Consider the following 55,014-nt stretch of genomic DNA (forward strand, 5'->3'; position numbering starts at 1 on the left):
TTACTCACCCGTCCGCCGCTAAGTCTCAGGAGAGCAAGCTCTCCATCAACTCCGCTCGACTTGCATGTATTAGGCACGCCGCCAGCGTTCGTCCTGAGCCAGGATCAAACTCTCCATGAAAGTTTGTAGCTCATTTTGAATCTGACGAGAATTTAATTCTCAATGTTTGCTCCGCAAATCATCCAACCATAGGCTTGGACCGACTTGCTTCGCGATCGGCTTTGCAAGCAAAGCCTGTATCTCACTCGTTGTTCAGTTTTCAAAGATCAAATTCTTTCGTTTTCGTTCATCACCGCATCTCAGCGGCGACTTTTATAATATATCATACATGCTCGATGTTTTGCAAGACTTTTTTTAAAACTTTTTTTCGAAGTTTTAAATTCGTCAACATCTCGCAGCTTTCCGTTTTATTTGACTAAAAACCGAAGCGAAAATAAATTTATCATAGATCCCCGTTGACCGTCAAGCACTTTTTTCGCATTTATTGTTTGAATTGAGACAGCTTGCTGTTACGCGCATATTTGGAAAGTTCCTTCGGGGGCGCGAATCTGGCATACATGCGGAACACCGTGCGATACCGGCTCGCGATCGCGTTTCTCACTTCCAGGTCCAATCTATGGTCGCTTAAGTCAAACAGCATTTCATCCAGCTCTTTACGCAGTACATAATCCAGTTCTTTGCATTCCTTATCGTTAAAAAGCATACCCAGCATGGTTGCTTGGCCTCCTTGTCGACTAGAGCATATTTTCTGAAATTATCGGAATTTGCAACATTCTAAAATGTGGCTCGATATGCCGCCTTAATGTTATGCACAGTTTTTGGGAAATTTATGAATGCGGTATGCCGAAAAAAGGCAAATAGGCGCTATGCCTATTTACCCCTTCATCAGCGTGTAAGTAATCGTGCTTTCGATAATGGCGGCCACAAACAATAAAATGACGATCCATACCGATGCCGTCCATGCCTGCCGGAAACCCTCCTTCCATTTCCCCTTTAATCCTTCCTTCCCGCTCCCGCCAAGGCTCGCAATGACAAGCATCCCCATCCGAACCCCAAAAGCGCAGGCGATGATAATCGCTGGAATTTCAATGATCCCATGAGGCAGCAGACCTTTCACGACCAGATCGAACAAGCTGTTTCCCTGTTCCATAGAGGTATGAACCAGGAACCCGACAACCATGCCGTTCACAAGCAAAAACAAAATCGGAAGGATGCCCAAAAACAACCCCAAAAAGATCATCAATACGGCCTTGATGCTGTTATTGAAAAAGATGAACACGAAAAAATTCCACTTCGGGTTGGACGACCTGCTCAGGCTTTCCCCGATATCGCGGATTCCTCCCATCTGCTGATCGATGAACTGCGCCAATACGCCGGTGCTGTACCATCCTGCGACGATGCCCAAAACGAACAGGACCGTGACGAACAGCAGGGTTTTGCGGATCGAACCCAAATCTTTCAGAAAAACCGAAGGGCGAAGCATAGTTGACCTCCTCCTGGTATAACTCGCTGGTACGAGCATACTATGTAAAGTAAACAAGCATTTCCATTGTGGGAAAGGAGCGACAAACGCAAATGAATTCATTTTTTTATGTGCTGAACGGCCGCAAAATCAAACGCACCTTCTTCGTGCTCGCCGCGGCACTGTTTGCGATCGGCATCATTTATGTAGAGTCAGACAATGTCACGGTATTCTCCGAAGGGGCTCCAGCCGCCATTTACAGCGTTCCTACCGAAAAGAAAGTGATCGCCCTGACCTTTGATATCAGCTGGGGAGAAAAGCGCACCGAGCCTATCCTGAACATTCTGAAAGAAAAAGGCGTAACCAAAGCCACCTTCTTCCTCTCTTCCCCTTGGAGCAAAAGCCATCCGGATATCGTCAATAAAATCAAAACCGCGGGCTTCGAGATCGGAAGCCATGGCCATAAGCACGTCAACTACAGCAGCTTAAGCGACGAGGAGATCAAAACCCAGCTCATGACGGCTAACTCTATATTAACCGATCTGACGGGTAAGGAACCTACCCTGCTCCGCCTGCCGAACGGCGACTTCGATAAACGCGTGCTTAAAATCGCCGACAGCATGAATTACAAGGTCATCCAATGGGATACCGACTCGCAGGATTGGAAAAACATCGGGGTCGACAATATCGTGAACCGCGTCGTAAGCAGCGCCCATCCGGGCGATATCGTTCTCCTCCATGCAAGCGATTCGGTCAAACAAACCCATCAGGCGCTCCCGATCATTATCGACGAACTGCGGAAACAAGGTTATGAATTCGTCACGGTCTCGGATTTATTGTCGCAAGCCGATACCAAAGGAAAGGAAGTGCAGGATCAGGCGACGCTGCAGCAAGCCCTTGAAGATGCGGCAGGCATGTAAGCATACGAAAATTTTAAAGAAAAAAGAGCTAAGTTTCTTAGCTCTTTTTTGGTTTCAGCACTTTATGCAGTATTAAAATCTGGTATGCATTGCACGCGAGGAGTGGTACCACAATAAAGATCGTGGCATTGTTCTCATTGATTTTCAGACCGCCCACCATTTCGACGATGGTCACGGCGATCATGAAAAAGAGGGTCGGCACCCATGCGGTAACGTTGGTGGCTTTCGCTTTAAAATAGGCGACGGCAACAGCCACGACCAAAATCGCCAGTCCCAGGAGCAAATCCGCCATTTGGCTGTTTTCCTTGCCGACGAAGGAACGGAAGAACATCACTTCCAGCAGCGCCAATATTGCTAAAACAAGCTGTATGTATTGCCAAGCCTTTTTTGGGAATACACCGATAGCCGTATAATTCAGGATCATATAAGCAAAAAAACCAAGCTGCGAGTAAACGCTCGTAAGTGCTCCAAAACCGAAAAGAATAAGCACGTAAAACAATACATCGCTTACATCCTTGAAGGAAATGGATTCCCTGCTGAACGGCAGCAGAAAACCGGTGATGATGGAGACGGCGGCTCCCACCAGCAATGTTTGCAAAAATAACTTGGACCAATTTTTCAAGTTCAAATCGCCTGCACCCCCAAGACTTTATTTTACCAACGTTCACATTAAAAAACCATGCCCGGAAACGACATATTTCGAAATCCACTTCGGCATACTACATGCAGGATGATAAGCAAAAGGAGTGACGCTCATGAAGTGGCCTGTTTTAGGCATTTGGGGAATCATATTCGGACTTACCACCGTACTCTCAGGCTGCGGATCCGAACCGAGCTATGCACCGCCTCAAGGCGATTATAAAGAAATGAAGACGATGGTGGTCGACATCCTGAAGAGCGACGAAGGCAAAAAAGCCGTCGAAGATGCCCTGAAACAGGGCGGCGGAGGCTCTTCGGGCGGCAGCGGCGGCCCCGGCATGCAAATGATGACGATGCAGGCTACCGATCAGATCCGAACGGCGGTCAAGGATACCATCACCTCGCCGGAATATAAAAAGGAATTCGAAAAAATCATGACCGATCCGCAGTTCGCCGGCGACTTTGCCAAGGCGATCAGCACCCAAAACAAGCAGCTGCACATGCAGCTGATCAAGGATCCGACGTATCAAAAGGCGATTTCCGATATCATGAAGTCGCCCGAGGTCATGAAGATGTTCCTCGATTTGACCAAAACGCCGGAATACCGCAAGCAATCGATGACGGTCATGCAGGAAGCGATGCAAAATCCGATGTTCAAAATGGAAGTGATGTCGCTCCTGCGAAACGTGGTGACCCAGGAACTTCAGCCGAAGGTCGAAAAGGAAGGCGGCCAAGGCGGAGAAGGCGGCAAACAGAAGGAAGGCGGGGAAAAAGGCGATAAAGAAAAAGAAGGCGGTGGCGGCGGAGAAGGCGAAGAAGGCGGTGGCGGCAACGCTTCCTAAAAATCGAATGACACAAGAAAAAAAGCCCTCGCGACGGGGCTTTTTTTCTTTGAACCAAACGGTCTATTTTTCGCATTTGGCGATAATGCTCGCCGCCAGCTCATTGTAAATTCGTCCGCTCGCGGATTCGGATTTATATACCGATGGCGAAAAATCCGGCTCTGAAATATGGTTGTCCGGCGCTCCGAGCGGAAGCTGGGCCAAAAGTTCGGTGTGAAGCGTTTCCGCCAGCTGTCCCCCGCCGCCCCGGCCGAACACGAAATCCTTTTCTCCGCAATGGGAGCATTCGTAGTATGCCATGTTTTCCACGACGCCCAGTATTTCATGATTCGTCTGAATGGCCATGGCCCCTGCACGGGCTGCGACAAAAGCGGCCGTCGCATGCGGGGTCGTTACGATGATTTCCTTGCTTTGCGGAAGCATTTGGTGAACGTCCAGCGCAATGTCCCCGGTTCCCGGCGGCAAATCGAGCAGCAGGTAATCCAGCTTGCCCCAGTTGACGTCGCCGAAAAATTGATGGAGCATTTTGCCGAGCATCGGGCCCCGCCATACGACCGGACTGTTTTCGCGGATGAAAAAGCCCATCGACATCACCTTGACGCCAAACCGTTCGACGGGAATGATCAATTCATTCTCGACGACGGGGCCTTCCTCGATTCCCATCATGTCCGGAACGCTGAAGCCGTAAATATCGGCATCGATCAAACCGACCCGCTTGCCTTGGCGGGCCAGCGCCGCAGCAAGGTTGACGGTTACCGTGGATTTGCCGACTCCCCCTTTACCGCTCGCCACCGCGATAAAATGCACGTCCGGATCGTTCAGCAGCTCGTTTCTTTCGAGGCCGGCCGCATGCCCCTTCACCAGCTTGTCTTTATCCGTTTTTCGTTCGTGGTCGCCCAAAATCTTGCCGCGCTCATGCTCGTTGGCCGGACGGATGCGGACGTGCACATCTCCCGCTCCGGCAGCTTGCAGACGCTCGCGGATTTCTTTTTCCAGCGCTTGTCCATAATCGTCCAGCGTAATCACGGATAGCGACACCCTGGCGTCTTTCACGACGATATCTCTTATCATTTGCAGCTCCATAAGGCTTCTACCGGTAACAGGCTCGCTTACGGGCTGTAGCACCTCTTGTACTTGCTCACGTGACAACATGATGGCAGCACCTCTGCTTTGTATATTGTGCATCCGCACGAGGCGAATGCGCCCCAGAAGCCATTATACCATCAACGCTTACATTTCTGGCGACAAATTCGCCTTTTCCCCCGATAAATACCGCAGCATCCCTTTATACACCGCAGCCGCGACCTTCCGCTGGTATCCTTCGTCCCTTAAGAGCTGAGACTCCTCCGGATGGGACAAAAAGCCGACTTCGACCAATGCCGCGGGCATTTTCACGGCTTTAAGAAGGTACACGTGGTTTACGGTTTTGGCGACGCGGTCGGTATTTTCCAGGTTGCGCTTGATTTCCTCCTGGATGAACACGGCCAGCGTCTTATTGTCGGGATGATTGGGATAATAAAAGGTTTGGGCTCCGCTCCATCTGCCGGGGAAGCTGTTCAAATGGATGCTCAGAAACAGGTCGGCGTTGGAGTTTTCGATCATCTTGGCGCGCTGCTTCAAATCCTCCGTTTTACGTTTGGAGTATCCTTTCGTATCCTTCCCTGCCAAATCGTAGTCGCCTTCCCGCGTCATGTACACGACAGCCCCCGCCTGCTGCAAATAATCGCGCAAATACAAGGCGATCGCCAGATTCACATCCTTTTCGATCAGGCCCTGCTTGCTTACGGCTCCGCCGTCGGGGCCGCCGTGGCCCGCATCGAGCACGATGACCTTTCCCGATAACGGAAGGCCCCATTGCCCCGTCGTTTTAACCGCGGGAATATTCAGCGTGGCTACGGTGACAAAAACGATCGCCAGACATATGCCGATGAAAAGCTTCTTGATGGAGCTCAGCCGGATCCACAGCACCTGCTTGCCAGGCTTGGACATCAAAAATCCACCTCCGTTCCCATATCGACTCTACTCATCTATATGGGCGAAGGTGGACAAATAGTACCTTTAAGGCGTAACTTGCGCGCGCATGCCTGCGATCAGCACTTCAGCGACTTCCGGACGGGTGAATTCCGGCGGCGGACACTGCCCGTCGCGGAGCAATCCGCGTACCTTGGTGCCGGACAGGGTCAGGTGATCTTCCTTCGGATGCGGGCAGGTTTTGCTGGACGCCATGTTGCCGCATGTTTTGCAGAAGAAGCTATGCTCGAAAAACAGCGGCGTAATGCCGAGCTCTTCAGGCGTAAAGTTCGAGAATATCTCCTGCGCTTCATAAGTGCCGTAATAGTCGCCTACCCCGGCATGGTCGCGTCCGACGATGAAATGGGTGCAGCCGTAATTTTTGCGGACCATCGCATGGAAAATAGCCTCTCTAGGACCCGCATAACGCATGGCGGCAGGAAATACGCCCAAAAACGTCCGGTCCTGCGGATAATAGTTTTCCAGAAGAACCAGGTAGCTCTTCATTCGTACGTCCGCCGGAACGTCGTCCGATTTCGTCTCGCCGACAAGCGGATTCAGGAACAGGCCGTCAACGATCTCTAGCGCCGTCTTCTGAATGTACTCGTGGGCCCGGTGTACGGGATTGCGGGTTTGGAAGCCGACAACCGTTTTCCAGCCCTTTTCCCGGAACAGCTCCCGGGTTTGCGCCGGGTCGAAATAAAATTCGCGGAACTTTGCAGGCTGCGGGCGGTTAAGGACCTTGACGCTCCCGCCGACATAGATCGGGGAACGCTCGAACAGCTTTTTCACGCCGGGATGCTCCAGATCGCTCGTTTTGAACACCTTCAGCGCTTCTTCCTCCTGATCGGCTTCGTACACGCTTTCCACGGTCAAAACGGCATACACGACGCCGTCCTCGGCTCCGGTCAACGCCACTCGATCCCCCAGGCTAAGCCCTTGGGCCGTCGTTTCATCGACGGATAACGTCACCGGTATGCTCCATACCGTTCCATCGGCAAGCCGCATCGTGCTGACCACCGAACGGTAATCCTCTTCGTTCAGAAATCCTTCAAGCGGAGAAAATGCCCCGTTCCCAATTAAATCAAGATCGGAAATGGTCCAATTGTTCACCCGGATCTGCTTCAAAAACGGCGAAGCCTTCAGAAGCTCATCGCGTTCGTTTCCTTCTGCAAACCTGTTAACCAGCTTGCCGCCATGCGGAAGTATTCCAGTCATGCCGTTCATTCCTCCTATTTCGAAATTTATTGATGCAGTCCGCATTCCGTTTTTTCCGTTCCGGACCAGCGGCCGGCTCTTGGGTCTTCGCCCGGCTGCACCGGACGGGTGCAGTGTTCGCAACCGATGCTCGGATAGTTCCGGTCATGGAGAGGATTGTACAGCACTTGGTTTTCGCGAATATATGTCCAGACATCGTCGGATGTCCAATCGGCTATCGGGTTGAATTTGACCAGCCCGAACTTATGATCATATTCCACTTTCTTGGCATTGGCTCGCGTCGGAGCCTGGTCTCTGCGGATCCCCGTGATCCAGGCGTCGTATTGGGAAAGAATCCGGGTGAGCGGCTCGACTTTGCGGATGTTGCAGCACTTGTTCGGGTCGCTTTTCCACAATTCCTCGCCATGGCTGGCCGCTTGCTCCTCCGGCGTCAATTTGGGAGACACGCGCACGAACTGGATGCCGTATTTGGATTCCAGCCGGTCTCTCGTTTCGTACGTTTCCTTAAAGTGAAAATCCGTATCCAAATAAAAAATATCGGTGGACGGACTCACCTTTTGCAAAATATCAACCAAAACCACGTCCTCGGCCCCAAAACTGCACGCAAACGTAATATTCGGGAATTTCTCGACGGCAACTCGAATGACCTCTTCGGCGGAAGCATGCTCCAGCTCGGCGGCTTGAACCTCGATCCACTTTTCTTTTTCAAGCAAATTCATGCGAATGTCTCCCCTTCCAATAATTCGTATCATAATCATTGCAATAATAATCAGTGAATACCAAGCGGTTTAATATGATTTAAATCCAGTATAAAGCAATATCTTTAGTTGTCAATCCTATAAAAAAGTTCTGAAACCTGCGAAGAAGAAAAAGACCTTTCGCTGCGAAAGATCTTTTTCTTGGCCGGGCCCTTACATCTCCAGCGCTTTTTTAGCGGTTTTCTTATCGTTTTCGAGCAGCTGATGCAAATCGTATGCGGGATAAAATCCGCGTTCATGCATGAAGTTAAAGACTTTCGTATGCAGTTTGATCGCATGGTTCAGATGTTTGACGAATGTATCTTTAAGCTGCGGAGTAGCTGCCTCCGTTACGGCTGCCGCGTAGTTTTTGACGGAGTTTTTGGCTATCCCGAGCAGATGGCCGGCATAAAAGGCGGTCAGGTCTTCGTGATGCGGCTTGCTTTTGTTGTTTCTCGCTTCCATGGGAGCCATCGGATAAAATTGCAGCAGCTCCTTCAGGTTGGACTCCGTGGAGCGGATCGTCTCCTCATAAAGCCCCCGCAGCTTCGGATCCGCCACGTCATGGACGTGCATTTTAAGTCCCATCAAAGTGTTGGACTGCGAAGCGGTAAGTTCATGCAGCTCCATCGTTTCATGCCATGCCAAATGTTTATGCTGTGCGTTAGGTTGCAAAATCAAATCCCTCCGTTCGAGTTATGCTACAGCATATGATGAATCCGCCCAATAGGCACATTGTCTTACCAAAAAAGAATAAGAATCCGCCCTGCAAAGGAACAATACGTAAGGGATCAAAACCATACCAGACTACCGAAGGAGGCATTCCCTTTGAATCAGTTCAACCAAACGCAGCAAATTACCCAGCTCGTCCAGCAGTTGATTCAGCAAACTCAACAGGCTTCGCAAGCTTACCAACAGCTGTTGAGACAAGAAGAAAGCAACGCGATGCAGCTCGAGCAACTCGCTCAGCGTGAGCGCCATGCAGCCCAGGTGATCCAAAACGCGCTGCAAGGACACCAAACTGCGATTCAACAGCTGCAGCAAATTTCCAATATGGCTCACCAAATGGAAAACGTCAGCCATTCCTACACCGGCTTTGGCCAACAGCAATACGGAATGGGCAACAACTACCAAGGCTTTCAGCGTCAATAATCATCCAAACGGGAAATAGATCGAGCAGTTCGGTCTATTTCCTTTCAAAATTCCGATGAGGTGAAAAAGCATGATTGTTTCCTCCAACCAGCTTGGCCAATCGTTATATTGCAGCCAATGCGGCAAGGAAAACGAACAGATCAACGTATGGTGGAAAGACGGACGGAATGACGACGGATTGGGTTACAGCGAGGTTTTTGCCGAATGCCCGGCCTGCCATGCCCAGCTCATGAAAAAACATGCGTACGGGGAAATCGGCTCTGTCGATGATGCATTACATATTTTGCAAAATGAATAACTCCGCTTTTTGGGGTTTAATCCAACTGCCGCAAGGCAGTTTTTTTCTGGAGCGGGCAAAATAAAAAACCCCTGGCCGGTAAAGGCCAGAGGCTTGTATCCTGAAATCCAGGAAATATTAACGTTTCGAGAATTGTGGCGCGCGACGAGCCGCTTTGAGACCGTATTTTTTACGTTCTTTCATGCGTGGGTCACGAGTCAGGAAGCCCGCTTTTTTCAAAGCCGGACGGAATTCTGGGTCAGCTTTCAGCAGCGCACGGGAGATACCGTGACGGATTGCGCCTGCTTGACCGGAGATGCCGCCGCCGTTAGCGATAACGAGTACGTCGTATTGTCCGAGCGTTTCAGTCAGAGCCAGCGGTTGCTTCACGATCAGTTTGAGGGTTTCCAAACCGAAATATTCGTTGATGTCGCGTTTATTGATGACGATGCGTCCTTCACCCGGTACAAGGCGAACACGTGCTACCGAATGTTTACGACGACCTGTCCCATAGTATTGTACTTGTGCCATGAAACTTGTCCTCCTTTTAATTATCCGCGAAGTTCGTAAACTTCTGGTTTTTGTGCTGCATGTGGATGTTCGGAACCTGCATATACTTTCAGTCTCAGCTTCATTTTTTCGCCCATGCGGGTTTTAGGAAGCATGCCGTGAACAGCGGATTCCAATACACGTTCAGGTTTGCTGTTCAAGAGGTCTTGAGCGTTAGTCACTTTCAGACCGCCTGGATGCAGGGAGTGACGGTAGTATTTTTTGTTTTGCAGTTTTTTGCCTGTCAGATGGATCTTCTCAGCGTTGATGATGACAACGAAATCGCCGCCGTCAACATGAGGTGTAAATTGTGGCTTGTGTTTGCCGCGGATCAAAGCAGCTGCTTCGCTCGCCAAACGACCAAGCGTTTTGCCTTCGGCATCGATGATGTGCCAATTGCGCTCAACTTCATTTGGCTTCGCCATATAGGTGGTACGCATGAATAGTTCCTCCTTGTAATCGTCCGAAAATCATTTATCTTCGTTCATCTTTGTTATCAAAAGAAAGTCATTTGTAATGTTAGGTTTGTCGTTTTCTTACTGGGGGCTGTGGGAGAGCCATAAGAAAACACAACTTTTATTTTACAGTATAGGCAGATAAATCGCAAGCCGATTTTCAATGTTTTTAATCGAAATTCTCATACTCCACATTCCATAACATGAGACCCTTCGATTCGGCCGTCGGACCTGCTTTCATCCGGTCTTTGGCCTTCAGGATCGACGCAATGTCCTCAGGACGTCTACGGCCTTTGCCCACTTCCAGCAGCGTGCCCACGATAATGCGGACCATATGCTGCAAAAATCCGTTTCCGGTGATATAGACATGGATCAGTCCCTGATCCCGGGTTCCCGGGCGGCACATGGATTGATCCCTTTCGATATGGGCATCATATACGGTGCGAATATGGGAAGGCTTGGTGGAATGACGGGAAGCAAAGGAAGTAAAGTCATGGGTACCGATCAAGTGCTTCAGCCCTTCGGACATCGCTTCTACATCGAGCTTGCCGGGATGATGAAGCTCCGTATTTCTGCGGAACAGATCCGGATATTGATTGGCATTGATGGTGTAACGGTACGTTTTTCGCTTCGCGTTTCTTCTGGAATGAAAATCCAGGGAAACCTCCCGGGCTTCGGTCACCAAAATATCTTTGGGAAGTCTCGAATTCAGCGCCAGGCACCATCGTTCCACGGGAATTTGGGAGGCGGTATGAAAATGAAACACCTGCCCGATCGCGTGAACGCCGGCGTCCGTCCGGCCCGAGGCATGGATTTTCACCTGCTCGCCCGTCAGCAGCTTAATGGCCTTCTCCAAATAATCCTGAATGGCGTTTCCGTCCGGCTGCGTCTGAAACCCGCTGTAGTTCGTACCGTCATAACTGACTTTCATGCAAATGTTACGCATTCCCCAAATCCTCCTGACCTCTTGCTTCCTGCTTCGATGACGCGCTTCATGCCGCAAACATAAAACGGCTCCGCCGTAATTCACGGCGAAGCCGTTCCAAGGTAATTCAAAAGGAACACGAAACGGGGCCTCTTATCCGGATAAGACGAATCTTATTCCGTATACAGGCCCCGGACGTGAAAAAAAGGGTTCGATCAGAATCATACGATTCCTTCCCCCCTTTCCCCATCCTCACCTGTTTACGCGCGGTCAACCAGTTCCAGATAAACCATAGGCGCGGAGTCACCGCGGCGAGGTCCGAGCTTCAGGATACGAGTGTATCCGCCTGGACGCTCAGCGTAACGGGTAGCCAACTCGCTGAACAGTTTTTGGATAGCGTCTTGCTCTCCGTCAACTGTTTCACGACGTACGAATGCTGCCACTTGGCGGCGAGCATGAAGGTCACCCTTCTTCGCTTTCGTGATCAGCTTCTCAGCGATGGAACGAACTTCCTTCGCTTTCGCTTCCGTTGTTTGAATGCGCTCATATAAGAACAGGTCGGTTACCAGGTCACGGAACAAAGCTTTACGTGCGCTGGAATCGCGGCCCAACTTTTGGTATGCCATGTTTTCCCCTCCTTCGCTAACAATCCTAAGATGCTATTCTTCTGTACGGAGTCCCAAACCGAGCTCTTCGAGCTTCTCTTGAACTTCCTCCAAAGACTTGCGGCCCAGGTTGCGGACTTTCATCATATCTTCTTCGGTCTTCGTGGTCAGCTCTTGTACCGTGTTGATGCCGGCACGCTTGAGACAGTTGTAGGAACGAACAGAGAGATCCAGCTCTTCGATCGTCATTTCAAGCACTTTTTCTTTTTTGTCTTCTTCTTTTTCGACCATGATTTCCGCATCTTTCGCCTCATCGGTCAAGCCGACGAACAGCATCAAATGCTCGGTCAAAATTTTGGCGCCGAGGCTTACGGCCTCTTCCGGACGGATGCTTCCATCAGTCCAGATTTCAAGCGTCAATTTGTCGTAGTTGGTCACTTGACCAACCCGCGTATTCTCCACGCCATAATTCACGCGGCTAATCGGGGTATAGATAGAATCGACCGGGATGACGCCAATCGGTTGATCATCACGTTTATTCTTATCTGCTTGGACATAGCCACGACCGCGGTTAGCAAAAATACGCATGTGAAGTCTCGAACCTGGTCCCATGGTAGCAATATGCAGGTCTGGGTTGAGAATTTCGACATCGCTGTCCGCCCGGATATCTCCTGCCGTCACGACTCCTTCGCCCTCAGCATCAATCTCAAGGACTTTCTCCTCGTCGGAATGAATTTTCAGGGAAAGAGCCTTCAGGTTCAGAATAATTTCCGTCACGTCTTCCATTACACCCGGAACCGTTGAGAACTCGTGCAGTACGCCATCGATTTGAACGGACGTTACGGCTGCGCCTGGCAGCGAGGACAACAGGATCCGGCGAAGGGAATTCCCCAGGGTCGTTCCATATCCGCGCTCAAGCGGTTCTACTACAAACTTGCCATAGGCACCGTCTTCACTGACGTCTACGGTCTCAATTTTCGGCTTTTCGATTTCAATCACGCAAGTACCCCTCCTTCAAGCGTCGCTCCTATTTGAAACTGTCATTACCCTTGTGTACTCATGTAGTATGCCTAAACAACCATTATTAGCAGATTGTGCCGGAAATATACCACATTTTACAGGTTTGCTTCAATTAGACACGACGACGCTTAGGTGGGCGGCAACCGTTATGCGGAACTGGAGTTACGTCTTTGATCAGGTTGACTTCCAGACCAGCAGCTTGCAAAGAGCGGATCGCTGCTTCACGGCCTGCACCTGGACCTTTAACCATAACCTCTACCGACTTCATGCCATGTTCCATCGCAGCTTTAGCCGCGGATTCGGCAGCCATTTGCGCTGCGAACGGAGTCGACTTACGGGAACCTTTGAATCCAAGGCCGCCGGAGCTTGCCCAAGAAATCGCGTTTCCATGAGGATCCGTAATCGTTACGATAGTGTTATTGAACGTGGAACGGATATGAGCCACTCCGGATTCAATATTTTTGCGGTCACGACGTTTAGTACGTACGACTTTTTTCGGTTTAGCCATTGTCTTTTATCCCCCCTTCTTATTTCTTCTTGTTCGCTACAGTACGACGAGGGCCTTTCCGTGTACGAGCATTCGTTTTAGTACGTTGTCCACGAACCGGCAGACCGCGGCGATGACGCACTCCACGATAGCAGCCGATCTCAATGAGACGTTTAATATTCAAGGAAATTTCACGACGCAGGTCACCTTCAACCTTAACCGTTTTGTCGATCGTTTCACGCAGTTTGCTGACTTCATCTTCCGTCAAATCACGAACACGAGTGTCCGGATTGATGCCTGTAGTGCTCAGAATTTTCTGGGAAGTCGTTTTACCGATTCCGAAAATATAAGTCAAGGCGATCTCAACGCGTTTGTCACGTGGCAAATCCACACCAGCTATACGAGCCATTTTACGCTACACCCCCTTCTATTAACCTTGTTTTTGTTTGTGCTTCGGATTTTCACAGATAACCATTACAGTCCCTTTGCGGCGAATGACTTTGCATTTTTCGCAAATAGGCTTTACAGAAGGTCTTACCTTCATGTTAATTACCTCCCTCAAGTTTTGCAAAAAACAAAACTCGCTTCGTAAGGATTGACTAAAGTCTTGCTTTTACGCAAAACCTTCTTCAGAGAATTTACTCCCATCATGAAGGAAGCAAATTCATATTTAAGGATCAACCGGACTTTACAAATGTAAACCCTCGATCGAATATTTTCAAGTGCCCTATAGGATCATAACATCCCGGGCGTCCTATTGAAAGAAACGGTAAAATTTACTTACGGTACGTTATACGGCCTTTGGTTAAATCATAAGGCGATAACTGCACGACCACTTTGTCGCCTGTCAGAATACGGATAAAGTGCATCCGCAGCTTACCGGAAACATGGGCAAGAATTTGATGACCGTTCTCAAGCTCGACTTTGAACGTTGCATTCGGCAGCGGTTCGATGACCGTGCCTTCCACTTCAATTACATCCTCTTTAGCCACAGTTAGTCTCCTTTCTCTTCAGCATGGGTTTCGGTGGACTTCATAAACTTCATGACTGCATAACGCAGTTTTCCGTTCGTGACCCGACCGCTTTCATTTAAACTGTTTGCGACCTCGCTGCTTATGAAGGACTGGGGCTCCAGATGGAGAAGGTTTTTCTTCTTTTTCTGGTCAAACTTTCGTTTGTTCCCGTCCGCTATATACACGAACCTGCTGTCCTCAATGGATACGACCACGGCCACCTGTCCGGCGTCTTTGCCTTTCAGGATCTTCACAATCTGGCCGATTTGCAGGCTGCCTGGATTACTCAAGAACAATCACCTACATATCGAGTTTTGTGAGAATTTCATGGCCTTCGGCTGTAACGGCAACCGTATGCTCAAAATGGGCACACAAGGAACCGTCGACCGTAACGACCGTCCAGTTGTCTTCAAGCGTTTTGACATAACGGGATCCGGCATTCACCATCGGTTCAATCGCCAGCACCATGCCGGGTTTGAGCCGAGGGCCCCGATCCGGAACGCCAAAGTTCGGAATTTGCGGTTCTTCATGCAGTTCTGCCCCAACTCCGTGTCCGACATACTCGCGAACAACCGAGAAGCCGGCGTCTTCGATGACGCGCTGGATGGCATGTGAGATCGTGAACAGGCGCACATCTGGTTTGACAAGCTCCAAGCCTGCATACAAGGATGCTTCGGTAACGTCCAGCAATCGCTGGGCTTCTTCCGAGATCTTGCCTACAGGATAGGTCCAAGCGGAGTCTCCATGGTAACCACGGTACTGCGCACCGATGTCTAGCGTAACAATGTCGCCTTCGTTTAATTTGCGTTTGCCGGGAAATCCGTGTACCAATTGATCATTGACTGAAGCGCAAATGCTGGCAGGAAAACCATTGTAGCCCTTAAAAGACGGCAGTGCTTTTTGACTGCGAATGTAGTGGTCAGCGATAGCGTCCAGTTCCCCGGTCGTGATGCCCGGTTCGATATGCTTTGCCATAAGACGGTGCGTTTCCGCCACAATTCGCCCTGCTTCCCGCATAAAGCCGAGTTCCGTTTCGGACTTACAAATGATCATTACGACTAACCTCGCAGCACCGACACGATCTCTTTCGATACCGCATCGATTTGTTGATCACCATCGATCTGACGCAAAAGACCTTTGTTCTCATAAAATGCAAGGAGTGGTGCTGTTTTGTTGATATATTCGTCCAGACGGGTACCGACGCTCTCTTCGTTGTCATCCGAGCGCTGATACAGCTCGCCTCCGCATTTATCACAAACACCTTCCTGTTTAGGCGGGTTGAAGATCACATGGTACGTAGCGCCGCAGCTTTTGCAAATCCGCCGCCCCGTCAAGCGGGCGAGCAGTTTGTCGCGGTCCACTTTCAGGTTGATGACATGATCCAGCTTGGTGTTCAGTCTGCTAAGGATATCATCCAGCGCTTCCGCTTGCGAAAGAGTTCTTGGAAAACCATCCAATAAAAAACCTTTTTCGCAATCGGACTGCTGCAGACGTTCCTCCACGATGCCGATCGTGACATCATCCGGTACCAAAAGCCCTTGATCCATGTATTCTTTGGCTTTGATCCCAATGGGAGTTCCCTGTTTAATCGCCAGACGAAATGCATCGCCGGTGGAAATGTGGGGAATGCCGAATTCATTGACAATGACTTCTGCCTGCGTTCCTTTCCCTGCCCCAGGAGGGCCCATGAATAGTATGTTCACGTTTCTCTCTCCCTCCGACTTGCCTCTTTACAAGAAACAACGCAATAAGTTGCCGGGAAGCGCAAAAAACGACTTCACCGGAACCTATCACTATTTATTGATAAAACCTTTATAGTGGCGTTTGATCAACTGACTTTCGATGGTCTTCATCGTATCGAGCGCAACCCCGACGACGATCAGCAGTGAAGTGCCTCCGATTTTGACCGAACTAGGCAAGCCAGCCAGCGTACCCAAGCCGATCGGCAGCAAGGAAATAACAGCCAGGAAGATGGCGCCTGTCATGGTTAGACGGGACATGACCCGGGTCAGATATTTCTCGGTAGCTTTACCAGGGCGAATGCCCGGAATATAGCCGCCGTTTTTCTTCATATTGTCTGCCATCTGGTTCGGGTTCATCTGCACGAAGGTGTAGAAGAACGTGAAACCGATAATCATCAGGACATACAGTACCATACCAAGAGGGTAATCATATCTCAAGTTTGTTTGGATCCATTGGGCCCAAGCATACGTGTTAAAGAATCCCGCGATAATGGTAGGGAACTGCAGCAGGGATACGGCGAAGATGACCGGAATGACGCCTGCCGCATTGATTTTCAGCGGAATATGCGTATTCTGTCCACCGTACATCTTGTTGCCAACCACGCGTTTGGCATATTGGACAGGAATTTTACGAATCGCCTGTTGGATGTAGATGACACCCACAATAACCGCCACAATAACAATCAGGACGATCAAAGATTTCAGCGTATTCATAAAAGCCTGACCTTCTTGAATGAAACTGGACTGAGCCGTTGTACGGATATATGTCGGAATGTTGGCGATAATCCCGGAGAAGATCAAGATGGAAATACCGTTGCCGATTCCCTTTTCCGTAATCTGCTCGCCGAGCCACATCAAGAACGCGGTACCTGCGGTCAATACGATCGCAATCACCAAGTAATCCGCGAACGTGGCGTTGGGAATCATCTGCGTACCGTACAAACGGTTAAAACCGACGGACATCGCAAATGCCTGGATGAGACCCAACACGATCGTACCATAACGAGTCAATTGCGCCGATTTCTTTTTCCCGTGCTCGCCTTGTTTTGCCCACTCGGCCAGCTTCGGAATAACGTCCATCGAAAGCAATTGCACGATAATGGACGCGGTAATATACGGCACGATCCCGAGGGCAAAAATAGAGAACTGATGGAGCGCGCCCCCTGAGAACGTGTTTAAGAGACCAAACAATTCTGAACCTTGTTGATTCGTCTGTTCCAGGACATCTTTATTGACGCCAGGAACAGGAACGAATGAGCCAATACGGTAAATGATCAGCACGAACAAGGTAAACAAAATTCTTTTTCGAAGGTCCTCAACCCGCCATATATTCTTCAGGGTCTTAAACATTAGATCACCTCGGTTTTACCGCCGGCAGCCTCGATCTTCTCTACCGCAGATTGAGAGAACTTATTTGCTTTTACAGTCAATTTCACGGTCACTTCACCGTTGCCAAGAATTTTGATGCCGCTTTTCGTGTTTTTCACTACGCCGCTCTCCACCAAAATTTCAGGAGTAACTTCTGTGCCCTCTGCAAAGCTGTTCAGTTCCTCGATGTTAACAATCGCATACTCTTTCCGGGTAGGATTTACAAAACCACGTTTTGGCAAACGACGATACAGCGGGTTTTGGCCACCCTCGAATCCAGGACGTACACCGCCGCCGGAACGAGCGTTTTGACCTTTATGACCGCGACCGGATGTTTTGCCCGTACCGCTACTTGTACCGCGACCTACACGCTTGCGGTCTTTACGGGAACCCGCAGCTGAAGTAAGTTCATGTAACTTCATCGTTCGTTGCACCTCCTTAATATTTGTAAGTTAATTCGACGCTGGAATTAACCTTCAATTTCTTTAACAGATACCAGATGGCTCACTTTGTTGATCATACCGCGAATCGCGGGATTGTCGTTGTGGACCACGCTGGAGTTAAGTTTACGCAAGCCGAGAGTTTTCACGGTAGTACGCTGAGTTTCAGGACGACCGATCACACTGCGGACGAGGGTAATTTGAAGTTTAGCCATGACATTCCCTCCTTAACCGAGCAGCTCTTCGACAGATTTGCCACGAAGTTTGGCAACCTCTTCAACGCGTTTCAGACGGGACAAGCCCTCCAGAGTCGCGTTGACCATGTTCATGGAGTTCGAAGAACCCAAAGATTTTGTCAAGATGTCACCTACACCAGCCAGCTCGAGTACTGCGCGAACAGGACCGCCGGCGATTACTCCAGTACCTTCGGAAGCTGGTTTCAACAGAACGCGTCCAGCGCCAAAGTGACCAGTAACCAGGTGAGGAATAGTTGTTCCTACGATCGGAACGTGGATCAAGTTTTTCTTCGCATCTTCGATGCCTTTGCGGATCGCGTCAGGTACTTCACCGGCTTTACCGATACCTGCACCGACCCAGCCTTTGCCGTCGCCGACAACAACCAGTGCGCTGAAGCTGAAACGGCGTCCGCCTTTTACAACTTTAGCTACGCGGTTAATATTTACAACTCTTTCAGTCAGTTCTAAAGTGTTCGGATCTACACGCAAGTCGTTAACCTCCTTTTTAGAAATTCTTAGAATTCCAAGCCTGCTTCGCGTGCTGCTTCAGCCAGGGCTTGAATCCGTCCATGATACAGATATCCTCCACGGTCGAATACAACCGCTGTGTGTCCTTTTTCCTTCGCGCGTTTTGCTACCAGTTCGCCTACTTGACGAGCTGCTTCCACGCTGCCGCCGTTTTTCACGGAACCGCTCAGTTCTTTATCAACCGTAGATGCGGATACCAGGGTTACGCCTGCTACGTCATCGATCAGTTGAGCATAGATATGTTTAGAAGAACGGAATACGTTCAAACGCGGACGAGCTGCAGTACCTTGGATTTTCTTGCGTACACGCAGATGACGTTTGACACGTGCCTTGTTCTTATCCTGTTTTGTAATCATGACTTCCTTTTCACTCCTTTCAGTTTGCCATTACAGCTTCACTAAGACGCACAAGGCAAAAGACCGGTAAGCTTAGAAAGCTTATTTCTTCTTACCAGCTTTACCTTCCTTACGGATAATGCGTTCGCCTTCGTACTTAATCCCTTTGCCTTTGTACGGTTCAGGTTCGCGAACGGAACGAATTTTAGCGGCGTATGCACCTACGCGCTCTTTATCGATACCGCGAACGATGATTTTCGTATTTGCAGGCACTTCGAATTCAATACCCGGTTCTGGAGTGATTTCAACCGGATGAGAGTAACCAACGTTCAGGACGATCTTGTCTCCGGACTTGTTTGCACGATATCCGACCCCAACGAGTTCCAGAGATTTCGAGAATCCTTCGGTTACGCCGCTCACCATGTTGCTGACAACGCTGCGGGTCGTGCCGTGAAGGGAACGATGCAGTTTGTTGTCGGATGGGCGTTCAACGATGATTTCGTTGTTCTCAACCGTTACTTTCATATCCTTGTGAAGTTCACGAGTCAAAGATCCTTTCGGTCCTTTAACCGTGATTGTAGTATTGTTCAGTGTGACATCCACACCGCTAGGTACTGCGATTGGTTTGCGACCAATACGGGACATTTGTTGCACCTCCTTGTTCTGTGACGTGTATTACCAAACGTAGCAGACAACTTCTCCGCCAGCTTTGGATTGACGAGCTTCTTTGTCGGTCATAATCCCCTTCGAAGTGGAGATAATCGCAATTCCGAGACCGCCGAGTACACGAGGGATTTCGTTGCTCTTCGTGTAAACGCGCAGACCTGGTTTACTGATTCTCTTCAAGCCGGAGATAACGCGTTCGTTGTTAGGACCGTATTTCAGGAAAACACGGATAATCCCTTGTTTGTTATCTTCGATATATTCTGCATCACGGATGAAACCTTCACGCTTCAGGATTTCAGCGATTTGTTTTTTCATCGTCGAAGCAGGCATCTCAACTGTTTCGTGACGCACAGTGTTCGCGTTACGAATACGAGTAAGCATATCTGCAATTGGATCAGACATAGTCATGTGTGTAAACCTCCTTCCCGATTATAAACTTCTTACCAGCTTGCTTTTTTCACGCCAGGGATCTGGCCTTTATAAGCTAATTCACGGAAACAAATTCTGCAAATTTTGAACTTTTGCAGTACCGAATGTGGACGACCACAACGTTCGCAACGTGTGTAAGCACGTACTTTGAACTTAGGCGTACGTTGTTGTTTTACTTTCATCGAAGTTTTTGCCACTTAGCCTGACACCTCCTAAAAATTTTCGGAGAAATGGATTCGCGAATTACTTCGCGAAAGGCATTCCCAATTGAGCGAGCAGCTCGCGGGACTCTTCGTCAGTTTTAGCCGTCGTTACGATAACGATATCCATACCGCGGACTTTATCCACTTTATCATACTCGATCTCAGGGAAGATCAGTTGCTCCTTGAGGCCAAGCGTATAGTTTCCGCGTCCGTCGAATGCTTTCGTGGACACGCCGTGGAAGTCACGCACGCGTGGAAGAGTGATGTTGAACAATTTGTCCAGGAAGTAATACATGCGCTCACCGCGCAGCGTTACTTTCACACCGATCGGCATATTCTCACGCAATTTGAATCCTGCGATGGATTTTTTAGCACGAGTGATTACCGGTTTTTGACCAGCGATCAGCTGCATGTCGTTAACTGCGGAATCAAGCACTTTCGAGTTGGATACGGCATCACCCACACCCATGTTGATGACAACCTTCTCGATTTTAGGTACTTGCATAACAGTAGAATAGTTGAACTTCTGCATCAAAGCAGGAGTAACTTCATTCAAAAAACGTTCTTTCAATCTTGCTGCCATGAATCATAAACCTCCTTTCTTTAGCTCTCGATTAGTCGATAACTTCTCCGGATCTTTTCGCTACGCGAACTTTCTTACCGTTATCGAGCACTTTATAACCAATGCGGGTTACTTTGCCGCTCTTCGGATCGATATGCATCACGTTGGATACATGGATTGGCGCTTCCTGCTCGATGATTCCGCCTTGCGGATTCATTTGGCTAGGCTTTTGGTGTTTTTTCACCATGTTCACGCCTTCCACCAGTACGCGGTTTTCACGAGGATAAGCTGCAATGACGCGGCCTTTTTTGCCTTTGTCTTTACCGCTGATCACCATTACTGTGTCGTCCTTTTTAACGTGGAGCTTGTTGTTGTAGGATTCCAGAACCTTTTTCACTTTTGGCATTCGTTACACCTCCTGCGGGCTTGCCCATGGCAAGTAACTTGGAACGATTTATTCAATCGGTTATCCGATTCAATTGAAGACTTAGATAACTTCCGGTGCCAAGGAAACGATTTTCATGAAGTCTTTATCACGAAGTTCGCGTGCCACTGGTCCGAAAATACGAGTTCCGCGTGGGCTCTTGTCTTCTTTAACAACAACCGCTGCGTTTTCGTCAAATGCGATGTAAGATCCGTCCTTACGACGTACGGAACGTTTCGTACGAACGACAACAGCCTTGACTACGTCACCCTTTTTGACAACGCCGCCTGGTGTTGCTTGTTTTACGGAACAAACGATCAAATCGCCAATCGCTGCAGTACGACGTCCTGTTCCTCCCAATACGCGGATACACATCAGTTCCTTCGCACCGGAATTGTCAGCTACTTGCAGACGTGTAAATGGTTGAATCATTGAAATTTCCTCCTTTCGGAAAAACTGTCGCTATATCTTTAGATGATAACCGCTTTTTCAACGACTTCTACCAGTCTCCAGCGCTTATCTTTGGAGAGTGGACGAGTTTCCATGATTTTAACGGTATCTCCGATTTGTGCAGTGTTGTTCTCATCATGCGCTTTAAATTTTTTGGTGTATTTAATGCGTTTGTGATAGAGATCATGCTTCTTGTAAGTTTCAACAGCTACGACAATGGTTTTATCCATTTTATCGCTGACAACTTTACCGATTTGCACTTTACGAGCATTGCGTTCTTCGCTCATCGTTAGCCTCCTTCCTGAATACAGGCAATAATGACTGCATCAATTAACTAATCCCAAGTTCTCTTTCACGGATGACGGTTTTAGCACGAGCTATTTCCCTGCGCACATCACGGATCCGAGTCGGGTTATCAAGCTGTCCGGTAGCCAATTGAAAACGGAGGTTAAAGAGTTCTTCTTTAAAGCCCGCAATCTTTTGCTCAATTTCTGCAGTGGTCAAGTTACGCAGATCATTAGCTTTCATTTGCTTCACCACCCAATTCTTCACGTTTCACAAACTTCGTTTTGATCGGCAGCTTGTGAGCGGCGAGACGCATCGCTTCGCGAGCAACTTCCTCTGGCACGCCTCCAAGTTCAAACATAATCTTGCCTGGTTTGACAACTGCGACCCATTTTTCAACGTTACCTTTACCGCTACCCATACGAACCTCAAGAGGTTTTTGAGTGATCGGCTTATCTGGGAAAATTTTAATCCAAACTTTACCACCGCGGCGGATGTAACGAGTCATCGCGATACGCGCTGCTTCGATTTGGCGGTTCGTGATCCAAGTTGGCTCCAGAGCCTGCAGACCGAATTCGCCGAAGTTGAGCTCAGTGCCGCCTTTTGCCATACCCTTCATGTGACCGCGTTGCTGCTTGCGGTGTTTTACACGTTTTGGTACCAACATGATTAGTTGCCTCCTTCCTGAGCTACTTGTTTCTTAGCCGTAGGAAGAACCTCTCCACGATAGATCCATACTTTCACGCCAAGACGGCCGTAAGTCGTATGTGCTTCAGCTGTACCGTAGTCGATGTCAGCACGAAGCGTATGAAGTGGAACAGTTCCTTCACTGTAGCCTTCCGTACGAGCGATTTCAGCGCCGCCAAGACGTCCGCTGACTTGAGTTTTGATACCTTTAGCGCCTGCACGCATCGTTCTTTGGATTGCTTGTTTCAATGCACGACGGAAAGAAACGCGGCGTTCCAATTGTTGTGCAATGCTTTCTGCAACCAAGATCGCGTCCATGTCCGCTTGTTTGATTTCAGAAATGTTGATGTGAACTTTTTTACCGCCTGCAATTTTCGTTACTTGGTTCCGCAGTACTTCGACTTCAGAACCACCTTTACCGATAACCATGCCTGGTTTCGCAGTGTGGATCGTTACGTTCACACGGTTAGCCGCTCTTTCGATTTCGATGCGAGATACGGCAGAGTCTTTCAATTTATTTTTAAGGTATTCACGAATTTTAACGTCTTCCAGCAAAAGATTTCCGAAATCTTTGCCTGCATACCATTTCGATTCCCAATCACGGATAATACCGATCCGGAGTCCGACTGGATTTACCTTTTGGCCCACACGTTATCCCTCCTTATTTTTCAGATACCACCAAAGTAATGTGGCTGGTGCGTTTGTTGATTCGGCTCGCACGACCCATGGCACGTGGACGGAATCTCTTCATGGTCGGCCCTTGGTTTACGTAAACCTGGCTCACAACCAAATTGTTAATATCCATCGAGTAGTTATGCTCAGCATTGGCGATCGCCGAGTTCAGCAGCTTCTCTACGACCAGGGAAGCCGATTTCGGAGTGTGGCGAAGAATGGCGATGGCCTCACCAACTTGCTTACCGCGGATCAAGTCAACCACGAGCTTGACTTTACGAGGAGCAATCCGGATCGATCTGGCATGTGCTTTTGCTTCCATTTGTTTTACCTCCTCTCAAACAAAGAGCTTCAGTTTTATCTTCTTGTTTTCTTGTCATCGTCCGTATGACCTTTGTAAGTACGCGTTGGCGCGAACTCGCCCAACTTGTGACCTACCATGTCTTCCGTTACGTATACAGGAACGTGCTTGCGTCCATCATATACACCGAACGTGTGACCGATAAATTGCGGGAAAATCGTAGAGCGGCGGGACCAAGTTTTGATAACGGCTTTCTTGTTCGATTCGTTCATCGCTTCTACTTTTTTCAGCAGGTACCCATCAACGAAAGGTCCTTTTTTCAAACTGCGACTCATCTATAAAATCCTCCCTTCGTCCAATCTCTCGTTACTTTCGGCACTTCACAAAGTTATGCACAGCGTGCATTATTTTGTGCGGCGGCGAACGATATACTTGTCAGAAGCTTTTCCTTTTTTACGCGTTTTGTAACCAAGGGTTGGTTTGCCCCATGGAGACATAGGCGATTTGCGTCCGATTGGAGCGCGGCCTTCACCACCACCGTGAGGGTGATCGTTAGGGTTCATGACGACACCGCGAACTTCAGGACGTTGTCCGAGCCAGCGGCTGCGGCCTGCTTTACCGATTTTGATCAATTCATGATCTTCGTTGCCTACGGAACCGATCGTCGCGCGGCAAACTTTCAGGAGCTTGCGAACTTCACCGGAAGACAAACGCACGGATACGTACTTTTCTTCTTTACCGAGAAGCTGAGCTTCGGTACCGGCAGCGCGAACCAATTGTCCGCCTTTGCCAGGCTTCAGTTCGATGTTGTGGATAACGGTACCTACCGGAATGTTTTCCAGCGGAAGCGCGTTACCGATTTTGATGTCGGCGTTAGGGCCGGATTCGATCTTGTCTCCGACTTTCAGACCTTTTGGAGCGATGATGTAACGCTTCTCTCCGTCTGCATAGTGGATCAGAGCGATATTGGAAGTACGGTTCGGGTCATACTCGATTGTAGCAACGGTACCTGGTATGCCGTCTTTCGTACGTTTGAAATCGATGATACGGTATTTACGTTTATGTCCGCCGCCGTGGTGACGAACTGTAATTTTACCTTGGTTGTTGCGGCCGGCTTTTTTGCTGAGCGGCGCAAGCAACGATTTCTCCGGCTGGTTTGTCGTGATCTCTTCAAACGTAGAGACGGACATGTTACGTCTTGCCGGGGAAGTCGGTTTATACTTTTTAATAGGCACGTTTACTCCTCCTTACTCTACAGATTCAAAAAACTCAAGCGGTTTGCTGTCTTGGCTCAGCGTTACGATGGCTTTTTTCCACTCGGTCGTATAACCGTTGTAGCGGCCATAACGTTTCGGCTTCGCTGGGACGCGCATCGTATTAACGTTAGTCACTTTCACTTTGAAAATAGACTCAACGGCTTGTTTGATCTCGGTTTTGTTGGCACGAATGTCAACCTCGAAAGCGTATTTCATGTCGCTCATGTATTCGGCCGTACGTTCCGTAATCACCGGACGTTTGATAATATCACGAGGGTCTTTCATTACGCGAGCACCTCCTCTACCTTCTGAACTGCTTCTTTCGTAATGATCAGCTTGTCGTACAGAAGTACGTCAAGAACATTAATGCCGTCTGCCGCTACGAATTTCACGCCAGGAATATTACGTGCGGAAAGAGCCACATTATCATCATAGCTAGGAGCCACGATCAGGGCTTTGCGTTCCACTTTCAGGTTGTTCAGGATGGCTGCGAATTCCTTGGTTTTAGGAGCGTTCAACGCAAGTGCATCCAGAACGATGATGTTGTTGTCGATCACTTTGGAAGACAACGCGGATTTGATCGCCAAACGACGAACTTTCTTAGGAAGCTTGAACGTGTAGCTGCGTGGCGTTGGGCCAAACACAGTACCGCCGCCTTTCCATTGTGGTGCACGGATCGAACCTTGACGAGCACGGCCTGTGCCTTTTTGTTTCCAAGGCTTACGTCCGCCGCCGCGTACTTCAGAACGGCCTTTCACTTTATGCGTACCGCGACGCAAAGACGCTCTTTGCAGCAATACGGCTTGGTTCATGACATGAACGTTTGGCGTAATACCGAATACCGCATCGTTCAGTTCCAATTCATCTACTGGGCTTCCGCTAACGTTAAACACGGATACTTTTGGCATTTATTGTTCCTCCTTTCCTTAGGTGATTATTTCTTCACCGTTTCACTAATTTTCACGAAGCTGTTTTTAGGGCCTGGGATGGCGCCTTTGATCAGCAACACGTTGCGTTCTGTGTCAACTTTAACAACCTCAAGCTTTTGAACCGTTACGGTCACATGACCCATCTGTCCTGGAAGGTGTTTGCCTTTAGGAACGCGGTTTGCTTGGATGGAACCCATGGAACCTGGTCCACGATGGTAACGGGAACCGTGAGCCATTGGTCCGCGGCTTTGTCCCCAACGTTTGATAACGCCTTGGAAACCTTTACCTTTGGACGTGCCGGTTACGTCAACATACTCGCCTTCCGCAAAAATGTCAGCTTTCAGCTCTTGGCCAACCTCGTATGCTCCGAGGTCAACACCGCGGATTTCGCGAACGTAGCGCTTAGGTGCAGTGTTAGCCTTTTTGGCATGTCCTGCTTCCGGTTTATTGGCACTTTTCTCTTTTTTATCGGAGAAACCGATTTGGATCGCTTCGTATCCATCGTTCTCGATATCTTTCTTTTGCAGAACAACGCAAGGACCTGCTTCCACTACAGTTACAGGAATTACATTACCTTCAGCGGTAAATACTTGAGTCATTCCGAGTTTTTTTCCTAAGATACCTTTCATGTTGACACCTCTTTTCCCTTCTTGATTCCTTGACGGAAATTACAGTTTGATTTCGATATCTACACCGGACGGCAGGTCCAAGCGCATAAGAGCATCCACAGTTTGTGGAGTTGGGTTCACAATGTCGATCAGACGCTTATGAGTGCGCATTTCGAATTGCTCCCGAGAATCCTTATACTTGTGTACCGCACGGAGAATGGTAATGATTTGTTTTTCAGTTGGAAGCGGAATCGGTCCGGATACACCAGCACCAGAACGTTTCGCAGTTTCAACGATTTTCTCAGCGGATTGATCAAGAATTCTGTGATCGTAAGCCTTCAAACGAATACGAATTTTTTGCTTTGCCATTTTAGTCCCTCCTTCTATCGCCCAATTTGGTATCGGACATACTCCGTGAAAATTTTCTGACATCCTGCTCCATGGCAAAGGGGCCGGGTGTGTCAGTAACCTCTCACATCATCGCAACGTCTCAGAACAACATTCACTATTATATAGAAAGATTGGGCGTAATGCAAGCTTTAATAAGAAAAAAAGCAAAAGGCACTTCCCGGAAAAAGAAGTACCTTTTGCTTGCCTTGCGTTTACGTCACAATGTTACTCGTTCCAGCACAATGTTGCATATCGTATATCGTTCAGACTCCGGAATTTGAAGCTTCGTTACCGAAGCTGCTTCATTCCAAAATCATTACTTGATGATGCTAGCTACCGCACCTGCACCAACTGTACGTCCGCCTTCGCGAATGGAGAACTTCGTTCCTTCTTCGATCGCGATTGGGGAGATCAGTTGTACAGTTACAGTGATGTTGTCGCCAGGCATAACCATTTCAGTTCCTTCTGGCAGGTTGATGATACCTGTTACGTCAGTTGTACGGAAGTAGAACTGAGGACGGTATCCAGTGAAGAAAGGCTTATGACGTCCACCTTCTTCTTTAGTCAGTACGTAAACTTGAGCAGTAAACTCAGTGTGTGGGTTTACGGAAGCTGGTTTAGCAAGTACTTGACCGCGTTCGATTTCTTTACGGTCTACACCGCGAAGAAGAGCACCGATGTTGTCGCCGGCTTGAGCGGAGTCAAGCAATTTGCGGAACATTTCAACGCCGGTAACGACGGATTTTTTAGTTTCTTCAGCAATACCGACGATTTCAACTTCGTCGCCGACTTTAACTGTACCACGCTCTACGCGGCCAGTAGCAACCGTACCGCGGCCAGTGATGGAGAACACGTCTTCGACTGGCATAAGGAAAGGTTTGTCAGTGTCGCGTTCTGGAGTTGGGATGTACTCGTCGATGATGTTGAACATTTCAACGATTTTTTCAGCCCACTCGCCGTCTGGGTTTTGCAGAGCTTCACGAGCGGAACCGCGGATGATTGGAGTGTCGTCGCCTGGGAATTCATATTCGCTCAGGAGATCGCGCACTTCCATTTCAACCAGTTCAAGCAGTTCGTCGTCTTCAACCATGTCGCATTTGTTCAGGAATACGACGATGTAAGGAACGCCTACCTGACGGGACAACAGGATGTGTTCGCGAGTTTGCGGCATTGGGCCGTCAGCTGCGGATACAACCAGGATTGCGCCGTCCATTTGAGCTGCGCCAGTGATCATGTTTTTAACGTAGTCGGCGTGTCCTGGGCAGTCAACGTGTGCATAGTGACGAGCAGGAGTTTCGTATTCTACGTGTGCAGTAGAGATCGTGATACCGCGTTCGCGCTCTTCTGGAGCTTTGTCGATTTGGTCGAATGCTACGGCAGCGCCACCGTATTTTTTGGACAATACAGTTGTGATTGCTGCAGTCAAAGTAGTTTTACCATGGTCGACGTGACCAATCGTGCCAATGTTAACGTGCGGTTTAGTACGTTCAAATTTAGCCTTTGCCATTTTGAACAATTCCTCCTTAAATGGAATAAATGTTGTATGTTTATGCCGGCCGGCATTTATGCAGGGTTTCTTGGATGTTGATGATCCGGCCAGTCTTTAAAACGTAAAACTTATTCGGCAGAGCCTTTGGACTTCGAGATGATCTCTTCGGCGATGTTGCGAGGAACTTCCTCATAGTGAGAGATTTCCATCGAGAACACGCCGCGTCCTTGGGTACCGGAACGAAGTGTGGTCGAGTATCCGAACATTTCGGAGAGAGGCACCTTCGCACGAATGATTTGAGCACCGGAACGGGAATCCATACCTTCGATCCGTCCGCGGCGGGAGTTCAGCATACCCATTACGTCGCCCATGTATTCTTCAGGCACGGTAACTTCGACTTTCATGATTGGCTCGAGCAGGACAGGGTTACACTTGTCTTTTGCTGCTTTAAGCGCCATGGAACCGGCAATCTTAAACGCCATTTCGTTGGAGTCGACATCATGGTAGGAACCGTCTACGATCGTAGCTTTGATGTCCACGATCGGGAAGCCGGCGAGTACACCATTTTTCATGGCTTCTTCGATACCATTCAGTGCAGGCTGAATATATTCTCTTGGTACCGCGCCACCGACAATCTTGCTGTCAAACTGGCTGCCAGTACCTGCTTCGAGAGGTTCGAACTCAACCCATACGTGACCGTATTGACCACGACCACCGGACTGACGAACGAATTTACCTTCGACGCGAGCTGGTGTACGGAAGGTTTCACGGTAAGCAACCTGCGGTTTACCCACGTTGGTTTCTACCTTGAACTCGCGACGCATGCGGTCGATGATGATGTCGAGGTGAAGCTCACCCATACCAGCCAAAATCGTTTGACCGGTTTCTTCATCCGTATGAGCACGCAGCGTAGGATCTTCTTCCGTCAATTTGCTCAAAGCAACGCCCATTTTGTCTTGGTCGGCTTTGGTTTTAGGTTCAACGGCAATCTCGATAACCGGTTCAGGGAAGTTCATCGATTCGAGGATTACCGGAGCTTTTTCGTCGCAAAGCGTGTCGCCCGTACCCGTATCTTTCAAACCTACGGCAGCCGCGATATCACCAGCGTAAACTTCGCTGATCTCTTGACGGCTGTTCGCGTGCATCTGAAGGATACGTCCGATACGTTCGCGTTTGCCTTTGGTGGCATTCAATACATAAGATCCGGATTGAAGGATACCGGAGTATACGCGGAAGAATGTCAATTTACCGACATAAGGGTCAGTCATGATTTTAAATGCCAAAGCCGCAAACGGCTCTTCGTCGGAAGAGTGGCGTTCTACCTCGGATCCGTCCTCAAGGTGACCTTGAATCGACGGCACGTCAACTGGAGATGGCAAGTAATCGATAACGGCGTCCAGCATCAGCTGAACCCCTTTGTTGCGGTACGAGGAGCCGCAGACAACCGGGAAGATCTTAACTTCGCAGACCCCTTTGCGGAGTGCAGCTTTCAGTTCCGGAACGGTGATTTCTTCGCCTTCCAGATACTTCATCGTCAATTCTTCGTCGAGTTCCGCAACCTTTTCGATCAATTCCGCGCGAAGTTCTTCGACTTGGTCTTTGAACTCTGCAGGAATTTCGGTTTCCTCGATGTTTTGACCCAGGTCGTCTTTGTACATGTAAGCTTTTTGTTCGACCAGGTCGATGATGCCTCTGAAGTCGTTTTCCGCGCCGATCGGCAATTGAATCGCAACCGCGTTCGCTTGCAGACGTTCACGCATGTCTTTTACGACGTTCAGGTAGTCGGCACCGATGATATCCATTTTGTTTACATATGCGATCCGTGGTACGCCGTAACGGTCAGCCTGTCTCCATACGGTTTCAGACTGAGGCTCAACGCCCTCTTTCGCACTGAAAACGCCTACTGCCCCATCCAATACACGAAGGGAACGTTCAACTTCAACAGTGAAGTCAACGTGCCCTGGGGTATCAATGATATTGACGCGGTGACCTTTCCAAGAAGCGGTCGTCGCAGCGGAAGTAATCGTGATCCCGCGCTCCTGTTCCTGCTCCATCCAGTCCATCGTAGCTGCACCCTCGTGAACTTCACCGATTTTGTGCGTACGGCCTGTATAGAACAAGATCCGCTCTGTGGTGGTCGTTTTACCAGCGTCAATATGCGCCATGATCCCGATATTACGTGTATTTTTCAAGGAGAACTCTCTTGCCATGAAAATAGTCTCCCTTCAAAATTGAAGTGTAATATATGATGAACTGAATCCTACCAGCGGTAGTGAGCAAACGCTTTGTTCGCCTCAGCCATTTTGTGCGTGTCTTCGCGTTTCTTGACGGAAGCGCCTGTGTTGTTGGATGCATCGATGATCTCTGCAGCCAAACGCTCTTCCATCGTTTTCTCACCGCGGCTGCGGGAGTAGTTTACGAGCCAACGAAGTCCGAGAGCTGTACGTCTCTCTGGTTTTACTTCGATAGGCACCTGGTAGTTCGCACCACCGACACGGCGAGCTTTAACTTCCAGTACTGGCATGATGTTTTTGATGGCTGCTTCAAACACTTCCATAGGATCTTTACCCGTACGTTCTTGAATCAGGTTGAACGCGTTGTAAAGAATGCTTTGAGCAACACCTCTCTTACCATCCAGCATGATGCGGTTGATCAGACGAGTAACCAGCTTGCTGTTGTACACCGGATCTGGCAGCACGTCTCTTTTGGCAACTGGACCTTTGCGTGGCATGGATATCCCCCTTTCTTACGTCTTGGTTGTTACAAAGCGGTTAGCCGCTTATTTTTTAGCTTTCGGACGCTTAGCGCCGTATTTGGAACGAGCCTGCATGCGGTTGTTTACGCCAGCCGTATCAAGCGCGCCGCGAACGATATGGTAACGTACACCCGGAAGGTCTTTTACCCGTCCGCCGCGAACCAATACCACGCTGTGCTCTTGCAGGTTGTGTCCGATTCCCGGAATGTAAGCAGTAACCTCGATGCGGTTCGTCAAGCGAACACGGGCATACTTACGAAGTGCGGAGTTCGGTTTTTTCGGAGTCATCGTACCTACACGGGTGCAAACCCCACGTTTTTGAGGAGCGCTCAAATCCGTATCTTCACGCTTCAAAGCGTTGTATCCTTTCTGCAGAGCAGGGGACTTCGATTTGTAGATTTTAGCTTGACGTCCTTTGCGAACCAGTTGGTTAATTGTTGGCATTGTTAGCCACCTCCTTCCAATATGTTCATTCTCCTTACAAACCTCTTTTTTAAGTCCACAGACCCAGGCGGTTCATAAAAGAACAAATGAAAAGTTTTTGCCGAGAGAAGCCTGGCTTCCCTAACAAAAACGTTTCTTACGGTATTAACTTGCCTTCATCCCATATTGCTATGGTTTCACGATGGCAGCCATCGCTGCGCCCACTTCAATCCCGCATGCTTTCCCCAAATGCTGCATGGTGTCCACATAGGTGATCTTCACGCCGTGCTTGCTGCACAGCCCTTCGATCTTGGAAATGAGCCGGAATTCCGCATCCTCTGCCACATAAACTTCTGCGGCTTGGCCTGACTCCACAAGTTTCATGGTCTGTTTGGCCCCGATTTTGACATGAGCATCCTGTAATCCTTTATCATTAGACATCTTTACGATTCCTCCAAAAGCACAGGGATGTTGCTACTCACGCACCTTTGATATATTAGCACCTGCATTCGCCGATGTCAAGAAAAACGGCTATTAATTTTTGCTAGGAAAATCATTGTAAAAAAGCTTTTTGCGAGAGCAGGCGGTCAATCGCCCGCCCCCGCAAGCCGCTTTCCGTTTCAAATTACTCCACGTTTGCCGTTTCCAGCTCTTTCGAACCGTCTTCTTCCGCGTTCGGATCATCGAATCTGACGTTGCGGTAACGGTTCATACCTGTACCCGCAGGAATCAGCTTACCGATGATGACATTTTCCTTCAGGCCGAGCAGCTGATCGACTTTGCCTTTGATGGCTGCGTCGGTAAGCACCCGCGTCGTTTCCTGGAAGGAAGCCGCAGACAAGAACGAGTCGGTTTCGAGGGAAGCTTTCGTGATCCCGAGCAGGACTGGCTTGGCAACGGCCGGTTCCTTGCCGGAAAGGATCGCTTCCTTGTTGGCTGTTTCGTATTCGTAAATATCGACGAAAGATCCCGGCAGCAGCGGCGTATCTCCCGCATCGACGATGCGGATTTTGCGCAGCATCTGCTTGATCATGACTTCGACGTGTTTGTCGTTGATTTCTACGCCCTGGTTCCGGTATACGCGCTGAACTTCCTGAAGGATGTAGTTCTGCACGCCGCGGATCCCTTTGATGCGCAGCATTTCTTTAGGGTCGATCGAACCTTCGGTCAGCTCGTCGCCGGCTTCGATTTCCATGCCTTCGGTCACGCGCAGGCGGGAACCGTAAGTGACGGAGTAAACCTTGGTTTCGGCTTCCCCTTGGATTTCGATTTCGCGGCGGTCTTTTGCTTCGCGAATTTCTTTGACGACGCCGTCGATTTCACTGATGGTCGCCTGACCTTTCGGATTCCGGGCCTCAAACAGCTCCTGGATACGCGGAAGACCTTGCGTGATATCGTCGCCCGCTACGCCCCCGGTATGGAACGTACGCATCGTGAGCTGGGTTCCCGGTTCACCGATGGATTGCGCGGCGATGATGCCGACTGCTTCCCCGATTTCGACATGTTTGCCCGTCGCCAGGTTGCGTCCGTAGCACTTCTTGCACACGCCATGGCGGGCGCGGCAGCTGAGCACGGAGCGGATTTGCAGTTTCGTAATTCCGGATCTCACGATCAGGTTGGCTTTGTCCGAATCGATCAGTTCGTTGCGGTTAACCAGAATTTCGTTGGTTTCCGGATGACGAACGGTTTCGAAACAGTACCGGCCTTCGATACGGTCGTACAGATCCTCGATGACCTCTTTGCCGTCCTGGATTCTGCTAACCGTAAAGCCTTTGTCCGTTCCGCAGTCTTCCTCGCGCACGATGACATCCTGCGCGACGTCGACCAGACGGCGGGTCAGGTAACCGGAGTCCGCCGTACGAAGCGCCGTATCCGCGAGACCTTTCCGCGCGCCGTGCGTGGACAGGAAGTACTCGAGGACCGTCAGGCCTTCGCGGAAGTTCGACTTGATCGGGAGCTCGATGATCCGGCCGGACGGGTTCGCCATCAGACCCCGCATACCGCCGAGCTGCGTAATCTGCGATTTGTTACCCCGCGCTTTGGAGTCGACCATGAGCATGATGGAGTTGAAACGGTCCATCGATTTCATGAGGACGTCCGTAATATCGTCTTTGGCCTTGGACCAAATGTCGATAACCCGGTCGTAACGTTCTTCGTTGGTGATCAGACCGCGGCGGTACTGGTTGGTAACGACCGCAACCTTCTCTTCGGATTCTCTGAGGATCTCCTGTTTTTCTTCAGGAACGATAACGTCCGCCACCGCAACCGTTACGCCGGCACGGGTGGAGTACGTGAATCCGAGCTGTTTGATTTTATCCAAAATGATGGATGTTTCCGTCGTATGGTAGATTTCGAAGCACCGGGCGATGATTTGGCCCAGGTACTCTTTGCCGACAGCGCTGCTGATAGGCAGTTCATTCATACGTTCGCGGATATCCACGCCTTTTTCGTAAACGAAATATTTCTCAGGCGTACCGTTCAAAAGATTGTCGCGGGTCGCTTCGTTGATGTACGGGAAGCTGCTTGGGAAAATTTCGTTGAAAATAATGCGTCCGACCGTGGTCAAAAGCATCGCGTCTTGCTGTTTTTCGGTAAAGCTGGTTTTGCCGAGCGCTTTAACCGGAATGGCAACGCGCGCATGCAATCCTGCCGTGCCGCGTTGGTAAGCGGACACCGCTTCGTTGACCGAGCCCAAAATCATGCCGGAACCTTTTTCTTCTTTGTTGTCCATCGTCAGATAGAAGGAACCGAGGACCATATCCTGGGACGGAGTTACGACCGGCTTGCCGTCTTTAGGGTTCAGGATGTTGCCGGAAGCGAGCATCAGAAGGCGCGCTTCAGCCTGAGCTTCGGCGGACAACGGAACGTGTACCGCCATTTGGTCGCCGTCGAAGTCGGCGTTGTACGCCGTACATACGAGCGGATGCAAACGGATCGCATGGCCTTCGACCAGAATCGGTTCGAACGCCTGGATACCGAGACGGTGAAGCGTAGGGGCACGGTTCAGCAGAACCGGATGCTCTTTAATGACTTCTTCAAGAACGTCCCAGACTTCCGGACTTACACGCTCAACCTTACGTTTCGCGCTCTTGATGTTATGGGCAAGGCCTTTGTTGACCAATTCTTTCATGACGAATGGCTTGAACAGTTCAAGCGCCATTTTTTTCGGCAGACCGCATTGGTACATTTTCAGGTACGGTCCAACGACGATAACGGAACGGCCGGAGTAGTCGACGCGTTTACCGAGCAGGTTTTGGCGGAAACGTCCTTGTTTACCTTTCAGCATGTGGCTGAGGGATTTGAGCGGACGGTTGCCCGGACCTGTTACGGGACGGCCGCGGCGGCCGTTGTCGATCAAGGCGTCTACCGCTTCCTGCAGCATCCGTTTTTCGTTTTGCACGATGATGTCCGGAGCGCCCAGGTCAAGCAGGCGTTTCAGACGGTTGTTACGGTTGATGACGCGGCGGTACAAATCGTTCAGGTCAGACGTTGCAAAACGTCCGCCGTCCAGCTGTACCATCGGGCGAAGTTCCGGAGGAATGACCGGAAGGACGTCCATGATCATCCATTCAGGCTTATTGCCGGAATTGCGGAACGCTTCGATCACTTCAAGGCGTTTGATCGCGCGGTTGCGGCGTTGGCCTTGAGCGGTGCGAAGCTCTTCTTTCAGGAATTCCAGTTCTTTTTCCACGTCGAGATCCTGAAGAAGCTTTTTGATGGCTTCGGCACCCATGCCCGCTTGGAATCCGTAGCCGTATTTTTCACGGTAGCTGCGGTATTCTTTTTCGGACAGAAGCTGTTTCTTCTCCAGAGGCGTATCTCCTGGGTCGGTCACGACATAAGATGCAAAGTAGATGATCTCTTCGAGAGATCTTGGAGACATATCCAAAGCGAGACCCATACGGCTCGGAATGCCTTTAAAGTACCAGATATGGGAAACGGGAGCTGCCAGCTCAATGTGGCCCATCCGTTCGCGGCGCACCTTCGAGCGGGTAACTTCTACGCCGCAGCGGTCGCAGACGACGCCTTTGTAACGGACACGCTTATATTTGCCGCAATGGCATTCCCAGTCTTTTTGCGGTCCAAAAATCCGTTCGCAGAACAGGCCTTCCTTCTCCGGTTTCAGCGTACGGTAATTGATGGTTTCCGGTTTTTTTACTTCTCCGCGGGACCATGAACGAATTTTTTCCGGGGATGCAAGCCCGATTTTCATGAATTCGAAATTGTTTACGTCCAACAAGGAGCAACCCTCCTAGTCCTATTGTTTTAATCCGCGAATGAGGCAGACGGGTTTGCCCCGTCCGCCGTCCATCCGCGAACTTATTCCACTCCGACTTCCGCGCCTTCCAAATTGAGGCTCAGTTTATCGCCTGCAGTATCATCGTCGTCATCGAGCTCTTTCATCTCGATTTCCTGCTCGTCGCCGCTCAGGATTTTTACGTCCATGCCGAGAGACTGGAGCTCTTTGATCAAGACTTTGAACGACTCCGGAACGCCCGGTTCCGGAACGTTTTCGCCCTTGACGATGGATTCGTACGTCTTCACCCGGCCAACCACGTCGTCGGATTTGACGGTGAGGATTTCCTGAAGCGTGTACGCCGCGCCGTAGGCTTCGAGCGCCCACACTTCCATCTCCCCGAAGCGCTGTCCGCCGAACTGGGCTTTACCGCCCAGAGGCTGCTGCGTAACGAGGGAGTAAGGACCCGTGGAACGGGCGTGGATTTTATCGTCAACCATGTGCGCGAGTTTGATCATGTGCATGACGCCGACGGTCACTTCGCGTTCGAAACGCTCGCCGGTACGGCCGTCATACAGCACGGTCTTACCGTTGCGCTGCATGCCTGCTTCTTCCATCGTATCGAATACGTCGTATTCGTTGGCTCCGTCGAATACCGGCGTTGCCACGTGAATGCCGAGCTGCATGGCCGCGAAGCCCAGATGGACTTCGAGCACCTGCCCGATGTTCATCCGCGAAGGTACGCCGAGCGGGTTCAGCACGACCTGTACAGGCGTGCCGTCCGGCAGGAACGGCATATCTTCTTCCGGAAGAATGCGGGCCACGACCCCTTTGTTGCCGTGACGTCCGGCCATTTTGTCGCCCTCGGAGATTTTACGCTTCTGGGCGATGTACACGCGAACCAGCTGGTTTACGCCTGGAGGCAGCTCGTCGCCGTTCTCGCGGGTAAACACTTTGACGTCGACGATAATGCCGTCGCTGCCATGCGGTACGCGCAGAGAGGTGTCACGCACTTCGCGGGCTTTTTCGCCGAAAATCGCGTGCAGGAGACGCTCTTCCGCCGTCAGTTCCGTTACGCCTTTCGGCGTTACTTTGCCGACCAGGATGTCGCCGGCGCTGATTTCCGCACCGATGCGGATGATGCCGCGCTCGTCGAGGTTCTTAAGCGCATCTTCACCTACGTTAGGAATATCGCGGGTGATTTCCTCAGGTCCGAGTTTGGTATCGCGTGCTTCGGATTCGTACTCTTCGATGTGGATCGAAGTGTACACGTCCTCTTTAACCAGCTTTTCGCTCAGCAGGATGGCATCCTCGTAGTTGTAACCTTCCCACGTCATGAACGCAACGACGACGTTGCGGCCAAGGGCCAGTTCGCCCATCTCCGTGGAAGGTCCGTCGGCCAGGATGTCGCCTTTCTTGACGATGTCGCCTTTCTTGACGATCGGACGCTGGTTGATGCACGTTCCTTGGTTGGAACGCATGAATTTGTGCAATTTATGTTTAACGATGTCGCCTTTGACTTCTTTTCCGTCCACGTTTTCGATCCGGCGTACCCAGATCTCGTCGGCGCTGGAGCGCTCCACGATGCCGTCGTGCTTGGAAACGATACATACGCCCGAGTCCTTCGCAGCTTTATGTTCCATGCCGGTTCCGACCAGCGGAGCTTTAGGCACGAGCAGAGGCACCGCTTGCCGCTGCATGTTCGACCCCATCAGCGCGCGGTTGGAGTCGTCGTTCTCAAGGAACGGAATGAGCGCCGTCGCGACGGATACGACCTGTTTAGGCGAAACGTCCATGTAGTCTACCCGATCGCTCGGCATCGGCAAAATGTTGTCGGACTGTTTGTTGTAACGGACGATAACCATATCTTCCGCAAACGTTCCGTCTTCATTCAGCTTCGCGTTCGCCTGGGCGACGACGTAATTGTCTTCTTCATCGGCCGTCAGGTAGTCGATATGCTCGGTAACCACACCCGTCTTCGGATCGACCCAACGGTAAGGAGCTTCGATGAAGCCGTACTCGTTGATGCGGGCGAACGTGGACAAGGAGTTGATCAGACCGATGTTCGGACCTTCAGGCGTTTCGATCGGACACATCCGGCCGTAGTGACTGTGGTGAACGTCGCGGACTTCGAAGCCTGCGCGCTCACGCGTCAAACCGCCCGGTCCGAGCGCGGACAGACGGCGTTTATGCGTCAATTCCGCAAGCGGGTTCGTTTGGTCCATGAACTGCGAAAGCTGGGAGCTTCCGAAGAACTCCTTGATCGACGCGATGACCGGACGGATGTTGATCAGCGCCTGCGGCGTAATGACGTTCGCATCCTGAATCGACATTCTTTCGCGAACCACGCGTTCCATACGGGACAAACCGATACGGAACTGGTTCTGCAGCAATTCGCCGACGGAACGCAGACGACGGTTGCCCAGATGGTCGATGTCGTCAGTGTTGCCGATGCCGTGCAGCAAATTAATAAAGTAGCTGATCGAGGAAATAATATCAGCAGGCGTAATGTGCTTCACCGACTTGTCGATGTTGCCGTTCGCGATCACTTTGACCACTTTGCCGTCTTCGATCGGCGAGAATACGTCGATCGTTTGCAGCGGAATGTCGTTGGCGTCAAGCACGCCGTTGGACACATGATAGGTTTTGTGGCCCACCATCGTATCCAGATGCGGCATGATCTCGTCCAGCAAACGACGGTCAACCATTTGGCCGGCTTCAGCGATGATTTCGCCCGTTTGGGTGTCGATCAGCGTTTCAGCAAGGCGCTGGTTGAACAGACGGTTTTTGATGTGAAGCTTTTTATTGATTTTATAACGGCCGACATTGGCCAGATCATATCTTTTCGGATCAAAGAAACGCGCTACGAGGAGGCTTTTCGCATTATCCAGCGTAGGCGGTTCGCCCGGACGAAGGCGTTCATAGATTTCGATGAGCGCTTTTTCCGTCGAATCGGTGTTGTCTTTATCAAGCGTGTTGCGGATATATTCGTCGTTACCGAGCAGGTCCAAAATTTCGGCGTCGCTGCCGAAACCAAGCGCTCTCAGCAAAACGGTAACCGGAATTTTACGGGTACGGTCAATGCGGACATACATGATGTCCTTCGCATCCGTCTCCAGTTCAAGCCATGCCCCGCGGTTCGGAATGACCGTCGCGGTGTACGTCTTTTTGCCGTTCTTATCGACTTTCGTGCTGAAGTAGACGCTAGGAGAGCGTACCAACTGGCTGACAATGACCCGTTCTGCGCCATTGATGATAAACGTACCGGTTTCCGTCATCAGAGGGAAATCACCCATGAATACTTCCTGTTCTTTGACTTCTCCGGTTTCTTTGTTGATGAGCCGCACCTTCACCCGCAAAGGCGCCGCATACGTCACGTCGCGTTCCTTCGCGTCATCGACGGTGTATTTCGGTTCACCAAGGCTGTAGTCAATGAACTCCAGCACCAAATTTCCCGTAAAATCCTGAATTGGCGAGATATCCTGGAACATTTCGCGCAATCCTTCCTCCAAAAACCATTCGTATGATTTTTGTTGGATTTCGATCAGGTTCGGAACCTCAAGTACTTCATTAATTCGCGCATAACTTCGCCGAGTGCGTCGACCATACTGAACAAGATGTCCTGCCAACTTTAACTCACCCCTCATGTCTACTCACTTCAAAAATTGATTGCGAACCTCTGTTTGGAACCTTATAATGGATTCATGCAGAGGATTCCATCCACAAATAAAGAAAAGCCCTTACCCGAATGCTTTCGAACAAAGAGCAACTTATCCATGGTCTTCCTAGCTAAACACGGAAGTGGCTTCATATCCTGTAGATTTGCCCAAAATGTACATATTATACGTGAACATGCTCTTGTTTATGCATCTCTCCGCATAAAAACTATTGACATTTCAGTCAACTAAAGACAAGAAGCCTATCCTAATACTGACATTTTATAATAATATCACATCAGTATTTTCAAGTCAATAGTCCTATTGCAAATTACCGAAAAGTTTTTGTAGCCTTAAAAATCCGGTACCCTTTATCCTTCGTCACTTCCTCGACCTGACTAAACAAACTCTCCAGCTTGGCTTTCGCCGAAGGCGCTCCCTGCTTTTTTTGAATGACGATCCACAAGGAACCTCCGTTTTTCAAGTGCGCATGGGCCTGTTCGAAAATCGTATGCACGGTTTCTTTGCCGGCACGGATCGGCGGGTTGGTCAGCACGACATCAAAGGTTTTTCCCTGCACGGCCGCAAACAAATCGCTCTCCAGAATGGTTACGTTTTGAATGCCGTTCAGCTTTGCGTTCTCCTTCGCCAGGGCGACTGCACGGGAGTTCACGTCAAGCATGGTCACATGACCGCTGGCGGCAAGTCTGGCGGCCGCAAAACCGATCGGGCCGTACCCGCAGCCCACGTCCAAAACTTCGGCATGCTGCGGAATATCCATCGCTTCGATCAACACCTTGCTGCCGTAGTCCACCCCTTTTTTGGAGAATACGCCCGCGTCGCTGATAAACCTGAAGGTTTGTCCCCGCAGCCGTTCCTCCAGCTCCCGCCGGTCATGGCCGGCTTCAGGCTGATTCGAATAATAATGCTGTGACATGCCGTCCCTCCGTCTCGTTTCGTCTTCCTTCTACAGATTGTCCCGATCGGTTTCATTTCAATCCACCCAAACGGGGAATCCCGTTTACAAAAACAAACCCCTTGAATTTTCAAGGGGTTTGTTATGTTTAATCACTCGTAAGAAGGAATTACTTCACTTCTACAGTAGCGCCTGCTTCTTCCAATTTAGCTTTGATGGAATCAGCTTCTTCTTTACCCACTTTTTCTTTGAGTGGTTTTGGTGCGTTGTCAACCAGGTCTTTAGCTTCTTTCAAGCCGAGGCCAGTGATTTCGCGAACCGCTTTGATAACGTTGATTTTGGAAGCGCCAGCGCTAGCCAGAATTACGTCGAATTCAGTTTGCTCAGCAGCTTCGGAAGCGCCAGCAGCGCCGCCTACTACAGCAACTGGAGCTGCAGCAGTTACGCCGAATTCTTCTTCGATTGCTTTAACCAGATCGTTCAGTTCCAATACAGTCATGCCTTTGATTGCTTCCAAGATTTGCTCTTTACTCATGGTTAAACCTCCATTTTATAATTAAAGTTTTTGTGTTTGTCTTTCAATACTGCATCGAGGAACAGGTGCTTACGCGCCTTGTTCTTCTTTCTCTGCAACGGCTTTAACTGCAAGCGCGAAGTTGCGCACAGGAGCTTGAAGCACGCTGAGGAGCATGGAAAGGAGACCTTCGCGGGATGGCAGTTCTGCCAGCGCTTTGACTTGGTCAACGCCGACGACACGGCCTTCGACCACGCCACCTTTCAATTTCAATGCATCGTTTTTCTTAGCAAAATCGTTAAGGATTTTCGCTGGAGCTACGGCATCTTCACCACTGAATGCAATCGCTGTAGGACCGGTCAATACTTCGTCCAGTTCTGTCAGCTCGGCAGCAGCGGTAGCGCGACGCAGCAATGAGTTTTTCAGAACCTGGAATTCGATGCCGGCTTCGCGAAGCTGCTTACGCAGTTCGGTCACTTGGGCAACGTTCAATCCACGGTAGTCGGCAACAACGGTAGATGCGCTTTCGCGCAGCTTAGCCGTGATTGCTTCCACTGCTTCTTGTTTCGCTTGAATCACTTTTGCGTTTGCCAATGTTCACACCTCCTGAAAGTTTCGCTGTCCGGCACCTAATCGGCCGGAACATGTACTGCAATCGTTTGGATGAAAAGTCTGACTTGCTTCCCGTTCCTAATGATTCTAGGCATGTAAAAAGCCTCCGTAGAATCACGAAGGCCTGATAAATGATGATTGTCCACACGAACGTCAGGAGCAACCATCCTCATTCTATCACAACACCTCGGTAGGAAATTAAGCCTTGCGGGGCACCTACTGTCTACGGTAAGCATATTCAACTTTAATGGTCAGTTCTTTCACAACAACTTTTACAGATTATCAGATAACGCGACGGAAGTCAACGTTAATTTCTTATCTGAAAGAAGCTGTGTTCACGCGAGCGCTTGGGCCCATCGTCGAGGATACTGCGATCCCTTTCAGATAAACGCCTTTCGCAGCTGCCGGTTTAGCACGGTTGAGGGCGTCGATGAGAGCTTTGAGGTTCTCATTCAGTTTCGCCGCATCAAAGGATACTTTACCGATCGGAGCGTGAATTTGACCTGCTTTATCCAGACGGTATTCGATTTTACCCGCTTTGATCTCTTGAACCGCTTTGGCAACATCGAATGTAACCGTGCCTGCTTTAGGGTTAGGCATGAGGCCTTTACCGCCGAGCAGACGACCCAGTTTACCGACTTCGCTCATCATGTCAGGTGTAGCTACGCAGACGTCGAATTCGAACCAGCCTTGTTGGATTTTGTTGATCATGTCCTGATCGCCAACATAATCCGCGCCAGCCGCTTCCGCTTCTTTCGCTTTGTCACCTTTCGCAAATACCAATACGCGCTGCGTTTTACCCGTGCCGTGAGGCAGGACAACGACGCCGCGAACGGCTTGGTCTTGTTTACGTGGGTCTACGCCCAAACGAACTGCAACTTCAACGGTTTCGTCGAATTTGGCAGTCGCAGCCTTTTTCACAAGCTCAACGGCTTCTGCTGGCTCGTAAAATGCTTCGCTGTCAATCAGCTTGGCAGCTTCAACATATTTCTTACCATGTTTCGCCATGTTTGTTCCTCCTTTGTGGTTTTAACGGAAATTCCTCCCACATATGCCAGTCCCAATCGACCGGTTGTCGCAGAAAAACCGAAAATAAAATTAGTCTTCGATCGTGATACCCATGCTGCGGGCAGTACCTTCGACCATACGCATAGCAGCTTCGACGGAAGCAGCGTTCAGGTCAGGCATTTTTGTTTCAGCGATTTCACGAACCTTGTCGCGTTTAACCGTTGCCACCTTTTTCTTGTTAGGTTCGCCGGAACCTTTCTCGATTTTTGCAGCTACGCGAAGCAGAACTGCAGCCGGTGGAGTTTTCGTGATAAACGTAAAGGAACGGTCTTCAAATACCGAGATTTCAACCGGAATGATCAGACCAGCTTGGTCAGCGGTACGAGCGTTGAATTCTTTACAGAATGCCATGATGTTGACACCTGCTTGACCCAATGCAGGACCTACTGGCGGAGCCGGATTCGCTTTACCTGCAGGAATTTGCAGTTTTACCATTTTGATTACCTTTTTTGCCATGTAAGACACCTCCTTCAAAAGTGGTTAACGGGACGTTTGCGCCCCTCCCACAAGAAACCTGAAGAAAATATTTATATCTTCTCCACCTGAGTATAATCCAGCTCAAGCGGGGTTTCCCGTCCAAACATGTTGACGTGAACTTTGAGTTTGCTCTTGTCGGCGAGAATTTCCTCTACAGAGCCCACAAAATTCGCAAATGGACCAACCTTGATCCGCACGGATTCCTTAATGTCGAATTCGATTTTTGGTTTAGGTTCTTCCATGCCCATATGCTTCAGAATTTGATCTACTTCTTCCGGAAGCAAAGGCGTAGGTTTGGAACCCGACCCCGTCGAACCAACGAAGCCCGTCACCCCCGGCGTGTTGCGGACAACATACCAAGAGTCGTCGGTTTGGATCATTTCAACCAAGACATACCCCGGGTAAACTTTTCTCATGACGGTTTTTTTCTTGCCGTCCTTGTTTACCACTTCTTCTTCCATCGGAACAAGAACGCGGAATATCTTGTCCTCCATGCCCATGGACTCGACGCGTTTCTCCAAATTGGCCTTGACCTTGTTCTCATACCCGGAATAGGTATGAACAACGTACCATCTTTTTTCCATAGTTTCCATATCAAGCCACCCGGGACCCTTCTTAAATAATCGCTTCGATCACAGCGGAAATGCCGATATCCAGAACCCAAAAATAAATCGTGACGAATACAATGGTGCCGAGGACGATCAGAGTATAATTCGTCAGCTCTTTACGATTAGGCCAGCGAACTTTTTTGAGCTCCGCCCAGCTTTCAGAGAAAAAGGAAAACAGAGACTTGAAACTACTTTTCACGCCGACTACACCTCCAAAAAACTATCTGGTTTCGCGATGAGGAGTTTGCTCGTTACAGAACTTGCAAAATTTCTTCATCTCCATGCGGTCGGGGTGATTTCGCTTGTTTTTGGTAGTTGTGTAGTTTCTTTGTTTGCAGTTCGTACAAGCCAAAGTGATAATTACCCGCATGCTGTGCACCTCCCGAAGACGTCCTTCTTTTCAGAAGGCTCTATATTTCCCTAGCAGAACAGCCCAAGCCCTTCATTGCTGAAAAGAAAAAACCGTTCTTGCGAAATGAATAAGAAACAAAAACCTTGCGGTCTTTGCCTGCTCATCCATTAAAACACGCGAATTTAGGCCTACCTAAAACACTTTATCATAAGGGTGAAACCGTGTCAACGAAAGAATGGCCCTGTTTCCGGCATGCCGGGATCGCTACATCCCTAGTGTTTTCAAGCCTTTTTCCTCTACTGAAAGCCGCCTGCATTCATTTACCATTATGATTCATTCCTGTGGCGCTTAAACCTTGTCATGTCCAATTGTGAAAAAAAGACTCCGTTAAGAGCCTTTTCGTTACCGAGCGTCTAATTGTCGCGAACTTCCAAATAACGTTCCAATTTGCGTTTGACACGCTGCAAGGCGTTGTCAATCGATTTCACATGCCGCTTGAGGTCGACCGCAATCTCCTGATAGGAACGGCCGTCCAAATACAGCATCAGCACTTTGCGTTCCAGGTCGCTTAAAATCTCGGACATCTTGTCCTCCAGACCCACGAACTCTTCCTGGTTGATGATCAATTCCTCCGGGTCCGACACCTGCGAACCGCAAATGACGTCCAGGAGCGTCCGGTCGGAATCTTCATCGTAAATCGGCTTGTCCAAAGAGACATAAGAATTCAGTGGAATATGCTTCTGTCTCGTCGCCGTCTTGATCGCCGTAATAATCTGCCGCGTGATGCAGAGCTCGGCGAAAGCCTTGAACGAAGACTGCTTGTCCACCCGAAAATCACGGATCGATTTGTATAATCCGATCATGCCTTCCTGAATGATATCCTCCCGGTCGGCGCCGATCAGAAAGTAAGACCTGGCTTTGGCGCGCACGAAATTCCGGTACTTGTTAATCAAAAACTCGAGCGCTTCGCTATCGCCTTCACGAAAATATTCGACGACGTCCTCATCCGACTTGTACTCGTAATCCGACAACGTTAACTCTTTGAGGTCTACACTCACCAAGAATCCCCCCGGCTGCAACGCAAGGTACCCGTTACTCTGTGAAATATACGAACAGTATAAATGATGGCAGTTGACACCGTCAACCACGTATTACCTAAAAAAGAACGCCGCTAACAAAATTGTCAAGAGATGCAAATTTGTAATAGGTTCCAATTTCTGTCATTCCCTGCGCCATTTCTCGAATAACTCCCTAAGCTCCGGTTTCAGCTTGCCGTCCAGCGTATTTCTCGTCTTCGGCGCATGCTCGCGCTGAATCCGATGCTGAATCGCCTTTTCGCAGTTTTCCACTTCGATAAGCAGTTCGCGGGCGGAAAGCCGCAGCGCGCCGCGCGCGAAGATGACATGCTGCTCGATGAAGTCGCTGGTGGCCACATAGATTTTGCGGCTGCGGAGGCTGAGCTCCCCGACCAGCCGCTCTATGCATTCATCGGCAGTTTCCTTCTCTTTCGTGAAGTAAACCTGAACTTTGCTTTGGGAAAAGGCTTTGCCAAGCCCCGGCACCCGATACGCATCAAAGACGGCGATCACCTTCCGGCCGGTAAAAGCCTGGTAATCGGCCAGTTTGCTTAGCAGATTGTCGCGCGCCTCCTGCATGCTGATTTGCGACAGCTTCGCAAGAGACGGCCAAGCACCGATCATATTGTAGCCGTCCACCAGGAGCACGTCCCGCAAATCCGCCATCCCGATCTAACCTTGGGTGCGGCGCCGCAATACTTCGTACATGACCACGCCGGCGGCCACGGAGGCGTTCAGCGAGTTGATCCGCCCGTTCATCGGCAGCTTGACCAGAACGTCGCATTTTTCCCGGATCAGCCGCCCCATGCCTTTGCCTTCGTTGCCGATGACGATGGCTACGGGCCCGTCGAAAACATTCGTTTCGTAGATCCCGGCAGCGGCCGACACATCGGTACCTACGACCCAAATCCCTTTTTCCTTCAAAGCATCGATCGTTTGCCCCAGGTTGGTGACTCTGGCTACCGGCACGTATTCGGCCGCTCCGGCCGAAGTTTTGGACACGGTGGCAGTCACCTGCGCCGAACGGCGCTTCGGAACGATGACGCCGTGCACGCCGGTGCAATCCGCCGTACGAAGGATCGATCCCAGGTTATGCGGATCCTCGATTTCGTCCAAAAGCAAAATGAACGGCGGCTCCCCTTTCTGTTCGGCAGCCTGCAAGATGTCCTCCACTTCGGCGTAAGCGTAAGGGGCGACCTGGGCCACGACGCCTTGATGCTGAACGCCCGGCGCCAGCTGGTCGAGCTTGCGTTTGTCTACGTGCTGGATGACGACGCCGAGTTTTTTCGCCTCGATGACGATTGGCTGCGTCAAATGCTTTTGCGCATTTTCGGCAACCCAGATTTTATTGATCGTGCGGCCGGATTTCAGCGCTTCGATGACCGAATGCTTCCCGCCGATAATTTCTTCCTCCATGATATCCTCCACTAGCTTTATTTGATATGACTCTGCTGCAGCATATATTCGATTCCCATGCCGATGAGCTCCCGCATCCGGTCGTGCCGCTGCGCGTAATACAAATACCCGATCAAACTCTCGAACGCCGTGGCATGACGATATTCGAGCACGTTCGCGTTTTTCGGGATGCTGCCGGATTTGGCGTTGCGCCCTTGCCTGACGACGTCCTTCTCCTCGTCCGTCAAGACGGGCTCGAGCGCCGCCAGAATCCGGCTTTGCGCTTTCGCGGATACGATGCCGGTCGCTTGGTGGTGAAGCTGGTTCGGCTTCAGGTTCCGTTTGGAAATCAGGTACTGCCTGACCGCCACTTCATAAATGGCATCCCCGATGTACGCAAGCACGATCGGGGGAATCAGCCGGGGCTGCCTGGAAGGCGGGTATTCGAACCAGCCGTTCCATTCATCCCCCGCTTCCGGCGGCAGCCCTGCATTGTCCCGGCCGCTCATTTGCGCCGCCAGCGCATGCCTTGCGCCGTATCCTCCAGCACGATCCCCTGCGCCGCCAGCTGGTCGCGGATTTCGTCGGCACGGCTCCAGTTTTTATCCTTGCGGGCCTGCGCGCGCTCCGCGATCAATCGTTCGACTTCTTCATCCAAAAGCACGGCGTCTTCCCCGCCATAAAGTCGAAGCACGGCGTTCAGTTGTTCGAAGGCGGACAGCATCAGCTTCAGCTCTTCCGGATTGACGACAGGCTCCTGCAGCAGCGAATTCGTTTCGTTGACCCATTCGAAAACCGAGGTAATCGCATCCGGCGTGTTGAAGTCGTCGTTCATTTTGTCGTAATACTGACTCAAAATGCCGTCCAGCTTCTGCTTCAGCTCCTCGCGGACCGCTCCATGCCCGTCGGGCGTCACCGTTTCCAGGCGGTGCTTCAGGTTGGAGACGGCGTTCGCGATGCGCTCCACGCTGTTCGTCGCCTGATTCATCGTTTCGGCGTTGAAGTTCAGCGGGTTGCGGTAATGCGTCGAAAGCATGAAATATCGGATCGCTTCTTTTTTGAATTCCTTGCGCAAATCTTTGACGAGTATGCCGTTGCCGAGCGATTTCGACATTTTTTCGTTGTTGATTTTGATGTAGCCGTTATGCATCCAGTAGCGCGCCAACGGCTCGCCCGTCAGCGCTTCGGATTGGGCCACTTCGCATTCATGGTGCGGGAATTGCAAATCCTGCCCGCCCCCGTGGATGTCGATCGTGTCCCCCAAATAGCGGCGGGCCATGGCCGAGCATTCGATATGCCAACCCGGACGTCCGTCTCCCCATGGGCTGGACCAATAAATTTCGCCGGGTTTCGCCGCTTTCCAAAGCACGAAATCCTCCGGATTTTCCTTTCGCTCGTCGACGTTGATCCGGATCCCGAATTGGAGTTCATCCAGCTTTTGGTGCGACAGCTTGCCGTAATCCGGGAATTTGTTCGTACGGTAGAAGACGTCGCCGCCTTTTTCGTATGCGAAGCCTTTCTCCTCCAGCTCCCGAATGAAAGCGATGATATTGTCCATGTTTTCGGTGACTCGCGGATTGACCGTTGCCTTTTCGATGCCCAGTCCCTCCAGATCCTCGTAATAAGCCTTGATGAACGTATCGGCAACCTCCGGCACGGTGCTGCCCATTTGCTCTGCCTTCCGGATCAGCTTGTCGTCCACGTCCGTGAAGTTGACGACGTAATTGACCTCGTTGCCGATTTGCTCCAGGTACGTGCGGACCACGTCGAAAAAGATCATGGGACGGGCGTTGCCGATATGAATGTAGTCATACACGGTCGGCCCGCACACATACATTTTTACCTTTCCCGGTTCCATCGGTACAAACTCTTCTTTGGAGCGTGTCAACGTATTATATATTTGAAGCGCCATAGTCACTTTTCCTTTCGTTCGGGATTTTCAGCCAAAATCCTCGGTTTTTCTTATCTTTCTTATCCAATCGCGATTCAGGCGAATCATCCGCGTCGGGCGTCGGGTTCCGCCTCCCGCGTGCAACGTCCTTGCCCGGAACGGGCTTTATTCCACCTGCTCCGGTTCCCGCGCGGCATGGATTCGAACCAGCTCGCCGCGTTCGCCTTTCAGGTTTTCAAGTTCGCTTCGAAGCCGGTCGATCTCCTGCTGCATGCTGCGAAGCGAATCGACGATCGGGTCGGGCAGCTGGTGGCTGAGCCGGTCGACGCGGCGGCCGTCCTGCTTCACGATCCGGCCCGGGATGCCGACGACCGTACTGTTCGGCGGTACTTCCTTGAGCACGACGGAGTTGGCTCCAATGTTGCTTTGGTCGCCCACCTTAAAAGAACCCAGAACCTTTGCGCCCGAAGCGATGACGACGTTGTTGCCGATCGTCGGATGGCGTTTGCCTTTTTCCTTCCCCGTACCGCCAAGCGTTACGCCCTGGTAAATGACGACGTCGTCGCCGATTTCGCAGGTTTCCCCAATCACGACGCCCATGCCGTGGTCGATAAAGAGCCTGTTGCCGATTTTCGCGCCGGGGTGGATTTCGATTCCCGTCATGAAACGGCTGAACTGCGAAATGACGCGGGCAAGGGTGAACCATCGGCGGGCGTACAGCTTGTGCGCGATCCGGTGAGCCCAGATGGCGTGCAATCCCGAGTAGGTGAATACCACTTCGAACAGGCTTCTGGCGGCCGGATCGTTTTCAAATACCGTCTGGATATCCGATCTGATTCTTTTAAACATGTCCGTTCCCCTCTTTGTGCTCTTCTCTTCCTTCGCTCCCATAAGCGCAGGCTGCCGCCGCCTTAGCGGCTCGCCTGAAAACCAAAAAACGCCTCGGCAGCTTACGCTGCAGAGGCGTTATGATACGCGGTTCCACTCTGCTTGAATCCGGCCTGATTGGCGCGTCGTTCTTTCTGATGCGCACGGCTGGATTCCACTCGATTGCCCTGATAACGGGGGACCTTCCGGCATAGTCTAACGGCTCCGGACGGAACCGCTCATCCATGCAGCTCACAGGCGCATTTCCGCAGCCGGCATATGGATAACTTCCAGCCAGCATGGAAAGCAAATTCTCCATGAGGTTATCCTCTCTGGTAAATGCCTGAGGCTAAAGCGTACTTCTCCTGCTCATCGCTCTTTCGATCACTTCGTCTATAATATCCGGCCTGTTCTTATAGACAGGCTCTATAGATCTTATTTTGGTAGTTATTATATCCGAAAATACATCGGGCTGACAAGAAAGTTTTCGGCATTTGGGCGCAGCCTTCCCGGTCAAGCTCCCTTGATCTGCGATCTCAGCCGTTCGATGACCCGGTCCTTGCCGAGCAAATAGATCGTTTCGTTCAGGTCGCGCCCGTGCATCTGGCCCGTCAGCGCCACGCGGATCGGCATAAAGAGCTGTTTGCCTTTAAAGCCCGTTTCCTTTTGCACCTCTTTGATCATGGCTGCGATCTGCGGCGCCGAATATTCGGCGGAAGCTTCGATTTTTTCAAGCAAGGCTTTCAGCACGGTCGGCACATGCTCCTCGCCCAAAATCGGCTGGGCTTCGGCGTCCACTTCCAGATGAGTCCGGAAAAACATGGCCGATAATTCGACGATGTCCGAAGCGGCGACCATTTGCTCTTGGTACAGGGCAACCAGTTTTTTCGCCCACGCTTCCTGTTCGGCGGAAAGCTCGGCAGGAAGGCGGCTCGCTTTTTGCAAATGCGGAATCGCAAGCTTGGCGATACGTTCCGGGTCGGCTTTTTTAATGTATGCGTTGTTCAGGTGCGCCAGCTTGTTCTGGTCAAACACTGCCGGGCTCTTCGACAGCCGGTCCGGATTGAAGATTTTGATCAATTCCTCCAGGCTGTAGATCTCCTCTTCCCCTTCGGGCGACCAGCCGAGCAGGGCGATGAAGTTGACGAGCGCTTCCGGCAAATATCCGAGCTGGTCGTATTGCTCGATGAACTGGATGATCGACTCGTCCCGTTTGCTGAGCTTTTTATGGTTTTCGTTCACGATCAGCGTCATATGGCCGAAACGCGGCGGCTCCCAGCCGAGCGCTTCATAAATCATCAGCTGCCGCGGCGTGTTGGAGATATGGTCTTCCCCACGCAGCACGTGGCTGATTTGCATCAGGTGATCGTCAATGACGACCGCGTAGTTGTATGTCGGAATGCCGTCTTTTTTGACGATGACGAAGTCGCCGGTATCCTGGGTATTAAACGAAATCGTTCCCTTGACCATATCGTCGAACGTATACGTTTTGTTTTCGGGAACGCGGAACCGGATGCTTGCCACGCGCCCTTCCGCTTCGTACGCCTTGCGCTGCTCTTCGGTCAGATTGCGGTGCTTGCCGGAATAACGCGGGGTTTCGCCGCGCGCAAGCTGCTCTTCCCGTTCCTTTTCCAGCTCTTCTTCCGTGCAGTAGCAGTAGTAAGCAAGCCCTCTGTCCAGCAGCTCCTGCGTGTATTTGTTGTAGATGTCGAGACGTTCGGTCTGACGGTAAGGTCCGTACTCCCCGCCGATATCGATGCTTTCGTCCCAATCGAGGCCGAGCCATTTCAAATATTTCAGCTGGCTTTCTTCGCCCCCGGCGATGTTACGCTTGACGTCGGTATCCTCGATCCGGATCACGAAGTCCCCGCCCTGATTGCGGGCATACAAATAGTTGAACAGCGCCGTTCTGGCGTTTCCGATATGTAAATGTCCCGTAGGACTCGGTGCGTACCGTACGCGAACTTTATCAGTCATGAAAATCCCCTCCACTTTGTGTTTGCTTAGCCCAACGCTAATTCAGACGTGCTAGTTGGCCGCTACGGCTCCCGGATCGATCTTCCGATCGCTGTTGTCTCCAAATTTCTTGATCTATATTCCAACAAGGTAGAAATTCGGAGACAAAGCTTATGCTTTCGATGCCAGCTTTCCTTCGGAAAGCTTTTAGGCGACCGCTAGCATATGCTTCCGAAGCAGCTTTTTTTTCAAAAAGCTCTCAGCTTCGAAAGAATCGATTCCATCCCCTTCGCTACTTCCACTTAACTATTCAACTAACCGGCGATGAACCGCTTATTTACGCTTCAACCGCTCAAATCCTTCAAGATGATAGCACATCTTTGACAAGGCAGACAACCGATTGCGCCGCGATTCCTTCGCCTCTGCCGGTGAAGCCGAGCTGTTCGGTCGTCGTCGCCTTCACGTTCACCTGTTCCAGGTCCGCATCAAGCGCGCGGGCGATCACTTCGGCCATCTGCGGGATGTACGGCGCCATTTTAGGCTTCTGCGCGATGATGGTGGAATCGATGTTCCCCAGGCGGTATCCCCGCTCCTTAGCCATCTCCCATACATGCAGCAGCAGCTTCAAACTATCGGCGTCCTTGAATTTCGGATCGGTATCCGGAAAATGCTTGCCGATATCGCCAAGCCCCAGCGCGCCGAGAATCGCATCGGTCACCGCGTGCAAAAGCACGTCCGCGTCGGAATGGCCAAGCAAGCCTTTTTCGTAAGGAATGGTGACGCCCCCGATGATGCACGGCCTGCCTTCCACCAGCTGATGCACGTCAAATCCTTGTCCTACTCGTATCATCTATTCTTCTCTCCCCTGCGTTTTATCATGAATGCGGCATACTCCAAATCTTCCGGCGTCGTGATTTTGATGTTGGTGTAACTGCCTTCGACGACCGCAACGGGAATGCCCATTCGTTCCACGAGCATGGAATCGTCCGTGCCGACGAAGCCGTCGGCCTCGGCCAGCTCATGCGCTTTTTTTAAATCGGAAAGACGAAAAGCCTGTGGGGTATGGATCGCCCACAGACTTCGGCGGTCGGGGGTTCCTTCGATCATTCCCGAACCGCTCACCCACTTGATGGTATCCTTCACGGGAACCGCCAGCACCGCCGCCCCGGTAAGCAGGGCTTTTTGATGGCATGCCTCGATTCTTTCCGGTTCGACAAACGGTCTGACGCCGTCATGAACCATTACCCATTCCGTGCTGATCTCTAACAAGCCGTTATATACGGACTGCTGTCTTTCCTTGCCGCCCGGCACGATTTTCACCACTTTGCGAAGCCCGTACCGGTCAATCCACCCGGCGCATCGTTCGATGTCTTCCGCTCCGGTCACCAGGACGATCTCCCGAACCAGCGGCATCCGGTCGAAGACCTCCAATGTATGGATCATGATGGGCTTGTCGTCCAGTAGCAGGTACTGCTTGCTTTCGCGGGTCCCCATTCTTGAACCCTTGCCCGCGGAAACCACCACGACGCCCACGCTATTTTGATTGTCCAAAACGAGATTTGCCTCCTCAACCACCGTAAGAAAAAATGTATACCCCCATCATACCCCTTTTACTGGGCTTTTTCCAACAGTTTCGGTTTGGCGAAGATCATCCGTCCGGCCGAAGTTTGAAGCACGCTTGTCACCAGCACTTCCATCATGCTGCCGATGTAATCGCGCCCGCCCTCGACCACGATCATCGTGCCGTCATCCAGATAGGCCACGCCTTGGCCGTGTTCTTTGCCGTCCTTGATGACCTGCACCATGATCTCTTCTCCCGGCAGCACGACCGGCTTCACGGCGTTTGCCAGATCATTGATGTTAAGCACCGACACGCCCTGCAGCTCGCACACTTTGTTCAGGTTGAAATCGTTGGTGACGACTTTCCCCTGCAGGACCTTGGCCAGCTTGACCAGCTTGCTGTCGACTTCGGAAATTTCCTCGAAATCCCCTTCGTAGATCAGGACCCGAACATCCAGCTCCTTCTGGATTTTGTTCAAAATATCGAGCCCTCTGCGGCCGCGGTTGCGTTTGAGCAAATCCGACGAATCCGCGATATGCTGCAGCTCTTCGAGCACGAACTCGGGAATCACGATCGTTCCTTCGATAAAACCGGTTTTGCAAATATCCGCGATGCGGCCGTCGATAATGACGCTGGTGTCCAAAATTTTATGTTCTTCGATTTTCCGGTCCTCGTACGCATCGCCCTTGCTCCACCGTCCCGAGGTCCACAGCGTCGCCAGCTCGTCTTTTTTGTCCAAACCGACCCGGAATCCGATGTATCCGCAAAACAACGTCAGCCCCACGGCTGCAATCTCACCCGCTTTTCCCGCCCAAGCAAGGCTCGGATAGATCAGCAGGGATAACAGCAAACCTCCCGTCAAACCGGCCGCTCCCGCCGCCAATTCATTCATCGGCATTCCCGCAAACATCTGGATCATCGATTGAAAGCGTGCCGCGAGCGCCTGAGCGCACAGGGAACCTATCAACAAAAATAAAATTGCTCCAAGTCCTGCAAACATCAAGCTGCCCCATACGGATTGATCAATACCTAAACTCGGGAACGTCCATCCGGCTGATTGATGAAGGGTATAACCTGTCCAAGCGCCGCACAGACCGGCAAACGCCACGATGAATTTTCTCAGCATAAGTTCCCACACCTCCTTGATTGTATCAGTCATACATATTTCCTTAGCAGTATGGTCCAATTTTGGCCCACATAATCCTTTGCAACCCAAATTTTTCTATCGGATCTGCAAAAGGTCCTTTCGTTAGGAGTCTCGATTTTGGTTGAAAATGGGCAAATGCCTGGCATATAATGAACTCAATTCTTAAGCTAGAGGTGAAAAGGAAAAATGAGCGCACCAAGTTTACAGGCTTTTCAGGATCAGGTTTCCGAATTGTTGCTCCGTCACCGCAGTCTGCTGGATGTCTTGTCCAAAAACGGGCAAAGCAGCGCATCCGTCAACCGGGCTGTTGCCAAGGCCGTTACGGACTGCGGCTGTATCGAACTCCACGCCACCAAACAGTCCTTTGAACCCGAAGTGAGCCTGGAGGAAGCGAAAGACGTGGCCCGGACTCACGTACGCGGAGAGTTATGCGAAAATTGCAAGGAAATCATCAGCGCCGAACTGGGACGCAATATTTTTTACATGTCGGCCTTGTGCAACCTCCTCGGCATCAACATGGATGAAGTCGTCCAGAAGGAGTCCCAGAAATGCTCCACGCTTGGCTTGTTTAATCTGTCATAGAACGAAAGCAAATCCGCGCATTCGAATAAACGGCAACAAAAAAAGCATTTATTTCCGCTGCGGACAGCGAGAAATAAATGCTTTTTATTTTTTCCGGCTAGGAATGATCGTTAAACACGTTTTGATCCGCCGATTGGTCATGATTCCGTCTGCGGGTCAGCTTCTCCACGTTTTGCTTTAATCCGTAGGCCGCATACAGCACCAGCGGAACGAAAATAAGCTTGGATATCTGATCCGGAAAAATCACGGCGACAGCGACTCCCGCGATGATCACGACGGGGGCGTACATCACGGCTTTTTTCGGGAGCCCCACTTTCTTGAAGTTCGGATACTTCACCGTGCTAACCATCAAATACGACAGGACCAACATGGCAAAAATCATGTAAGGAGCCGAAATTTCTTTATGGAACAGCGACAACGTGGCCAAAACGCCACCTGCAGCCGGTATAGGCAAACCAATGAAATAGCCCGGAATCCCGGATTGAACGTTAAACCTTGCGAGGCGCAAAGCGCCGCAAATCGGGAAAATGGCCGTCACGGCCCAGATGAGCGCATGGTGCATGCCATGAAAAGAAGTAACGTACATGATAAGTGCGGGTGCAACTCCAAA

73 protein-coding genes, 1 rRNA gene and 1 other annotated feature (1 of these 75 only partly in view) are annotated in these 55,014 nt (G+C 50.6%); of the genes, 5 read left to right on the plus strand and 69 right to left on the minus strand.

What is annotated here, in order from left to right:
- From AC27KL_RS26485 to AC27KL_RS26495, 3 genes are all read right to left on the minus strand, one after another.
- Positions 1-120, minus strand: a 16S ribosomal RNA gene (locus tag AC27KL_RS26485); the annotation flags it as partial.
- A gap of 361 nt (positions 121-481) precedes the next feature.
- Complete coding sequence (locus AC27KL_RS26490; RefSeq protein WP_036712662.1) at positions 482-712, minus strand: hypothetical protein; 231 nt, start codon at positions 710-712, stop codon at positions 482-484.
- A 162-nt stretch (positions 713-874) separates the two neighbouring features.
- A complete protein-coding gene (locus AC27KL_RS26495) occupies positions 875-1,483 on the minus strand; it encodes a stage II sporulation protein M (protein WP_339322460.1) in 609 nt (202 codons plus the stop codon).
- Positions 1,484-1,575: 92 nt separating this feature from the next.
- Here AC27KL_RS26495 and pdaB point away from each other — a divergent pair, with 92 nt between their 5' ends.
- Positions 1,576-2,382: a polysaccharide deacetylase family sporulation protein PdaB gene (pdaB, locus tag AC27KL_RS26500; protein ID WP_487171682.1), complete on the plus strand. Its 807-nt coding sequence runs from the start codon at positions 1,576-1,578 to the stop codon at positions 2,380-2,382.
- Between the two features lie 37 nt (positions 2,383-2,419).
- Here the strand turns inward: pdaB and AC27KL_RS26505 are convergent, their stop codons facing one another.
- Positions 2,420-3,010 carry a KinB-signaling pathway activation protein gene (locus tag AC27KL_RS26505; protein ID WP_487171683.1) on the minus strand — a complete coding sequence of 197 codons (591 nt, stop codon included), beginning with the start codon at positions 3,008-3,010 and terminating at the stop codon, positions 2,420-2,422.
- Positions 3,011-3,137: 127 nt separating this feature from the next.
- Between AC27KL_RS26505 and gerD the strand changes: the two genes are divergently transcribed.
- The gene (gene gerD / locus AC27KL_RS26510) at positions 3,138-3,863 is read left to right on the plus strand and encodes a spore germination lipoprotein GerD (protein WP_036712658.1); all 726 of its coding nucleotides are present in this window, start codon (positions 3,138-3,140) and stop codon (positions 3,861-3,863) included.
- A gap of 63 nt (positions 3,864-3,926) precedes the next feature.
- On the opposite strand, the gene AC27KL_RS26515 is transcribed toward gerD, so the two are convergent.
- From AC27KL_RS26515 to AC27KL_RS26535, 5 genes are all read right to left on the minus strand, one after another.
- Positions 3,927-5,015, minus strand: coding sequence for an Mrp/NBP35 family ATP-binding protein (locus AC27KL_RS26515; protein WP_487171684.1), 1,089 nt, complete (start codon positions 5,013-5,015; stop codon positions 3,927-3,929).
- A 78-nt stretch (positions 5,016-5,093) separates the two neighbouring features.
- Positions 5,094-5,852: an N-acetylmuramoyl-L-alanine amidase CwlD gene (cwlD, locus tag AC27KL_RS26520; protein WP_212952118.1), complete on the minus strand. Its 759-nt coding sequence runs from the start codon at positions 5,850-5,852 to the stop codon at positions 5,094-5,096.
- Between the two features lie 69 nt (positions 5,853-5,921).
- Entirely contained in the window at positions 5,922-7,091 is a 1,170-nt protein-coding gene (gene sat, locus AC27KL_RS26525) for a sulfate adenylyltransferase (protein WP_487171685.1), read from the minus strand.
- 26 nt (positions 7,092-7,117) lie between these two features.
- On the minus strand, positions 7,118-7,810 hold the full coding sequence (locus AC27KL_RS26530; RefSeq protein ID WP_487171686.1) for a phosphoadenylyl-sulfate reductase: 693 nt from the start codon (positions 7,808-7,810) through the stop codon (positions 7,118-7,120).
- 192 nt (positions 7,811-8,002) lie between these two features.
- Positions 8,003-8,458 (minus strand): spore coat protein, encoded by a 456-nt coding sequence (locus tag AC27KL_RS26535; protein ID WP_339325241.1) that lies wholly within the window; start codon positions 8,456-8,458, stop codon positions 8,003-8,005.
- 198 nt (positions 8,459-8,656) lie between these two features.
- Here AC27KL_RS26535 and AC27KL_RS26540 point away from each other — a divergent pair, with 198 nt between their 5' ends.
- Positions 8,657-8,980: a hypothetical protein gene (locus tag AC27KL_RS26540; protein WP_339322465.1), complete on the plus strand. Its 324-nt coding sequence runs from the start codon at positions 8,657-8,659 to the stop codon at positions 8,978-8,980.
- Between the two features lie 70 nt (positions 8,981-9,050).
- Positions 9,051-9,278, plus strand: coding sequence for a hypothetical protein (locus tag AC27KL_RS26545; protein WP_339322466.1), 228 nt, complete (start codon positions 9,051-9,053; stop codon positions 9,276-9,278).
- A gap of 117 nt (positions 9,279-9,395) precedes the next feature.
- Here the strand turns inward: AC27KL_RS26545 and rpsI are convergent, their stop codons facing one another.
- From rpsI to AC27KL_RS26840, 59 genes are all read right to left on the minus strand, one after another.
- Complete coding sequence (gene rpsI / locus AC27KL_RS26550; RefSeq protein ID WP_036712641.1) at positions 9,396-9,788, minus strand: 30S ribosomal protein S9; 393 nt, start codon at positions 9,786-9,788, stop codon at positions 9,396-9,398.
- Positions 9,789-9,808: 20 nt separating this feature from the next.
- Entirely contained in the window at positions 9,809-10,246 is a 438-nt protein-coding gene (gene rplM, locus AC27KL_RS26555; protein ID WP_036712637.1) for a 50S ribosomal protein L13, read from the minus strand.
- 184 nt (positions 10,247-10,430) lie between these two features.
- Entirely contained in the window at positions 10,431-11,207 is a 777-nt protein-coding gene (gene truA, locus AC27KL_RS26560; RefSeq protein ID WP_339322467.1) for a tRNA pseudouridine(38-40) synthase TruA, read from the minus strand.
- A gap of 239 nt (positions 11,208-11,446) precedes the next feature.
- Positions 11,447-11,812, minus strand: a complete 366-nt coding sequence (rplQ, locus tag AC27KL_RS26565) for a 50S ribosomal protein L17 (RefSeq protein WP_036712632.1) — start codon at positions 11,810-11,812, stop codon at positions 11,447-11,449.
- A gap of 33 nt (positions 11,813-11,845) precedes the next feature.
- The gene (locus AC27KL_RS26570; protein WP_127606487.1) at positions 11,846-12,790 is read right to left on the minus strand and encodes a DNA-directed RNA polymerase subunit alpha; all 945 of its coding nucleotides are present in this window, start codon (positions 12,788-12,790) and stop codon (positions 11,846-11,848) included.
- Positions 12,791-12,923: 133 nt separating this feature from the next.
- The gene (rpsK, locus tag AC27KL_RS26575; RefSeq protein ID WP_127606489.1) at positions 12,924-13,319 is read right to left on the minus strand and encodes a 30S ribosomal protein S11; all 396 of its coding nucleotides are present in this window, start codon (positions 13,317-13,319) and stop codon (positions 12,924-12,926) included.
- Positions 13,320-13,338: 19 nt separating this feature from the next.
- Entirely contained in the window at positions 13,339-13,707 is a 369-nt protein-coding gene (rpsM, locus tag AC27KL_RS26580; protein ID WP_036712625.1) for a 30S ribosomal protein S13, read from the minus strand.
- 21 nt (positions 13,708-13,728) lie between these two features.
- Entirely contained in the window at positions 13,729-13,842 is a 114-nt protein-coding gene (gene rpmJ, locus AC27KL_RS26585; RefSeq protein ID WP_003322638.1) for a 50S ribosomal protein L36, read from the minus strand.
- A gap of 232 nt (positions 13,843-14,074) precedes the next feature.
- The gene (gene infA / locus AC27KL_RS26590; RefSeq protein ID WP_006212898.1) at positions 14,075-14,290 is read right to left on the minus strand and encodes a translation initiation factor IF-1; all 216 of its coding nucleotides are present in this window, start codon (positions 14,288-14,290) and stop codon (positions 14,075-14,077) included.
- A gap of 2 nt (positions 14,291-14,292) precedes the next feature.
- Positions 14,293-14,607 carry a KOW motif-containing protein gene (locus tag AC27KL_RS26595; RefSeq protein ID WP_487171687.1) on the minus strand — a complete coding sequence of 105 codons (315 nt, stop codon included), beginning with the start codon at positions 14,605-14,607 and terminating at the stop codon, positions 14,293-14,295.
- Between the two features lie 4 nt (positions 14,608-14,611).
- A complete protein-coding gene (map, locus tag AC27KL_RS26600) occupies positions 14,612-15,364 on the minus strand; it encodes a type I methionyl aminopeptidase (RefSeq protein WP_339322469.1) in 753 nt (250 codons plus the stop codon).
- A gap of 5 nt (positions 15,365-15,369) precedes the next feature.
- On the minus strand, positions 15,370-16,014 hold the full coding sequence (locus AC27KL_RS26605; protein WP_339322470.1) for an adenylate kinase: 645 nt from the start codon (positions 16,012-16,014) through the stop codon (positions 15,370-15,372).
- A 90-nt stretch (positions 16,015-16,104) separates the two neighbouring features.
- Entirely contained in the window at positions 16,105-17,403 is a 1,299-nt protein-coding gene (secY, locus tag AC27KL_RS26610) for a preprotein translocase subunit SecY (RefSeq protein WP_339322471.1), read from the minus strand.
- Entirely contained in the window at positions 17,403-17,843 is a 441-nt protein-coding gene (gene rplO / locus AC27KL_RS26615) for a 50S ribosomal protein L15 (protein ID WP_036712615.1), read from the minus strand. Before rplO ends, secY begins: the two co-directional genes overlap by 1 nt.
- A gap of 47 nt (positions 17,844-17,890) precedes the next feature.
- A complete protein-coding gene (rpmD, locus tag AC27KL_RS26620; RefSeq protein ID WP_036712612.1) occupies positions 17,891-18,076 on the minus strand; it encodes a 50S ribosomal protein L30 in 186 nt (61 codons plus the stop codon).
- A 12-nt stretch (positions 18,077-18,088) separates the two neighbouring features.
- Complete coding sequence (rpsE, locus tag AC27KL_RS26625) at positions 18,089-18,586, minus strand: 30S ribosomal protein S5 (RefSeq protein WP_036712609.1); 498 nt, start codon at positions 18,584-18,586, stop codon at positions 18,089-18,091.
- A gap of 26 nt (positions 18,587-18,612) precedes the next feature.
- Complete coding sequence (gene rplR / locus AC27KL_RS26630) at positions 18,613-18,981, minus strand: 50S ribosomal protein L18 (protein ID WP_160045386.1); 369 nt, start codon at positions 18,979-18,981, stop codon at positions 18,613-18,615.
- Between the two features lie 81 nt (positions 18,982-19,062).
- On the minus strand, positions 19,063-19,605 hold the full coding sequence (gene rplF, locus AC27KL_RS26635; RefSeq protein ID WP_339322472.1) for a 50S ribosomal protein L6: 543 nt from the start codon (positions 19,603-19,605) through the stop codon (positions 19,063-19,065).
- Positions 19,606-19,635: 30 nt separating this feature from the next.
- Positions 19,636-20,034, minus strand: coding sequence for a 30S ribosomal protein S8 (gene rpsH, locus AC27KL_RS26640; RefSeq protein ID WP_160045384.1), 399 nt, complete (start codon positions 20,032-20,034; stop codon positions 19,636-19,638).
- A gap of 32 nt (positions 20,035-20,066) precedes the next feature.
- On the minus strand, positions 20,067-20,252 hold the full coding sequence (locus AC27KL_RS26645; RefSeq protein WP_013312154.1) for a type Z 30S ribosomal protein S14: 186 nt from the start codon (positions 20,250-20,252) through the stop codon (positions 20,067-20,069).
- A 46-nt stretch (positions 20,253-20,298) separates the two neighbouring features.
- A complete protein-coding gene (gene rplE / locus AC27KL_RS26650; protein ID WP_036712597.1) occupies positions 20,299-20,841 on the minus strand; it encodes a 50S ribosomal protein L5 in 543 nt (180 codons plus the stop codon).
- A 31-nt stretch (positions 20,842-20,872) separates the two neighbouring features.
- Positions 20,873-21,226, minus strand: a complete 354-nt coding sequence (rplX, locus tag AC27KL_RS26655) for a 50S ribosomal protein L24 (RefSeq protein ID WP_339322473.1) — start codon at positions 21,224-21,226, stop codon at positions 20,873-20,875.
- Positions 21,227-21,307: 81 nt separating this feature from the next.
- Positions 21,308-21,676 carry a 50S ribosomal protein L14 gene (gene rplN, locus AC27KL_RS26660; protein ID WP_160045381.1) on the minus strand — a complete coding sequence of 123 codons (369 nt, stop codon included), beginning with the start codon at positions 21,674-21,676 and terminating at the stop codon, positions 21,308-21,310.
- Positions 21,677-21,714: 38 nt separating this feature from the next.
- Positions 21,715-21,981 (minus strand): 30S ribosomal protein S17, encoded by a 267-nt coding sequence (rpsQ, locus tag AC27KL_RS26665; RefSeq protein WP_025336666.1) that lies wholly within the window; start codon positions 21,979-21,981, stop codon positions 21,715-21,717.
- Between the two features lie 43 nt (positions 21,982-22,024).
- The gene (gene rpmC / locus AC27KL_RS26670; protein ID WP_036712586.1) at positions 22,025-22,222 is read right to left on the minus strand and encodes a 50S ribosomal protein L29; all 198 of its coding nucleotides are present in this window, start codon (positions 22,220-22,222) and stop codon (positions 22,025-22,027) included.
- Positions 22,212-22,646: a 50S ribosomal protein L16 gene (gene rplP, locus AC27KL_RS26675; protein WP_194234539.1), complete on the minus strand. Its 435-nt coding sequence runs from the start codon at positions 22,644-22,646 to the stop codon at positions 22,212-22,214. Before rplP ends, rpmC begins: the two co-directional genes overlap by 11 nt.
- A gap of 2 nt (positions 22,647-22,648) precedes the next feature.
- Positions 22,649-23,314, minus strand: a complete 666-nt coding sequence (gene rpsC / locus AC27KL_RS26680; protein ID WP_339322474.1) for a 30S ribosomal protein S3 — start codon at positions 23,312-23,314, stop codon at positions 22,649-22,651.
- 13 nt (positions 23,315-23,327) lie between these two features.
- Complete coding sequence (gene rplV / locus AC27KL_RS26685; RefSeq protein ID WP_212952123.1) at positions 23,328-23,660, minus strand: 50S ribosomal protein L22; 333 nt, start codon at positions 23,658-23,660, stop codon at positions 23,328-23,330.
- Positions 23,661-23,695: 35 nt separating this feature from the next.
- The gene (rpsS, locus tag AC27KL_RS26690) at positions 23,696-23,974 is read right to left on the minus strand and encodes a 30S ribosomal protein S19 (protein WP_036712573.1); all 279 of its coding nucleotides are present in this window, start codon (positions 23,972-23,974) and stop codon (positions 23,696-23,698) included.
- A 69-nt stretch (positions 23,975-24,043) separates the two neighbouring features.
- The gene (rplB, locus tag AC27KL_RS26695) at positions 24,044-24,874 is read right to left on the minus strand and encodes a 50S ribosomal protein L2 (protein WP_339322475.1); all 831 of its coding nucleotides are present in this window, start codon (positions 24,872-24,874) and stop codon (positions 24,044-24,046) included.
- A 12-nt stretch (positions 24,875-24,886) separates the two neighbouring features.
- On the minus strand, positions 24,887-25,180 hold the full coding sequence (rplW, locus tag AC27KL_RS26700) for a 50S ribosomal protein L23 (RefSeq protein WP_339322476.1): 294 nt from the start codon (positions 25,178-25,180) through the stop codon (positions 24,887-24,889).
- The gene (gene rplD, locus AC27KL_RS26705) at positions 25,180-25,803 is read right to left on the minus strand and encodes a 50S ribosomal protein L4 (RefSeq protein WP_339322477.1); all 624 of its coding nucleotides are present in this window, start codon (positions 25,801-25,803) and stop codon (positions 25,180-25,182) included. Before rplD ends, rplW begins: the two co-directional genes overlap by 1 nt.
- 26 nt (positions 25,804-25,829) lie before the next feature.
- Complete coding sequence (rplC, locus tag AC27KL_RS26710) at positions 25,830-26,453, minus strand: 50S ribosomal protein L3 (protein ID WP_339322478.1); 624 nt, start codon at positions 26,451-26,453, stop codon at positions 25,830-25,832.
- A gap of 39 nt (positions 26,454-26,492) precedes the next feature.
- The gene (gene rpsJ / locus AC27KL_RS26715) at positions 26,493-26,801 is read right to left on the minus strand and encodes a 30S ribosomal protein S10 (protein WP_005544556.1); all 309 of its coding nucleotides are present in this window, start codon (positions 26,799-26,801) and stop codon (positions 26,493-26,495) included.
- A gap of 337 nt (positions 26,802-27,138) precedes the next feature.
- Positions 27,139-28,329 (minus strand): elongation factor Tu, encoded by a 1,191-nt coding sequence (gene tuf, locus AC27KL_RS26720; RefSeq protein WP_339322479.1) that lies wholly within the window; start codon positions 28,327-28,329, stop codon positions 27,139-27,141.
- Between the two features lie 110 nt (positions 28,330-28,439).
- A complete protein-coding gene (gene fusA / locus AC27KL_RS26725; RefSeq protein ID WP_339322480.1) occupies positions 28,440-30,521 on the minus strand; it encodes an elongation factor G in 2,082 nt (693 codons plus the stop codon).
- A 50-nt stretch (positions 30,522-30,571) separates the two neighbouring features.
- Complete coding sequence (rpsG, locus tag AC27KL_RS26730) at positions 30,572-31,042, minus strand: 30S ribosomal protein S7 (protein ID WP_212952126.1); 471 nt, start codon at positions 31,040-31,042, stop codon at positions 30,572-30,574.
- Between the two features lie 48 nt (positions 31,043-31,090).
- Positions 31,091-31,510 (minus strand): 30S ribosomal protein S12, encoded by a 420-nt coding sequence (rpsL, locus tag AC27KL_RS26735; protein WP_036712553.1) that lies wholly within the window; start codon positions 31,508-31,510, stop codon positions 31,091-31,093.
- Positions 31,511-31,678: 168 nt separating this feature from the next.
- Positions 31,679-31,930, minus strand: coding sequence for a ribosomal L7Ae/L30e/S12e/Gadd45 family protein (locus tag AC27KL_RS26740; protein ID WP_339322481.1), 252 nt, complete (start codon positions 31,928-31,930; stop codon positions 31,679-31,681).
- A 184-nt stretch (positions 31,931-32,114) separates the two neighbouring features.
- Positions 32,115-35,729: a DNA-directed RNA polymerase subunit beta' gene (gene rpoC / locus AC27KL_RS26745; RefSeq protein ID WP_339322482.1), complete on the minus strand. Its 3,615-nt coding sequence runs from the start codon at positions 35,727-35,729 to the stop codon at positions 32,115-32,117.
- An 80-nt stretch (positions 35,730-35,809) separates the two neighbouring features.
- Positions 35,810-39,355 (minus strand): DNA-directed RNA polymerase subunit beta, encoded by a 3,546-nt coding sequence (gene rpoB, locus AC27KL_RS26750; protein WP_339322483.1) that lies wholly within the window; start codon positions 39,353-39,355, stop codon positions 35,810-35,812.
- 358 nt (positions 39,356-39,713) lie between these two features.
- On the minus strand, positions 39,714-40,319 hold the full coding sequence (locus tag AC27KL_RS26755; RefSeq protein ID WP_487171688.1) for a class I SAM-dependent methyltransferase: 606 nt from the start codon (positions 40,317-40,319) through the stop codon (positions 39,714-39,716).
- A 148-nt stretch (positions 40,320-40,467) separates the two neighbouring features.
- A complete protein-coding gene (rplL, locus tag AC27KL_RS26760) occupies positions 40,468-40,833 on the minus strand; it encodes a 50S ribosomal protein L7/L12 (protein WP_036712545.1) in 366 nt (121 codons plus the stop codon).
- Between the two features lie 69 nt (positions 40,834-40,902).
- Complete coding sequence (gene rplJ / locus AC27KL_RS26765; protein ID WP_212952131.1) at positions 40,903-41,406, minus strand: 50S ribosomal protein L10; 504 nt, start codon at positions 41,404-41,406, stop codon at positions 40,903-40,905.
- 105 nt (positions 41,407-41,511) lie between these two features.
- Positions 41,512-41,671: a sequence feature (ribosomal protein L10 leader region), on the minus strand.
- Between the two features lie 68 nt (positions 41,672-41,739).
- The gene (gene rplA, locus AC27KL_RS26770; RefSeq protein WP_160045365.1) at positions 41,740-42,432 is read right to left on the minus strand and encodes a 50S ribosomal protein L1; all 693 of its coding nucleotides are present in this window, start codon (positions 42,430-42,432) and stop codon (positions 41,740-41,742) included.
- Positions 42,433-42,522: 90 nt separating this feature from the next.
- Complete coding sequence (gene rplK / locus AC27KL_RS26775) at positions 42,523-42,948, minus strand: 50S ribosomal protein L11 (RefSeq protein WP_036712539.1); 426 nt, start codon at positions 42,946-42,948, stop codon at positions 42,523-42,525.
- Positions 42,949-43,019: 71 nt separating this feature from the next.
- On the minus strand, positions 43,020-43,553 hold the full coding sequence (gene nusG / locus AC27KL_RS26780; RefSeq protein ID WP_036712536.1) for a transcription termination/antitermination protein NusG: 534 nt from the start codon (positions 43,551-43,553) through the stop codon (positions 43,020-43,022).
- 31 nt (positions 43,554-43,584) lie between these two features.
- Positions 43,585-43,776, minus strand: a complete 192-nt coding sequence (secE, locus tag AC27KL_RS26785) for a preprotein translocase subunit SecE (RefSeq protein WP_036712533.1) — start codon at positions 43,774-43,776, stop codon at positions 43,585-43,587.
- 21 nt (positions 43,777-43,797) lie between these two features.
- Positions 43,798-43,947, minus strand: a complete 150-nt coding sequence (rpmG, locus tag AC27KL_RS26790; RefSeq protein ID WP_076176720.1) for a 50S ribosomal protein L33 — start codon at positions 43,945-43,947, stop codon at positions 43,798-43,800.
- A 395-nt stretch (positions 43,948-44,342) separates the two neighbouring features.
- Entirely contained in the window at positions 44,343-44,987 is a 645-nt protein-coding gene (sigH, locus tag AC27KL_RS26795; RefSeq protein ID WP_036712530.1) for an RNA polymerase sporulation sigma factor SigH, read from the minus strand.
- 162 nt (positions 44,988-45,149) lie between these two features.
- Positions 45,150-45,671: an NYN domain-containing protein gene (locus AC27KL_RS26800; RefSeq protein ID WP_036712528.1), complete on the minus strand. Its 522-nt coding sequence runs from the start codon at positions 45,669-45,671 to the stop codon at positions 45,150-45,152.
- A gap of 6 nt (positions 45,672-45,677) precedes the next feature.
- Positions 45,678-46,421: a 23S rRNA (guanosine(2251)-2'-O)-methyltransferase RlmB gene (rlmB, locus tag AC27KL_RS26805; protein WP_339322485.1), complete on the minus strand. Its 744-nt coding sequence runs from the start codon at positions 46,419-46,421 to the stop codon at positions 45,678-45,680.
- 17 nt (positions 46,422-46,438) lie between these two features.
- Complete coding sequence (locus AC27KL_RS26810) at positions 46,439-46,909, minus strand: Mini-ribonuclease 3 (protein WP_052147138.1); 471 nt, start codon at positions 46,907-46,909, stop codon at positions 46,439-46,441.
- Complete coding sequence (gene cysS / locus AC27KL_RS26815; protein WP_487171689.1) at positions 46,906-48,312, minus strand: cysteine--tRNA ligase; 1,407 nt, start codon at positions 48,310-48,312, stop codon at positions 46,906-46,908. The genes AC27KL_RS26810 and cysS overlap by 4 nt, the downstream gene beginning before the upstream one ends.
- A gap of 144 nt (positions 48,313-48,456) precedes the next feature.
- On the minus strand, positions 48,457-49,182 hold the full coding sequence (gene cysE, locus AC27KL_RS26820) for a serine O-acetyltransferase (protein WP_487171690.1): 726 nt from the start codon (positions 49,180-49,182) through the stop codon (positions 48,457-48,459).
- A 489-nt stretch (positions 49,183-49,671) separates the two neighbouring features.
- Positions 49,672-51,135, minus strand: a complete 1,464-nt coding sequence (gene gltX / locus AC27KL_RS26825; protein ID WP_487171691.1) for a glutamate--tRNA ligase — start codon at positions 51,133-51,135, stop codon at positions 49,672-49,674.
- A 340-nt stretch (positions 51,136-51,475) separates the two neighbouring features.
- Positions 51,476-51,964 carry a 2-C-methyl-D-erythritol 2,4-cyclodiphosphate synthase gene (ispF, locus tag AC27KL_RS26830; protein WP_212952135.1) on the minus strand — a complete coding sequence of 163 codons (489 nt, stop codon included), beginning with the start codon at positions 51,962-51,964 and terminating at the stop codon, positions 51,476-51,478.
- Positions 51,961-52,665 (minus strand): 2-C-methyl-D-erythritol 4-phosphate cytidylyltransferase, encoded by a 705-nt coding sequence (gene ispD / locus AC27KL_RS26835; RefSeq protein WP_487171692.1) that lies wholly within the window; start codon positions 52,663-52,665, stop codon positions 51,961-51,963. The genes ispF and ispD overlap by 4 nt, the downstream gene beginning before the upstream one ends.
- 59 nt (positions 52,666-52,724) lie before the next feature.
- Positions 52,725-53,801 carry a PIN/TRAM domain-containing protein gene (locus AC27KL_RS26840; RefSeq protein WP_487171693.1) on the minus strand — a complete coding sequence of 359 codons (1,077 nt, stop codon included), beginning with the start codon at positions 53,799-53,801 and terminating at the stop codon, positions 52,725-52,727.
- 207 nt (positions 53,802-54,008) lie between these two features.
- On the opposite strand from AC27KL_RS26840, the gene AC27KL_RS26845 reads away from it, so the two are divergent.
- On the plus strand, positions 54,009-54,404 hold the full coding sequence (locus AC27KL_RS26845) for a nucleoside triphosphate pyrophosphohydrolase family protein (protein WP_212952137.1): 396 nt from the start codon (positions 54,009-54,011) through the stop codon (positions 54,402-54,404).
- 97 nt (positions 54,405-54,501) lie between these two features.
- On the opposite strand, the gene pssA is transcribed toward AC27KL_RS26845, so the two are convergent.
- Positions 54,502-55,014, minus strand: partial view of a CDP-diacylglycerol--serine O-phosphatidyltransferase gene (gene pssA / locus AC27KL_RS26850; RefSeq protein WP_036712512.1) — the 3' portion only. 216 nt of this gene lie beyond the right edge of the window; 513 of the gene's 729 nt are visible here — the last part of the coding sequence; the start codon falls outside the window, past its right edge — the gene reads right to left on this strand; its stop codon occupies positions 54,502-54,504.

The sequence above is a fragment of the Paenibacillus sp. YAE3 genome (assembly GCF_057546105.1).

Coding starts and splice junctions, on each gene's coding strand:
- AC27KL_RS26490 (WP_036712662.1), bottom strand. CDS start 712: ATGCTGGGTATGCTTTTTAACGATAAGGAATGCAAAGAACTGGATTAT.
- AC27KL_RS26495 (WP_339322460.1), bottom strand. CDS start 1,483: ATGCTTCGCCCTTCGGTTTTTCTGAAAGATTTGGGTTCGATCCGCAAA.
- pdaB (WP_487171682.1), top strand. CDS start 1,576: ATGAATTCATTTTTTTATGTGCTGAACGGCCGCAAAATCAAACGCACC.
- gerD (WP_036712658.1), top strand. CDS start 3,138: ATGAAGTGGCCTGTTTTAGGCATTTGGGGAATCATATTCGGACTTACC.
- AC27KL_RS26515 (WP_487171684.1), bottom strand. CDS start 5,015: ATGTTGTCACGTGAGCAAGTACAAGAGGTGCTACAGCCCGTAAGCGAG.
- cwlD (WP_212952118.1), bottom strand. CDS start 5,852: ATGTCCAAGCCTGGCAAGCAGGTGCTGTGGATCCGGCTGAGCTCCATC.
- sat (WP_487171685.1), bottom strand. CDS start 7,091: ATGACTGGAATACTTCCGCATGGCGGCAAGCTGGTTAACAGGTTTGCA.
- AC27KL_RS26530 (WP_487171686.1), bottom strand. CDS start 7,810: ATGAATTTGCTTGAAAAAGAAAAGTGGATCGAGGTTCAAGCCGCCGAG.
- AC27KL_RS26535 (WP_339325241.1), bottom strand. CDS start 8,458: ATGGAGCTGCATGAACTTACCGCTTCGCAGTCCAACACTTTGATGGGA.
- AC27KL_RS26545 (WP_339322466.1), top strand. CDS start 9,051: ATGATTGTTTCCTCCAACCAGCTTGGCCAATCGTTATATTGCAGCCAA.
- rpsI (WP_036712641.1), bottom strand. CDS start 9,788: ATGGCACAAGTACAATACTATGGGACAGGTCGTCGTAAACATTCGGTA.
- rplM (WP_036712637.1), bottom strand. CDS start 10,246: ATGCGTACCACCTATATGGCGAAGCCAAATGAAGTTGAGCGCAATTGG.
- truA (WP_339322467.1), bottom strand. CDS start 11,207: ATGCGTAACATTTGCATGAAAGTCAGTTATGACGGTACGAACTACAGC.
- rplQ (WP_036712632.1), bottom strand. CDS start 11,812: ATGGCATACCAAAAGTTGGGCCGCGATTCCAGCGCACGTAAAGCTTTG.
- rpsK (WP_127606489.1), bottom strand. CDS start 13,319: ATGGCTAAACCGAAAAAAGTCGTACGTACTAAACGTCGTGACCGCAAA.
- rpsM (WP_036712625.1), bottom strand. CDS start 13,707: ATGGCTCGTATAGCTGGTGTGGATTTGCCACGTGACAAACGCGTTGAG.
- rpmJ (WP_003322638.1), bottom strand. CDS start 13,842: ATGAAGGTAAGACCTTCTGTAAAGCCTATTTGCGAAAAATGCAAAGTC.
- map (WP_339322469.1), bottom strand. CDS start 15,364: ATGATCATTTGTAAGTCCGAAACGGAACTCGGCTTTATGCGGGAAGCA.
- secY (WP_339322471.1), bottom strand. CDS start 17,403: ATGTTTAAGACCCTGAAGAATATATGGCGGGTTGAGGACCTTCGAAAA.
- rplO (WP_036712615.1), bottom strand. CDS start 17,843: ATGAAGTTACATGAACTTACTTCAGCTGCGGGTTCCCGTAAAGACCGC.
- rpmD (WP_036712612.1), bottom strand. CDS start 18,076: ATGGCTAAACTTCAAATTACCCTCGTCCGCAGTGTGATCGGTCGTCCT.
- rplR (WP_160045386.1), bottom strand. CDS start 18,981: ATGATTACAAAACAGGATAAGAACAAGGCACGTGTCAAACGTCATCTG.
- rplF (WP_339322472.1), bottom strand. CDS start 19,605: ATGTCCCGTATTGGTCGCAAACCAATCGCAGTACCTAGCGGTGTGGAT.
- rpsH (WP_160045384.1), bottom strand. CDS start 20,034: ATGACTATGTCTGATCCAATTGCAGATATGCTTACTCGTATTCGTAAC.
- rplE (WP_036712597.1), bottom strand. CDS start 20,841: ATGGCAGCAAGATTGAAAGAACGTTTTTTGAATGAAGTTACTCCTGCT.
- rplX (WP_339322473.1), bottom strand. CDS start 21,226: ATGCCAAAAGTGAAAAAGGTTCTGGAATCCTACAACAACAAGCTCCAC.
- rplN (WP_160045381.1), bottom strand. CDS start 21,676: ATGATTCAACCATTTACACGTCTGCAAGTAGCTGACAATTCCGGTGCG.
- rpsQ (WP_025336666.1), bottom strand. CDS start 21,981: ATGAGCGAAGAACGCAATGCTCGTAAAGTGCAAATCGGTAAAGTTGTC.
- rpmC (WP_036712586.1), bottom strand. CDS start 22,222: ATGAAAGCTAATGATCTGCGTAACTTGACCACTGCAGAAATTGAGCAA.
- rplP (WP_194234539.1), bottom strand. CDS start 22,646: ATGTTGGTACCAAAACGTGTAAAACACCGCAAGCAGCAACGCGGTCAC.
- rplV (WP_212952123.1), bottom strand. CDS start 23,660: ATGGAAGCAAAAGCACATGCCAGATCGATCCGGATTGCTCCTCGTAAA.
- rpsS (WP_036712573.1), bottom strand. CDS start 23,974: ATGAGTCGCAGTTTGAAAAAAGGACCTTTCGTTGATGGGTACCTGCTG.
- rplW (WP_339322476.1), bottom strand. CDS start 25,180: ATGAAAGACCCTCGTGATATTATCAAACGTCCGGTGATTACGGAACGT.
- rplD (WP_339322477.1), bottom strand. CDS start 25,803: ATGCCAAAAGTATCCGTGTTTAACGTTAGCGGAAGCCCAGTAGATGAA.
- rplC (WP_339322478.1), bottom strand. CDS start 26,453: ATGAAAGGTATCTTAGGAAAAAAACTCGGAATGACTCAAGTATTTACC.
- rpsJ (WP_005544556.1), bottom strand. CDS start 26,801: ATGGCAAAGCAAAAAATTCGTATTCGTTTGAAGGCTTACGATCACAGA.
- tuf (WP_339322479.1), bottom strand. CDS start 28,329: ATGGCAAAGGCTAAATTTGAACGTACTAAACCGCACGTTAACATTGGC.
- fusA (WP_339322480.1), bottom strand. CDS start 30,521: ATGGCAAGAGAGTTCTCCTTGAAAAATACACGTAATATCGGGATCATG.
- rpsG (WP_212952126.1), bottom strand. CDS start 31,042: ATGCCACGCAAAGGTCCAGTTGCCAAAAGAGACGTGCTGCCAGATCCG.
- rpsL (WP_036712553.1), bottom strand. CDS start 31,510: ATGCCAACAATTAACCAACTGGTTCGCAAAGGACGTCAAGCTAAAATC.
- AC27KL_RS26740 (WP_339322481.1), bottom strand. CDS start 31,930: ATGTCTAATGATAAAGGATTACAGGATGCTCATGTCAAAATCGGGGCC.
- AC27KL_RS26755 (WP_487171688.1), bottom strand. CDS start 40,319: ATGTCACAGCATTATTATTCGAATCAGCCTGAAGCCGGCCATGACCGG.
- rplL (WP_036712545.1), bottom strand. CDS start 40,833: ATGAGTAAAGAGCAAATCTTGGAAGCAATCAAAGGCATGACTGTATTG.
- rplA (WP_160045365.1), bottom strand. CDS start 42,432: ATGGCGAAACATGGTAAGAAATATGTTGAAGCTGCCAAGCTGATTGAC.
- rplK (WP_036712539.1), bottom strand. CDS start 42,948: ATGGCAAAAAAGGTAATCAAAATGGTAAAACTGCAAATTCCTGCAGGT.
- nusG (WP_036712536.1), bottom strand. CDS start 43,553: ATGGAAAAAAGATGGTACGTTGTTCATACCTATTCCGGGTATGAGAAC.
- rpmG (WP_076176720.1), bottom strand. CDS start 43,947: ATGCGGGTAATTATCACTTTGGCTTGTACGAACTGCAAACAAAGAAAC.
- AC27KL_RS26800 (WP_036712528.1), bottom strand. CDS start 45,671: ATGGCGGATTTGCGGGACGTGCTCCTGGTGGACGGCTACAATATGATC.
- rlmB (WP_339322485.1), bottom strand. CDS start 46,421: ATGGAGGAAGAAATTATCGGCGGGAAGCATTCGGTCATCGAAGCGCTG.
- AC27KL_RS26810 (WP_052147138.1), bottom strand. CDS start 46,909: ATGAGCGGCCGGGACAATGCAGGGCTGCCGCCGGAAGCGGGGGATGAA.
- cysS (WP_487171689.1), bottom strand. CDS start 48,312: ATGGCGCTTCAAATATATAATACGTTGACACGCTCCAAAGAAGAGTTT.
- cysE (WP_487171690.1), bottom strand. CDS start 49,182: ATGGGAGCGAAGGAAGAGAAGAGCACAAAGAGGGGAACGGACATGTTT.
- gltX (WP_487171691.1), bottom strand. CDS start 51,135: ATGACTGATAAAGTTCGCGTACGGTACGCACCGAGTCCTACGGGACAT.
- ispF (WP_212952135.1), bottom strand. CDS start 51,964: ATGATACGAGTAGGACAAGGATTTGACGTGCATCAGCTGGTGGAAGGC.
- AC27KL_RS26840 (WP_487171693.1), bottom strand. CDS start 53,801: ATGCTGAGAAAATTCATCGTGGCGTTTGCCGGTCTGTGCGGCGCTTGG.
- AC27KL_RS26845 (WP_212952137.1), top strand. CDS start 54,009: ATGAGCGCACCAAGTTTACAGGCTTTTCAGGATCAGGTTTCCGAATTG.